General features: G+C 59.9%; 61 protein-coding genes (1 of these 61 only partly in view). 25 read left to right on the top strand and 36 right to left on the bottom strand.

Annotation, left to right across the window (positions count from 1 at the left end; genetic code table 11):
- The first annotated feature begins 12 nt into the window (after nucleotides 1-12).
- Complete coding sequence (dacB, locus tag XX99_RS04895) at nucleotides 13-1,704, top strand: D-alanyl-D-alanine carboxypeptidase/D-alanyl-D-alanine endopeptidase (RefSeq protein ID WP_184085138.1); 1,692 nt, start codon at nucleotides 13-15, stop codon at nucleotides 1,702-1,704.
- 49 nt (nucleotides 1,705-1,753) lie between these two features.
- On the opposite strand, the gene XX99_RS04890 is transcribed toward dacB, so the two are convergent.
- Nucleotides 1,754-2,215 (bottom strand): hypothetical protein, encoded by a 462-nt coding sequence (locus XX99_RS04890; protein WP_231581155.1) that lies wholly within the window; start codon nucleotides 2,213-2,215, stop codon nucleotides 1,754-1,756.
- A 136-nt stretch (nucleotides 2,216-2,351) separates the two neighbouring features.
- Between XX99_RS04890 and XX99_RS04885 the strand changes: the two genes are divergently transcribed.
- The 7 genes from XX99_RS04885 (at nucleotide 2,352) to frr (ending at nucleotide 6,430) form a co-directional block, all read left to right on the top strand.
- Entirely contained in the window at nucleotides 2,352-2,711 is a 360-nt protein-coding gene (locus XX99_RS04885) for a c-type cytochrome (protein ID WP_050058267.1), read from the top strand.
- The gene (locus XX99_RS04880) at nucleotides 2,708-3,106 is read left to right on the top strand and encodes a DUF2127 domain-containing protein (protein WP_050058266.1); all 399 of its coding nucleotides are present in this window, start codon (nucleotides 2,708-2,710) and stop codon (nucleotides 3,104-3,106) included. The genes XX99_RS04885 and XX99_RS04880 overlap by 4 nt, the downstream gene beginning before the upstream one ends.
- Nucleotides 3,107-3,158: 52 nt before the next feature.
- A complete protein-coding gene (locus XX99_RS04875; protein ID WP_050058265.1) occupies nucleotides 3,159-3,488 on the top strand; it encodes a type II toxin-antitoxin system HigB family toxin in 330 nt (109 codons plus the stop codon).
- Complete coding sequence (locus XX99_RS04870; RefSeq protein WP_050058264.1) at nucleotides 3,485-3,889, top strand: helix-turn-helix domain-containing protein; 405 nt, start codon at nucleotides 3,485-3,487, stop codon at nucleotides 3,887-3,889. Before XX99_RS04875 ends, XX99_RS04870 begins: the two co-directional genes overlap by 4 nt.
- 155 nt (nucleotides 3,890-4,044) lie before the next feature.
- Complete coding sequence (locus XX99_RS04865; RefSeq protein WP_184085140.1) at nucleotides 4,045-4,662, top strand: hypothetical protein; 618 nt, start codon at nucleotides 4,045-4,047, stop codon at nucleotides 4,660-4,662.
- Nucleotides 4,663-4,856: 194 nt separating this feature from the next.
- On the top strand, nucleotides 4,857-5,783 hold the full coding sequence (lipA, locus tag XX99_RS04860) for a lipoyl synthase (RefSeq protein ID WP_050058262.1): 927 nt from the start codon (nucleotides 4,857-4,859) through the stop codon (nucleotides 5,781-5,783).
- Nucleotides 5,784-5,842: 59 nt separating this feature from the next.
- The gene (gene frr / locus XX99_RS04855; RefSeq protein WP_050058261.1) at nucleotides 5,843-6,430 is read left to right on the top strand and encodes a ribosome recycling factor; all 588 of its coding nucleotides are present in this window, start codon (nucleotides 5,843-5,845) and stop codon (nucleotides 6,428-6,430) included.
- A gap of 77 nt (nucleotides 6,431-6,507) precedes the next feature.
- Here the strand turns inward: frr and XX99_RS04850 are convergent, their stop codons facing one another.
- Nucleotides 6,508-6,762 (bottom strand): hypothetical protein, encoded by a 255-nt coding sequence (locus XX99_RS04850; RefSeq protein ID WP_156185803.1) that lies wholly within the window; start codon nucleotides 6,760-6,762, stop codon nucleotides 6,508-6,510.
- Nucleotides 6,763-7,434: 672 nt separating this feature from the next.
- Here XX99_RS04850 and XX99_RS04845 point away from each other — a divergent pair.
- Together XX99_RS04845 and XX99_RS04840 are read left to right on the top strand one after the other, a co-directional pair.
- Nucleotides 7,435-7,980, top strand: a complete 546-nt coding sequence (locus XX99_RS04845) for a hypothetical protein (RefSeq protein WP_050058259.1) — start codon at nucleotides 7,435-7,437, stop codon at nucleotides 7,978-7,980.
- Entirely contained in the window at nucleotides 7,973-9,055 is a 1,083-nt protein-coding gene (locus tag XX99_RS04840; protein ID WP_156185802.1) for a hypothetical protein, read from the top strand. The genes XX99_RS04845 and XX99_RS04840 overlap by 8 nt, the downstream gene beginning before the upstream one ends.
- A gap of 85 nt (nucleotides 9,056-9,140) precedes the next feature.
- On the opposite strand, the gene kdsA is transcribed toward XX99_RS04840, so the two are convergent.
- Nucleotides 9,141-9,956: a 3-deoxy-8-phosphooctulonate synthase gene (kdsA, locus tag XX99_RS04835; RefSeq protein ID WP_050058257.1), complete on the bottom strand. Its 816-nt coding sequence runs from the start codon at nucleotides 9,954-9,956 to the stop codon at nucleotides 9,141-9,143.
- A 213-nt stretch (nucleotides 9,957-10,169) separates the two neighbouring features.
- Nucleotides 10,170-10,838, bottom strand: coding sequence for a DUF4230 domain-containing protein (locus XX99_RS04830; RefSeq protein WP_050058256.1), 669 nt, complete (start codon nucleotides 10,836-10,838; stop codon nucleotides 10,170-10,172).
- Between the two features lie 406 nt (nucleotides 10,839-11,244).
- Between XX99_RS04830 and lptE the strand changes: the two genes are divergently transcribed.
- Entirely contained in the window at nucleotides 11,245-11,763 is a 519-nt protein-coding gene (gene lptE / locus XX99_RS04825; protein ID WP_050058255.1) for an LPS assembly lipoprotein LptE, read from the top strand.
- A gap of 245 nt (nucleotides 11,764-12,008) precedes the next feature.
- Nucleotides 12,009-13,142 carry a DNA polymerase III subunit delta gene (gene holA / locus XX99_RS04820; RefSeq protein ID WP_050058254.1) on the top strand — a complete coding sequence of 378 codons (1,134 nt, stop codon included), beginning with the start codon at nucleotides 12,009-12,011 and terminating at the stop codon, nucleotides 13,140-13,142.
- Nucleotides 13,143-13,156: 14 nt separating this feature from the next.
- Here holA and XX99_RS28300 read toward each other — a convergent pair whose 3' ends face one another.
- Nucleotides 13,157-13,288, bottom strand: a complete 132-nt coding sequence (locus XX99_RS28300) for a hypothetical protein (RefSeq protein ID WP_260315441.1) — start codon at nucleotides 13,286-13,288, stop codon at nucleotides 13,157-13,159.
- A gap of 195 nt (nucleotides 13,289-13,483) precedes the next feature.
- On the opposite strand from XX99_RS28300, the gene XX99_RS04815 reads away from it, so the two are divergent.
- A complete protein-coding gene (locus XX99_RS04815; RefSeq protein WP_050058253.1) occupies nucleotides 13,484-14,062 on the top strand; it encodes a DUF2393 family protein in 579 nt (192 codons plus the stop codon).
- A 50-nt stretch (nucleotides 14,063-14,112) separates the two neighbouring features.
- Here XX99_RS04815 and XX99_RS04810 read toward each other — a convergent pair whose 3' ends face one another.
- The 3 genes from XX99_RS04810 to XX99_RS04800 form a co-directional block, all read right to left on the bottom strand.
- Nucleotides 14,113-16,536, bottom strand: coding sequence for an ABC transporter permease (locus XX99_RS04810; protein ID WP_050058417.1), 2,424 nt, complete (start codon nucleotides 16,534-16,536; stop codon nucleotides 14,113-14,115).
- Nucleotides 16,537-16,782: 246 nt separating this feature from the next.
- Nucleotides 16,783-18,789: a M56 family metallopeptidase gene (locus tag XX99_RS04805; RefSeq protein ID WP_050058252.1), complete on the bottom strand. Its 2,007-nt coding sequence runs from the start codon at nucleotides 18,787-18,789 to the stop codon at nucleotides 16,783-16,785.
- Nucleotides 18,789-19,202, bottom strand: a complete 414-nt coding sequence (locus XX99_RS04800) for a BlaI/MecI/CopY family transcriptional regulator (RefSeq protein WP_050058416.1) — start codon at nucleotides 19,200-19,202, stop codon at nucleotides 18,789-18,791. Before XX99_RS04800 ends, XX99_RS04805 begins: the two co-directional genes overlap by 1 nt.
- A gap of 156 nt (nucleotides 19,203-19,358) precedes the next feature.
- Between XX99_RS04800 and XX99_RS04795 the strand changes: the two genes are divergently transcribed.
- Nucleotides 19,359-19,979 (top strand): hypothetical protein, encoded by a 621-nt coding sequence (locus tag XX99_RS04795; protein WP_050058251.1) that lies wholly within the window; start codon nucleotides 19,359-19,361, stop codon nucleotides 19,977-19,979.
- Between the two features lie 26 nt (nucleotides 19,980-20,005).
- On the opposite strand, the gene XX99_RS04790 is transcribed toward XX99_RS04795, so the two are convergent.
- From XX99_RS04790 to XX99_RS04725, 14 genes are all read right to left on the bottom strand, one after another.
- Nucleotides 20,006-20,800, bottom strand: a complete 795-nt coding sequence (locus tag XX99_RS04790) for a DUF3050 domain-containing protein (RefSeq protein ID WP_050058250.1) — start codon at nucleotides 20,798-20,800, stop codon at nucleotides 20,006-20,008.
- A gap of 83 nt (nucleotides 20,801-20,883) precedes the next feature.
- Nucleotides 20,884-21,606: an ethanolamine ammonia-lyase subunit EutC gene (gene eutC / locus XX99_RS04785; RefSeq protein WP_231581154.1), complete on the bottom strand. Its 723-nt coding sequence runs from the start codon at nucleotides 21,604-21,606 to the stop codon at nucleotides 20,884-20,886.
- A 47-nt stretch (nucleotides 21,607-21,653) separates the two neighbouring features.
- Nucleotides 21,654-23,009, bottom strand: a complete 1,356-nt coding sequence (locus tag XX99_RS04780) for an ethanolamine ammonia-lyase subunit EutB (protein ID WP_050058248.1) — start codon at nucleotides 23,007-23,009, stop codon at nucleotides 21,654-21,656.
- Between the two features lie 224 nt (nucleotides 23,010-23,233).
- Nucleotides 23,234-25,927: a RodZ family helix-turn-helix domain-containing protein gene (locus XX99_RS04775; RefSeq protein ID WP_050058247.1), complete on the bottom strand. Its 2,694-nt coding sequence runs from the start codon at nucleotides 25,925-25,927 to the stop codon at nucleotides 23,234-23,236.
- 151 nt (nucleotides 25,928-26,078) lie between these two features.
- On the bottom strand, nucleotides 26,079-26,981 hold the full coding sequence (locus tag XX99_RS04770; protein WP_082125257.1) for a cytochrome c oxidase assembly protein: 903 nt from the start codon (nucleotides 26,979-26,981) through the stop codon (nucleotides 26,079-26,081).
- Nucleotides 26,982-27,112: 131 nt separating this feature from the next.
- On the bottom strand, nucleotides 27,113-28,597 hold the full coding sequence (locus tag XX99_RS04765) for a cytochrome b N-terminal domain-containing protein (protein WP_050058246.1): 1,485 nt from the start codon (nucleotides 28,595-28,597) through the stop codon (nucleotides 27,113-27,115).
- On the bottom strand, nucleotides 28,585-29,238 hold the full coding sequence (locus XX99_RS04760; protein ID WP_082125256.1) for a QcrA and Rieske domain-containing protein: 654 nt from the start codon (nucleotides 29,236-29,238) through the stop codon (nucleotides 28,585-28,587). The genes XX99_RS04765 and XX99_RS04760 overlap by 13 nt, the downstream gene beginning before the upstream one ends.
- Before the next feature lie 10 nt (nucleotides 29,239-29,248).
- Nucleotides 29,249-29,980, bottom strand: a complete 732-nt coding sequence (locus tag XX99_RS04755; protein WP_082125255.1) for a c-type cytochrome — start codon at nucleotides 29,978-29,980, stop codon at nucleotides 29,249-29,251.
- Complete coding sequence (locus XX99_RS04750) at nucleotides 29,977-30,840, bottom strand: hypothetical protein (RefSeq protein ID WP_050058245.1); 864 nt, start codon at nucleotides 30,838-30,840, stop codon at nucleotides 29,977-29,979. The genes XX99_RS04755 and XX99_RS04750 overlap by 4 nt, the downstream gene beginning before the upstream one ends.
- Before the next feature lie 10 nt (nucleotides 30,841-30,850).
- Nucleotides 30,851-31,453, bottom strand: coding sequence for a cytochrome c oxidase subunit 3 (locus XX99_RS04745; protein ID WP_050058244.1), 603 nt, complete (start codon nucleotides 31,451-31,453; stop codon nucleotides 30,851-30,853).
- Nucleotides 31,450-33,171, bottom strand: a complete 1,722-nt coding sequence (gene ctaD / locus XX99_RS04740; RefSeq protein WP_050058243.1) for a cytochrome c oxidase subunit I — start codon at nucleotides 33,169-33,171, stop codon at nucleotides 31,450-31,452. The genes XX99_RS04745 and ctaD overlap by 4 nt, the downstream gene beginning before the upstream one ends.
- A 34-nt stretch (nucleotides 33,172-33,205) precedes the next feature.
- Nucleotides 33,206-34,252, bottom strand: coding sequence for a cytochrome c oxidase subunit II (gene coxB / locus XX99_RS04735; RefSeq protein WP_082125254.1), 1,047 nt, complete (start codon nucleotides 34,250-34,252; stop codon nucleotides 33,206-33,208).
- A gap of 75 nt (nucleotides 34,253-34,327) precedes the next feature.
- Complete coding sequence (locus XX99_RS04730) at nucleotides 34,328-35,473, bottom strand: geranylgeranyl reductase family protein (RefSeq protein WP_050058242.1); 1,146 nt, start codon at nucleotides 35,471-35,473, stop codon at nucleotides 34,328-34,330.
- Nucleotides 35,474-35,521: 48 nt separating this feature from the next.
- Nucleotides 35,522-36,310: a GntR family transcriptional regulator gene (locus XX99_RS04725; RefSeq protein WP_050058241.1), complete on the bottom strand. Its 789-nt coding sequence runs from the start codon at nucleotides 36,308-36,310 to the stop codon at nucleotides 35,522-35,524.
- Between the two features lie 198 nt (nucleotides 36,311-36,508).
- Here XX99_RS04725 and XX99_RS04720 point away from each other — a divergent pair, with 198 nt between their 5' ends.
- From XX99_RS04720 to XX99_RS04705, 4 genes are all read left to right on the top strand, one after another.
- Nucleotides 36,509-37,195, top strand: a complete 687-nt coding sequence (locus XX99_RS04720; RefSeq protein ID WP_050058240.1) for an N-acetylmannosamine-6-phosphate 2-epimerase — start codon at nucleotides 36,509-36,511, stop codon at nucleotides 37,193-37,195.
- Nucleotides 37,196-37,449: 254 nt separating this feature from the next.
- Entirely contained in the window at nucleotides 37,450-38,568 is a 1,119-nt protein-coding gene (locus XX99_RS04715) for an SIS domain-containing protein (protein WP_050058239.1), read from the top strand.
- A 108-nt stretch (nucleotides 38,569-38,676) separates the two neighbouring features.
- On the top strand, nucleotides 38,677-39,333 hold the full coding sequence (locus tag XX99_RS04710) for a hypothetical protein (RefSeq protein ID WP_050058238.1): 657 nt from the start codon (nucleotides 38,677-38,679) through the stop codon (nucleotides 39,331-39,333).
- A 125-nt stretch (nucleotides 39,334-39,458) separates the two neighbouring features.
- Nucleotides 39,459-39,884, top strand: a complete 426-nt coding sequence (locus XX99_RS04705; RefSeq protein ID WP_156185800.1) for a hypothetical protein — start codon at nucleotides 39,459-39,461, stop codon at nucleotides 39,882-39,884.
- 49 nt (nucleotides 39,885-39,933) lie between these two features.
- On the opposite strand, the gene XX99_RS04700 is transcribed toward XX99_RS04705, so the two are convergent.
- Together XX99_RS04700 and XX99_RS04695 are read right to left on the bottom strand one after the other, a co-directional pair.
- Entirely contained in the window at nucleotides 39,934-40,431 is a 498-nt protein-coding gene (locus tag XX99_RS04700; RefSeq protein WP_050058236.1) for a GNAT family N-acetyltransferase, read from the bottom strand.
- Nucleotides 40,432-40,538: 107 nt separating this feature from the next.
- The gene (locus XX99_RS04695; RefSeq protein WP_050058235.1) at nucleotides 40,539-41,369 is read right to left on the bottom strand and encodes a hypothetical protein; all 831 of its coding nucleotides are present in this window, start codon (nucleotides 41,367-41,369) and stop codon (nucleotides 40,539-40,541) included.
- Nucleotides 41,370-41,486: 117 nt separating this feature from the next.
- Here XX99_RS04695 and XX99_RS04690 point away from each other — a divergent pair, with 117 nt between their 5' ends.
- Complete coding sequence (locus XX99_RS04690; RefSeq protein WP_050058234.1) at nucleotides 41,487-41,825, top strand: phage holin family protein; 339 nt, start codon at nucleotides 41,487-41,489, stop codon at nucleotides 41,823-41,825.
- A 91-nt stretch (nucleotides 41,826-41,916) separates the two neighbouring features.
- On the opposite strand, the gene XX99_RS04685 is transcribed toward XX99_RS04690, so the two are convergent.
- Together XX99_RS04685 and XX99_RS04680 are read right to left on the bottom strand one after the other, a co-directional pair.
- On the bottom strand, nucleotides 41,917-42,387 hold the full coding sequence (locus XX99_RS04685; RefSeq protein WP_156185799.1) for a hypothetical protein: 471 nt from the start codon (nucleotides 42,385-42,387) through the stop codon (nucleotides 41,917-41,919).
- Nucleotides 42,384-42,965 (bottom strand): RNA polymerase sigma factor, encoded by a 582-nt coding sequence (locus tag XX99_RS04680; protein ID WP_050058232.1) that lies wholly within the window; start codon nucleotides 42,963-42,965, stop codon nucleotides 42,384-42,386. Before XX99_RS04680 ends, XX99_RS04685 begins: the two co-directional genes overlap by 4 nt.
- Nucleotides 42,966-43,102: 137 nt before the next feature.
- Between XX99_RS04680 and XX99_RS04675 the strand changes: the two genes are divergently transcribed.
- Nucleotides 43,103-43,936: a thioredoxin domain-containing protein gene (locus XX99_RS04675; protein ID WP_050058231.1), complete on the top strand. Its 834-nt coding sequence runs from the start codon at nucleotides 43,103-43,105 to the stop codon at nucleotides 43,934-43,936.
- A gap of 46 nt (nucleotides 43,937-43,982) precedes the next feature.
- Here XX99_RS04675 and XX99_RS04670 read toward each other — a convergent pair whose 3' ends face one another.
- Together XX99_RS04670 and XX99_RS04665 are read right to left on the bottom strand one after the other, a co-directional pair.
- Entirely contained in the window at nucleotides 43,983-44,690 is a 708-nt protein-coding gene (locus XX99_RS04670) for a hypothetical protein (protein ID WP_050058230.1), read from the bottom strand.
- Between the two features lie 267 nt (nucleotides 44,691-44,957).
- The gene (locus tag XX99_RS04665; protein WP_050058229.1) at nucleotides 44,958-45,338 is read right to left on the bottom strand and encodes a TraR/DksA family transcriptional regulator; all 381 of its coding nucleotides are present in this window, start codon (nucleotides 45,336-45,338) and stop codon (nucleotides 44,958-44,960) included.
- Nucleotides 45,339-45,516: 178 nt separating this feature from the next.
- On the opposite strand from XX99_RS04665, the gene XX99_RS04660 reads away from it, so the two are divergent.
- The 3 genes from XX99_RS04660 (at nucleotide 45,517) to XX99_RS27075 (ending at nucleotide 47,963) form a co-directional block, all read left to right on the top strand.
- On the top strand, nucleotides 45,517-45,915 hold the full coding sequence (locus XX99_RS04660) for a hypothetical protein (protein WP_050058228.1): 399 nt from the start codon (nucleotides 45,517-45,519) through the stop codon (nucleotides 45,913-45,915).
- 94 nt (nucleotides 45,916-46,009) lie between these two features.
- The gene (pckA, locus tag XX99_RS04655) at nucleotides 46,010-47,596 is read left to right on the top strand and encodes a phosphoenolpyruvate carboxykinase (ATP) (protein ID WP_050058227.1); all 1,587 of its coding nucleotides are present in this window, start codon (nucleotides 46,010-46,012) and stop codon (nucleotides 47,594-47,596) included.
- A 214-nt stretch (nucleotides 47,597-47,810) separates the two neighbouring features.
- Nucleotides 47,811-47,963: a lmo0937 family membrane protein gene (locus XX99_RS27075; protein ID WP_156185798.1), complete on the top strand. Its 153-nt coding sequence runs from the start codon at nucleotides 47,811-47,813 to the stop codon at nucleotides 47,961-47,963.
- A 41-nt stretch (nucleotides 47,964-48,004) separates the two neighbouring features.
- Here the strand turns inward: XX99_RS27075 and XX99_RS04650 are convergent, their stop codons facing one another.
- From XX99_RS04650 to efp, 5 genes are all read right to left on the bottom strand, one after another.
- A complete protein-coding gene (locus XX99_RS04650) occupies nucleotides 48,005-48,550 on the bottom strand; it encodes an adenine phosphoribosyltransferase (protein WP_050058413.1) in 546 nt (181 codons plus the stop codon).
- Nucleotides 48,551-48,579: 29 nt separating this feature from the next.
- Entirely contained in the window at nucleotides 48,580-48,861 is a 282-nt protein-coding gene (locus XX99_RS04645; RefSeq protein WP_050058226.1) for an acylphosphatase, read from the bottom strand.
- 64 nt (nucleotides 48,862-48,925) lie between these two features.
- Nucleotides 48,926-49,312, bottom strand: a complete 387-nt coding sequence (locus tag XX99_RS04640; protein ID WP_050058225.1) for a hypothetical protein — start codon at nucleotides 49,310-49,312, stop codon at nucleotides 48,926-48,928.
- Nucleotides 49,291-49,704, bottom strand: coding sequence for a HEPN domain-containing protein (locus XX99_RS04635; RefSeq protein ID WP_050058224.1), 414 nt, complete (start codon nucleotides 49,702-49,704; stop codon nucleotides 49,291-49,293). The genes XX99_RS04640 and XX99_RS04635 overlap by 22 nt, the downstream gene beginning before the upstream one ends.
- A gap of 75 nt (nucleotides 49,705-49,779) precedes the next feature.
- Complete coding sequence (gene efp, locus XX99_RS04630; RefSeq protein ID WP_050058223.1) at nucleotides 49,780-50,340, bottom strand: elongation factor P; 561 nt, start codon at nucleotides 50,338-50,340, stop codon at nucleotides 49,780-49,782.
- 282 nt (nucleotides 50,341-50,622) lie between these two features.
- On the opposite strand from efp, the gene lepB reads away from it, so the two are divergent.
- A complete protein-coding gene (gene lepB / locus XX99_RS04625; protein ID WP_231581153.1) occupies nucleotides 50,623-51,375 on the top strand; it encodes a signal peptidase I in 753 nt (250 codons plus the stop codon).
- 33 nt (nucleotides 51,376-51,408) lie between these two features.
- Here the strand turns inward: lepB and XX99_RS04620 are convergent, their stop codons facing one another.
- Complete coding sequence (locus tag XX99_RS04620; RefSeq protein WP_050058221.1) at nucleotides 51,409-52,407, bottom strand: hypothetical protein; 999 nt, start codon at nucleotides 52,405-52,407, stop codon at nucleotides 51,409-51,411.
- Nucleotides 52,408-52,410: 3 nt separating this feature from the next.
- Nucleotides 52,411-52,974, bottom strand: a complete 564-nt coding sequence (locus tag XX99_RS04615) for an anthranilate synthase component II (RefSeq protein ID WP_050058220.1) — start codon at nucleotides 52,972-52,974, stop codon at nucleotides 52,411-52,413.
- Between the two features lie 91 nt (nucleotides 52,975-53,065).
- Between XX99_RS04615 and XX99_RS04610 the strand changes: the two genes are divergently transcribed.
- Entirely contained in the window at nucleotides 53,066-53,710 is a 645-nt protein-coding gene (locus tag XX99_RS04610; protein WP_156185797.1) for a hypothetical protein, read from the top strand.
- Nucleotides 53,711-54,018: 308 nt separating this feature from the next.
- Here the strand turns inward: XX99_RS04610 and trpE are convergent, their stop codons facing one another.
- On the bottom strand, nucleotides 54,019-54,999 hold the 3' portion of the coding sequence (gene trpE / locus XX99_RS04605; protein WP_050058218.1) for an anthranilate synthase component I. The gene runs 513 nt beyond the window's last position; only the last 981 of its 1,494 coding nucleotides appear in the window; its start codon lies beyond the right edge, outside the window; it ends in the stop codon at nucleotides 54,019-54,021.

Below are 54,999 nucleotides of genomic sequence, written 5' to 3'. Positions count from 1 at the left end.
TCCTCCTCCCCCATGCTCCTCCCAATCCAGTGCTCCGCTCTTCGGGCCGCGGTCTCACCAAAGATGGGAGGCCGCAAAGCTTTCTGCGTCATGCTTATCGCCGCCTCTGTCACGATAAGCTTCCTTCTCATCCCATCGGCACTGAATGCGGCCACGCGTCATCCCAAGGTTGCGGTTCAGAAGATGAAGCCGGGTGCTCTCGCCGCGCAGATCGACGCCATCGTCTCCGAGCCAGCCGTTGCTAGAGCGCACTGGGGCATCTCGGTCGTTGGCGCGGATGGCGCGGCGGTCTACGGCCTGAACGACGGCCAGTTCTTTGCGCCAGCATCGAATGCGAAATTGCTGGTGACGGCTGCGGCGCTCGCTCTGCTGCCTCCCAACGCGACTTACACCACGTCTGCGGTCACCGCGGGAGGCACGGATGGCGCCGGTCATCTGCATGGCGACGTAGTGTTGCTTGGTTCCGGAGATCCCACCCTGTCGGGGCGCAGCTATCCTTACGCCGAGAAGACGGAGCGGCCCAATCCTCCACTGATGGCACTGCAAGGGATTGCCGATCAGATTGCCGCCAGCGGAATTCGTAGCATTGACGGTGACATTATCGGCGACGATACATGGTTTCCCTGGCAGCCTTACGGCTCAGGCTGGGCGTGGGACGATCTCGACTGGAGTTACGGAGCGCCTGTCTCCGCGCTCTCCGTGAACGACAATGTCGTTTATCTCAGCGTGTCGGGGAATGGACAGCCGCCTGCTTGGAATCCCGACACTCCGTACTACACGCTGGAGAATTCGCTGCAGATTGTGCCCGGAACACAGGCTGAAGGCGCTGGAATCGACCGTCCCGCGGGCTCCAAAGTTGTGCGCCTCTTTGGGGCAATAAATCAAAACAGGGGAGCGGTAAATCAAAACGGGGGGGCCGCAAATCAAAACGGGCTGCACGTCGCGCTGGCTATCGAAGATCCCGCCGAGTACGCAGCCATCGCGCTTCGCCAGATGCTGCTCGCCCATGGCATCGAGATCAAGGGCAACGCCCGCGCCGCGCATCGGCTCTCGACCGACACGGAAGATTTCCGCGCCGAGGTGAATCAGCCGGTCGCGCTGCATCCTCTTACGCTTGCTACCATTCAGCCGCCGGCGAATGGCATGCGGGTTCTTGCCTCGCATGTCTCGATTCCCTTCGAGCAGGATGTCGTCGTGACCAACAAAGTCAGCCAGAACCTGCATGCCGAGCTTTATCTGCACATCCTGGGCCGGCTCGAAGGCGGCGACGGATCGACCGCGCAGGGTTTGCGCGTGGTAAGGCAATTCCTTACGGGCACAGCGGGACCGGCCGTCGATCCGGGCGACTTTATTTTCTTTGATGGATCGGGCCTCTCGCCGCAGGATCTCGTCACGCCGCGGGCGTTCACGCGCCTGCTGGCGTTCGCTGCGCGTCAGCCCTGGGGTGCGACCTACCGCGCCAGCCTGCCCGTGGGCGGCGTGGATGGATCGCTGGCTGGGCGCTTCACCGATCCCGCGCTTAGAGGAAAAGTCTTCGCCAAGACCGGCACACTCGCTGAAGTCCACGGTCTCAGCGGATACCTGACCGCTGCGAGCGGCAAGACCTTCGCGTTTTCCATCCTGTGCAACGACCGCGCTCCGGGCGGAGAGGCTGCTCGCGTGGCCATGGATAAGATCGTCGCCGCCATTGCCGCCGCAAATTGATTCATTGCGGGCGCACCCGATAAGACGGCGTTTCGGTCGCGATGCCGGATCAACGTACGTAGTTAAACGTGCCGCAGAGGCTGGTTGAGTTCTGGATTGCGTCCACAGTGAAGACAGGGGCTCTGGCACCGGAGAAAAAGGCGAGCTGCAAGGAGTTCCCGTCGGAGTAAGCCACCATCCATCGCGTATCTTCTGTTCCACAGAGAGTGGTCTTGTGCAGGAATTTCTTCGTCGCAGGGATGCTCAGTCCGTAGAGGTGGCCCTTTTGACTCGCGGCGCTGTCCGTATCGAAAACCGAGCTTACCTCGGCGGGCTCGAGATCGCGGGCGCGAACGATGTTGAAATTGTAGAAGTTGATCGATAGCTTCGCGTCCGATATGGCGATTTCGCCGGTAATCGACTGCGCTGTCTTGCTCGCCGGACGCCAGTATCCCAGTTCCTGTGCCGAGAGAGATACCCAGCTGGCCAGCAACAAGGCCGCCGCGATGCAGAATGACGTTTCTCGCTTCATTCCCCAAGGATGACACCGGTGGGGGTTCTCGGCAATTCCGGCAATGGGAACGGCCGGAGGGCCGGGGATCAGCGGGGCCGGTCCTCAAGCCTGATCGGCAGCGGAATGCGCGCTGATTTAGGATAGGAACATTCCGTTGAGCCTCTCGCGCAAATTGATTCCTGCTTCAGCCCTTCTGCTCGCCTTGGCCACCGGATGCCGACCGTCGCTGCCACCATCCACGCCGCTCAGCGAACTCACCCCGCAGCAGACCGCTGGATACCACCTCTTTGCCTCGCGCTGCGCCGGCTGCCATTATGCCAATAACGAAAACTCCCTGCACGGCCCGGGCTTGCAGGGGCTTTACAAGAAGAAATTTCTCCCCAGCGGAGCTCCAGCGAACGACGAACGCGTGACGGCAGTGATCCTGCGGGGCCGCAACATGATGCCAGCCTTCGGAAATAATCTTGACGACCAGCAGCTCGACGACCTGCTTGCCTATCTTCATAGCCTATGACTGAGTCAGATAAGTCCGGATCAGAGAAGCCCGACACACCGGCCGGCGCCGAACCCGCAAAGCCCGCACCGGCCTCGGGCCTGCTCCCGGGCATGGCCGTCATCTGTCTCTGGATGCTCGCCCTCTGCGGCCTTGGCCTTATCGGCGTGATCACGCACCACCTGCCTCCTGGCGTGATGGTCATCTGCGTCATCCTGGCCATCGCCGCCAACGGCCTACTCAAGCTGCGCCGCTGGGGATGGGCGCTCACCCTCGCCGCCACCTTTCTCTCTCTCTGCTACGGAACCTGGATGCTCATCCGCATGCACCAGGGTCCGATGATCGTGATGGTGGTGGTGAACCTGATCTTCTTCCTCTACCTGATCCGGCCTGAGGTGCTGGAGCGGGTGAAGTGATACCGAAAAAGAAAACAGCCCTACTTCACAATACGTGAAGTAGAATAGGCATGTGCATATCGTGACGCGCAGGCACCTGCGCGAGGCAATCGATTGCTACCCGGATGCAGCAGACGAAATAGCCGCGTGGGCGGCGATCGTCGAGGCGGTCCGATGGCATAACTTTGTCGAGCTCAGGGCGATGTTCACAGACGCCGATTCCGTTGAGGGCTACGTTGTCTTCAACATCCGGCAGAACAGGTATCGGCTCATCACCGTGATTCACTACGCGAAATCAACGAAGGAAAGCCAGACACAGGGGCATGTTTACATCCGATCCTTCTTAACACACAAGCAGTACGACAACCCCCGCAACTGGGATAAGAGATTCGCCACAAAATGAGCACACTCCTCGCCAATCCGGCCAAGATGATTGCCCGAGGCGCTCCCCGCGTCATTCACAACGACGAGGAGTTGGAAGCTTACACGGCTGCGCTCTTCGATCTCACCGCCCTGGAGCACCCGTCGCTGTCGGAGCGGGAGGCGGTCGAGCTGCTCACCCTCTTGATCGAACGATACGAACAGGAACACTACGCCATTCCCGCAGCCGATCCGGTCTCCGTCGTGCGTTTCCTTATCGAGAAGCAGAGCCTGACACAACGCGATCTGATCCCACAGTTCGGATCGGAGAGTGCCGTGTCGATGTTCTTATCCAGGCAACGGAAACTTACCCTCGAGCAGATGCGGAGGTTAAGCGCGCGGTTCAAGATGCCTATCGACGTATTTATTGCGGGCCGCGGCTGAAGCCGCCATTCACGCAGCCTCACAGCGGTCGTGAGGCTGCGGAGCTTCCCGGTTCTCAGCTGGTTCGATAACTCGCCGCACCAGTTACAGTGCACTCCAGTGAATGTGCTTAGTCTCCGGATGAATCGATGCTAGAATCGCGCCCGGTGACCCCCATGCCTAATTCATTGCCCGCAGAGCTGGCTGCGCAAGCCGAGTCCATCGTTAACAACCTCGTGCAAACGGATTACCAGTACGACGAAGAGATCAATGCCGACGCTGGAACTTACGACTGCGATTGCAACAGCTTTGTCGGTTTTGTTCTTGAGGCACTTGCGCCTACCTACTACTCGATGATTCCGGTAGAAGCAAATCAACCTCGCCCGCGCGCCTTTGAGTATTACGATTTCTTCGCCTCGCTTACACCGGAATCCACGGGAGGATGGCACAGAATCGATTTCCTACAAGACGCGCGGCGCGGAGATATCGTCGCATGGCGAGTCCCGCAGATCGAGGTGGGGGAAGACACCGGGCATGTCTTCTTTGTCGCGGACACTCCGGTCAAAGAGAGCTCGGGTATCTTCGTGGTCCGCGTCTACGACTCCGCCGACCAGCCGCACTTCGAAGATACGCGCGGGACAGGCGATGGCCAGTTCCCGAACGGCGTTGGCTCCGGCTTCATCAACTTCGAGGTCGACGACAACGGGGAGCCGACAGCCTTTCAATTCGGCCCGTCAGATGACTTCGTCACGCTGGCAATCGCGATTGGCCGGGTTGAGCCATTGCCTGCTTGACGTTGATCCTCGAGCAGTCCCACATCTAAAAGACGAGATGTGGGCAGGACTGGCCGTCCGGGCAATTGCGCCTTCGGCGCCTGATCCGTTGTTATGATGGCGCCTGTGGAATCCCACATCTCAGCATCGAGATGTGGGGCACCCGGAGTTTCGCGTTTTCATGGCTTTCACCCGGCCATTTACAATAAAAGCTCATGGCCACAAGCCCCGAACTCGTCCAGATTGACCTGGCGCCGAAGCGTCCTGTCTCCAAGCCCGAGTGGCTGAAGGCGCGTGCGCCGGTTGGCGACAATTACCATAATCTGAAGAAGCTGGCGCGCGACCTGAACCTGCACACGGTCTGCGAATCGGCTCACTGCCCCAACATCGGCGAGTGTTGGAACCACAAGACCGCGACCTTCATGATGCTGGGCAATCTCTGCACGCGCCGCTGCGGATTCTGCGCCGTGCCCAAGGGCCGTCCCGATGCCATCGATTTCGACGAGCCGCGCCGTGTGGCTGAGGCCGTGGCCGCTCTGGATCTGAAGTTCGCCGTCATCACCAGCGTGAATCGCGATGACGATGTTCTCGGCGGAGCGCGCGCCTTCGCCATGGTCATCGAAGAGATTCGCAAGCAGGCTCCCGGATGCCAGGTCGAGGTGCTCATCCCCGACTTCCAGGGCCGCGAAGACGCCATCAAGATCGTGGTCGATGCGCATCCCGAGATTCTGAACCACAATACCGAGTCGGTCCCTCGCCTCTATCGCGCGGTACGGTCGGGAGCGCGCTACGAGAGGACGCTGCGCCTGCTGGAATTTTCAAAGCAGGTCGATTCCACCGTCGTCACCAAGTCCGGAGTCATGGTCGGTCTGGGCGAAGAGATGCACGAGCTGCTCGATGTCTACCGCGACCTGGCCAATGTCGGGACGGATGTGTTGACGATCGGCCAGTATCTGCGGCCATCGAAGGACCATCTGCCCATGACCCGCTACTACACCCCTGATGAGTTTGCCCACATGAAAGACGAAGCGCTGCGCATGGGTTTCAAGCATGTGGAGTCGGGCCCGCTGGTTCGCTCGTCCTACCACGCGCAGGAACAGGCGGATGCGGCGGGTGCGAGCAGCGCCCGGCTATTGGTCTAGCGATGGGGCAGGCGTTTACAATCTCCTTTTGAACACCGCACCAGAAGGATGAAGACCACATGGCGCCACCAGTAATGGCGGGTATCCCCGCGCTCAAAGACACCTACCAGCAGCTCAAGACGCGCATGGAGAAGGCGGTCGTCGATTTCCAGGCCAACCTTGCCTCGACGCGCACGGGACGCGCTTCGGTCCAGATGCTGGACCAGATCCGCGTCGACTACTATGGCACGCCAACGCCGCTCAGCCAGGTGGGCCAGATCACGACACCGGATGCCAACATGATTCTGGTTCAGCCCTGGGACACCGGTCTGATCGGCGAGATCGAAAAAGCCCTGCGCGTATCGGACCTTAAGTTCAATCCGCAGAATGACGGCAAGGTCGTCCGCATCCCCGTGCCGCCCATGACCGAGGAGCGCCGGCGCGAGGTAGTGAAGCACCTGAACAAGGTCTTAGAGGATCACCGGACCGGCATCCGCAATATCCGCCGCGATGGGAATGACGCCATCAAGAAGGCTGCGAAGGACAAGCTCATCTCCGCCGACGAAGAAAAACGCTCGCTCGAAGAGATGCAGAAGCTGACCGACGAAGAGATTAAGCGGATGGAAGAGATGTCGAAGAAGAAGGAAGCCGAGGTCATGCAGGTCTGACCTGCGCCAGAGGCTTGCGGATGCCCCACGTCTCGCCATGAGACGTGGGCTCACAAAAGGCGTGGGCTCACACAGCTCTAGGCAGCCAGCGTGGGGGCGCCGCCCAGCAGGGCAGCCGCGGACCACTCCGCGCGTCCCGACCACTCCGGCACATTGAATGGCTTCGCGGGATGCACCGACTGGTCATCGCCCTGAGCATGATGCTCCGCGAGCGCTTCAGTCACCTTGGCTATGGCTTCAGCACGCTCCGTCCGCGACGGCCGCGCAAAATAGAGCTTGTACTGGTGGCCGCAGACCTCACAGATCACGTCGGCTGATTCGTTGGTTGCCACGCATAAAACTTGCATTCCAATTCCCCCTTTGGCGTTGGCGAAAAGACAGACTAAGGTAGAATTCTGCGATTCAGAGTGTCCATGCCACTCTTGATCAGATGCACTACAACTCCTTCAGTGTAGCCTCACCCTCACGAGTCATCCACATCAAATGTGTGTAACAGCCCGCATCTATCACGAAAAAGAAAGCGCCTGCATAAAGGTCTTCTATCTTTCTGGAAAAGAGAACGGGCTAGATTACTGGCCGAAAAATTCTTGGCGAGATTAACTTGAATCAATTTCATAAGTGCCTGTACACTTACGCCAAGACCGCAAGCACCGGCACGATCTCCTCACAGCTCTTCAAGCATTTTTCCTACACATGTAAACCGGAGTGAGACGCTTTACGCAGTTTTCCGCCTGGAAACGCTGCACTTAGCGAATCTTTAAAAGGACACAGTGATAGGAAAATGCGCCAGTACTGCGCCCCCTTCAATCGGGCATTGTGAATACTTGCGTGCACATCCGAGTTATTCCAACTTAGGACTAGCAGTTATTCCAGCTTAGGACTCGCACTTTTCCCTCCGGCATGGTTCCCTCTGAGCCGGCGGAATGCAGTCGCTACCTCTCCCTGCAGCAAATTACGCGGAAGGCGGAGCTTCGCCCAAAAACGAAGTAGAGAGGATATTGACTATGACAGCTGCCACCCACGGAGCCATCGGATACCGTCGCGGCAGGATCAAGAGCTATAGCGCTGCACTGATCGTTGCGTTCATTCTCGCGCAATGGACGGCCGGGCGTCGCATCGGCGCATCAACTATCTTCGACGGCCAGCATGTGCAGGTAGCCCATAGCATTATGTTGTTCCAAACCGCCCTTGAAACGGAGCTTTCGGGCGATTGTTCTTCCGGAGTTATCCGCAAGATCTATTTTGATGATCTCGACGTGGCGCTGCCTTACATTGTGAACGCCGGATTCTGGAATACGCGATGCCAGCCGGTACGACCCACTCCGGTGACGCCGCTCAACGTCGATGAAACAGCACAGTGTTCCTCTTTAATTGTGAAAGAACAGCATTTGAGTTCCTGGCTTCCCGGAGTTGTCGGCGCCGAACTGGGTCCCGTCGCGACACGGGTATCGATCCTGCGGCGATGGTCGTCTCCAGACCGGAAGTTCGGTTTCACCGTCTATCGGAAACGCGGTTGCTCCGAGCCCGTCGGAGTACCCTCTGGTGATTAGTTTGCCCGGTCCGACGCGAAGGAGATTCTTTCTCGGCGCCCTTCTGACTACTTTTTTCGCGATCTTCTTTCTCGCCAGAGTTAATCAACTCACCTTTACGTTACCCAATGAAGACGACGCAACTTTCTTCCTGCCGGCCTGGAACTTCGCGCTTCATGGCAACTTCCGACTGCTGGTCCTCAATGCGCCGGACGGCATCTATTGGGTTCCCCACGCGTTCTATTTTTGGAACGCGCTTTTTTTCCGCCTCTTTGGTCCCACCATGGAGACAGCGCGGACACTGAGCCAGGCGACGACGGCGCTGGCGGCGACAATTCTCGTAGCAGCATCGGCTCGGATCTTGCGGTCCCGCGCGATCGCGACGCTTTGCGCGCTCATCCTGATTTCTCCCGCGACAATCTATACGGCCAACGCGGTTCGCATGGAAAGCCTGATCTTCCTTCTCTACGCGCTGGCAATTCTGTTGCATACGTATGGCAGATATTTGCCGGCTGTATCCCTGCTGGCCTTTTCACTACTCGTACATCCAGCGCTCTCCATCAGCCTGACGATGTATCTCGCCGGATTGGTGACTTTGCGATGGACAACGCCCCAAGGAGCGCTCTTTTCGGCTGGCGACTCCAAGAGGATACGCACGGTAGAGATTACGATTCTTGTTTTGGTGGCCGCCGCGATTGCCGCGGAAGCGATTCTTGTTTTCCAGCATCTTGAGCTCTTCCACAGGCACATGGCCTACCAGGCCCAGCGGAAGGCCGGACGAAGCCTTTACGTGATCCTCACCGACAGACGTGGACTTTTCCTATGTGCTGAGACAGCGTGCGTGACAATGGCCGGATATTACATCCGCAGAACAAGTGCGCCGCATTTCGGCATCGCTTTTCGAGATATCGGATGCGTCGCCATTCTCGCCCTCGGCTTGCAGGCCTACGCCGCGATAGGATTCGAGGGCCCCTATCTTGTCTACAGCTATGCAGTCGTTCCTGCAACCTTGGCTGCCTGCGTCGTTGGAGCACTCTCGAGGCTGCATGCAGTTCGAGCCGATGCGCCAGAAGAAAGATCCCAATTGATTGCATAAATGATTCTGGAAATGGTTCAGCGCAGGCGCGCGGTTCTAAAGGAGCGGAGCCGTAAAATGCGGTCGTTTCAAAAACGGTGTTTTGTTAGCCTGCAACCACTCCGTGAACGGCAAGCAGGATCTCCAAAACACCCTTCAGCTTGTCGAGATGCAGCGCATTGGCGCCGTCCGACTTGGCCTCCGCGGGATTGTCGTGCACCTCAAGAAAGACTCCGTCCACTCCGGCGGCAACCGCGGCGCGTGCGAGGAGTGGAATGAATTCCGGCTGGCCTCCGGAGACTCCATTGGCGGCCGAGGGCGTTTGTACGGAGTGGGTTCCGTCGAAAACGACCGGCGCGAGCTTGCGCATGATGGCGAGGGAACGCATGTCGACGACGAGGTTGTTGTAGCCGAAGGTGGTTCCACGCTCGGTGAGAAAGACATGATCGTTGCCGCTCTCCGTGACCTTCTCGACCGCGTGTTTCATGTCCCAGGGAGCGACAAACTGGCCCTTCTTCACGTTGATGGCGCGGCCGGTTTTGGCTGCAGCGACCAAGAGATCCGTCTGGCGGCAGAGGAAGGCTGGAATCTGCAACACATCGACGCCTTGGGCCACGATTTCGCAATGCCCGGGTTCGTGCACATCGGTCAGGACAGGCAGTCCGGTCGACTCGGCAAGCCGGCGCAAAATCGCGACTCCTTCTTTGATCCCCGGACCACGAAAGCTCTTCACCGACGTGCGGTTGGCCTTGTCATACGAGGCTTTGAAGATGTACGGAACGCCGAGGTCGGAGGTGATGCGCTGAATGGCATCGGCCATCTTGCGAACGTGAGCCTCGGACTCAATGACACAAGGTCCGGCGATGAGAAAGAGTTGGCCGCCGCCGACGCGGACCGGGCCGATTTCAAATGCTTGATTCACATCTTCAATTGAATCACAACGGAAGCATAGGTCGAGACAGATACATAGCCCTGCTGAGATTCTTCGCTACGCTCAGCCGTACGCCCGCGGGGGAGCAATACAAAGTGCTCCCCCACCTCAACAGTCTCTACCTAAACTGTCGATCCTTCATAGATACAAGAACAACGGCTCCTGAGGACGAGAGCTGGGACGGCTGGTCATAATCAAATTGACTTAATCCACCCGGACCTGTTCGAAACCCAGGCTGAGAAGCAGCTTGGTCAGAGTCGAGGCGGCGTTTTGATGGGCTGTCTGCAAAATGCCGCCGGCCTGCGCGGATTCGCGCAGCTGCTCTTCGGCCTTGGCGCGGACCTCTGTCTCCAGATTTGGATCGGCCTGCACAAAGAAGCCGGTTGCGCGAGAGAAGACGCGGGTCTTGCTGTCGTCGAGAGCAACGATGAAGATCTGTGCCGGAGGCAGATGCACGGTCACCGATCTTCCGCGAACCACAACGTCGGAGGACTTCAACTGGCTCAGATCGATGCCGGCAACCGCCTGGCCATGGACGTTGAGCAGGAGCTTGTCTCCTACCAGAAAGTCAGGCAGAATGGCGCTGGTCCGGTCACCCTCGACCATCTTGTCCATCGAGTAAGTCACGGACTCAAGGCGCGCCAGCCGCTGAATTTTATCGACGATGGTGGGCTGCGAGGTGTCGATGCTGAGGGCACGGCCCGTGACCCTGGTCGCGACTTTATCCCAGATGCCGAAGGTGGCTTCGCGCACAAAGATCGCCAGAGCCCCGGCTCCGATAAGCAGGCCGAGAAAGATAGCGAGCAGAATCGTGCCTGCGCCGATCCGCCGGCGTTGGGGAAGTCGCTCGGGAGCTATGGTTACGGGCGTCATTCCTGCTTGGATGTTAGACGAACGCCTCATGCTGGTTCGCTCGAATATTTTCTCTTCCCATAGATTGTGCAGATGGTGTTGATGAACGGCTTGCGTCCAGTGTGCGGGGCTTTTGCTGGGACTAGGCTCGGGATTCTTTGCCGTCCGTCTGATTCGCAGCATGCTCTACGGGGCGAGCCCATTGGACACACAGGTTTTCGCGGGAGCAGCATTGCTCCTGGCCGCGGTTGCAGGGTTAGTGTGCGCGATACCGGCCTGGCGCGCCGCCCGTTTGAATCCGATGCAATCACTGCGCGCCGAATAAGGTGCCGGATGTGCTTCGAATCAAAGAAAAGTGCCTGCCGGGTAGCGGTCACTCCGGCTTCGCTCCTCCTTCAGGCCCTCGCCTCTGAGACAATGGATCTGCATGCGTCGTGCGTTGGTTGCCGCTTTCTCCGCTCTCGTTCTCTCCGTTGCCGGCTGCGGTTATCACACCGCGGGATCGGCGGCTCACCTGCCGAACAGCGTTCACACGCTGGCGGTCCCGGTCTTCCAGAATGCTACGCAGTCCTACCATCTAGAAGTGGCGTTCACCCAGGCAATAGTGAAGGAGTTTTCCAGCCGGACCTCCTACCATCTGGTCTCGAGCGGCGATGATGCGGATGCGACCTTGCAGGGAACCATCACCAGCTACCAGGTGCTCCCGCTCACCTACAATTCGCAGACCGGCCAGTCGTCGAGCTTCGAGATCACGGTGAAGGCGCGGATCGTTCTTCTCGATCGCAACCACAAGACGCTCTACCAGAATTCCAATTACCTCTTTCGCCAGCAGTACGAGACGACCCAGGACCTGGTGACGTTTATCCAGGAAGATCCCGCGGCAGCGCAGCGCCTCTCTCGCGACTTTGCGCAGGGAGTCGTCTCCGATATTCTGGAGTCCTTCTGATGTCACGCGAGAGCAAAACTCCGGTTGCCAATCCCACCGTGCTCTTCGTGTCCTCTGTGGTGAAGTCCTACAGGTGCGACCGAGCACAAATTGCTTCGCAACTAAAAGAACATACGCACCACAGAGCACGCAGAGAACACAGAGACTTTCACTGGACATTCTCCGCAGAGACGCAAAGCACACAAGCAAAGACCTCCATGCTCTCCGTGTCCTCTGTGGTGAATCTCTGCGCGGGTGCTCGATAGATGGGCGCGGGATTTGCTGCCGCAGAGCGCTTCGTGGCCGAAGTTCGGGAAAACAAGCTGCGGCCCGGCTACGTGCTCGTCGGCGATGAGATTTTTCTCTACGATCGCTGCCGCCGTGCGGTTCTGGATACGCTGGTTCCTGCCGACATGCGGGATTTCTGCCTCTCGGAGATGGATCTGGCCGAGTCCAGCATCTTTGAGGCGCTCGACCGCGCCCGCACCTCGTCGCTCATGGCGCCCTTCCAGGTCTTCTTCATCCGCGGCCTGAAGTCGCTTTACACGCGCGGAGCCAAGAAAGAGGAGTTCGCGGCGATCGAAGAGTATTTCCGCTCTCCGAATCCGCAGAGCCTGGTTCTTTTTGTCGCCGACCACATCCGCATCCCCTCCGATCCGCGGCGCATGGAGATGGACGATAAAAATCGTTACGAACGCATCCGTGAGACGCTGGGCGAGTGGTGCGGCCTGGTGGAGCTGGCGCGAGTCGACGAAACCGATGCCCTGCGCTGGATCACCGCGGAGAGCGAACGAGCCGGCGTGCGTTTTGACGCCGATGCCGCACGCGAGCTGGCCGATGCCCTGGGCGCGGACATGATGCTCATCGCCAGCGAGTGGAACAAGCTGACGCTCTTTGCCGGCGAGAAGCGGCACGTGACGCTCGGCGATGTCGAGACCATGGTCCTGGCCGCCAAGCAGCGCTCGCTTTATGAGCTAACCGACGCCATCTCGGCCCGCGATACGCCGCGCGCCCTCGCCCTGCTGCACGGCCTGCTCAATGCATCGGACGGCGGCGAAGATTCGGCCATCGGCCATCTCTACATGCTGGCACGGACTTTCCGGCAGATGCTGGTGATCCTGGAAAAGAATGTCCGCGACTCACGGGCCATCTGGCAGGCGCTATGGCAGGGCTTCCGCATGCCTCCATTTGCCGCCGATGACCTGATCCGCCAGGCACGCCGCTATAAATCCAGCCGGGATGTTACGCGTGCTCTGCGGCTGATCGCGCGGGCCGACCTCGAGCTGCGCTCGCAGCCTCCGGACAAGCGGCTGGTGCTGGAGCGGCTGGTTTTCGACCTGACCAAGGAGCCGAAAGGCACGCAGACCGACGGCAGTTTTCAATATGCGATGGAGTTATAGGAAGCGGTTACGACTTAGAGAGCCGCGGTGAGAAGCAACAGGATCGCCGCCGCCACCGTGGCCGCCTGGTAAACATAATCGGCGGCTGCGCGATCGGATCGCCGGCTGTACCGGGCGCGAATCGAACGGATTGGGGAAGCGTTCATGGCCAGCTCTCACCTTCTAGATAGGCGCATCCCACGGAGTGGATTGCGCTTTTCTATTTAGACTCATTGTTACCCGCCGAGATGCGAATTTAGACCAAAGATTTGCGGGCGTTACCGATTTGTCACCTGCCTGGAAACGGCACAGCACCATCCCTAGGGCACATCCAACGCGGCTTGAGATGTAAAATTGCGCTGATGGCATCGCCCCAAGGTCCGACCCCAGGTCCGAATCAAGCCCCAAACCCAGCCCCGCAGTCAGGCTTTCTCAGCCCCACCGATCAAGCTGCCACGGAGCCGCGCTCCCTTACTCCGTGGATCATTGCGGGCGTTTTCATCCTGCTGGTGGTGGGTGGGCTGATCCTGGCCAGCCGCCATGCCCGGCCGGCGAATCCAGGCGGAGCGGGGCTGGCTCCAGCCGATCCGTACGCCGCCAGCCTGGCTTTTTCGGATATCAAGATGAGCGAGTCCTCGAGCGTGGGCGGCGCCAAACAGACTTACCTCGATGGGACCATCGCCAACAACGGGAGCAAGACGCTCACCGGACTGACCGTCCAGGTGGCCTTCCGCGACTTCAGCAATATCCTCGCGCAGAAGGAAACCACGCCGCTGAGCCTGATCCGCACGCATGAGCCGTATGTCGACACGGAACCGGTCTCGGCCGCGCCCATCAAGCCGGGGGAGAGCCGCGAGTTCCGGCTGATCTTCGACCACGTGGCCGCAAGCTGGAACCAGCAATACCCGGAGATTCGGGTGATCGAAGTTACGACGCGATAAGACGTGCGAATGGCTTTCGCCAAAGGCGCCATTGCCTGGACGGCGAGTCCCTACTCCGTGCGCAGCACCTGCATGGGCTCGGTTGAGGCGGCGCGGCGTGCCGGCAGGAAGCAGGCCAGCAGTGCCGCTGCCAGCAGGACGACCGCCACTGCGCTGAAGGCCGACAGATCCATCGCACCCACGCCGAAGAGCATGCTGCGCATGGCGCGGCCGATGAAGTAAGCACCCACCAATCCCGCGGCCAGCCCGATGCTGGCGAGAAGTATGCCCTCGCGCACGATGAGGCCGACGACGCGGCTGCGGGTGGCTCCCAGAGCCATGCGCAGGGCGATCTCATGCGAGCGCTGCGCCACCGAGAAAGCCATCACGCCGTAAATGCCGGTCGCGGCCAGCAGCAGCGCCACCACGGCGAAGCACGCGAAGAGCAGCATGGTGAAGCGGTCGTTGGAGAGGATGTCATCGCGGACCTGGTCCAGCGTCTGCGGCCTGCCCAATGCGATATCGGGATCGACCGAGTGGACGGCGGCGGCGATACTCTTGGTCATCGAGCCTGGCTCTTCCTGTGTGCGCACGGCGATGCCCGCGCTCGGCCAGGGGATCTGCCAGAACGGTATCAGCATCTCGGGATTGTCCTCGCGGAAGCCGCGGCTTTTGACGGTGTGATACACGCCGACAATCTGCCAGGGAATCGGCGGACCCAGATTTTGCACGCCCGGAATCAGCTCTTCGACCAGCACCCGCTGCTGCAGCGGGTCTTTGCCTTTGAAGTATTTGTTGACGAACTCCTGGTTCACCACTGCCACCTTCACGCTGCCGGCATTGTCCTGTTCGGTAAATGACCGGCCTTTGCTGAGGCCGATACCGAAGGTGGTGAAAAAGTCCGGGGTCGCCATGCCGAAGCCCGTATTCGGCCGCTGCGAGGGATCGGCATAGGCTTGCCCGCCTTCGAGCGTGAAGGGCATGCCAAAGCCTGCTCCATAGAGCGGCAGACCGGTCATCGCCGTCGCATGCGTCACCCCCGGAACGGCATCGATGGCATTCAAAATCTGGTGGTAATAGGCGATGATTCTTGCCGGATCTTTTGAGCGCGTATCGGGAACCGGCATGCCAAAGGTCAGCACATGGTCGGTTTTCACACCGAGATCGACGCGCAGCAAATTGAGGAAACTGTGGATGGCCATGCCCGCGCCAGCCAGCAGCGAAAGCGCCAGCGCGAACTCGCCGATGACCAGCGCCCGGCGCAGCTTCTGGTGGCCTGCGCCCACTCCGGCGCGGCCGCCTTCCTTCATCGATTCGGCGGGATCAACCTTCGACGCATACCAGGCGGGCGCGCATCCGAAGAGGAAACCGGCCAGCGTCGTGGCCAACAGCGTGAAGAGCAGGATGGGGACATTCAGGGTCAGATCCGCTTCGCTGGGCAGCGTGCCCTCCGGAACCGCGGTAATCAGGCCGCGCAGCATGGCATAGCCCACGCCGATGCCCAGAGCGCCGCCCATCAGCGCCAGCATCAGGCTCTCGGTCAGGAGCTGACCGAAGATCTCCTTACGTGAAGCCCCGAGAGCGCCACGGATGGCCATCTCCTTCTGCCGCGTGAGCCCTTTGGCGAGCAGCAGATTAGCCACGTTGACGCAGGCGATGAGCAGCACGAAGGCCACCGCGCCCAGCAGCAGCCACAGTGTGGTGATGCGCTCGCTGGGCAGGAAATCGTTCTTGAGCGGCTCGACAAACGAGCTCCACCCCTTGTTGCTCTTGGGATAGACCTGCGCGATGTGCGCGGTCACCCGCTCCATATCTTCTTGGGCTTGCTTCAGGGTTACGCCCGGCTTCATGCGGCCCATGGCCAGCAGCCAGTGGAAGTCGTGGTTCAACTGCTCCGGTTTGAAGACCAGCGGTGTGACAATGTCTCCCTGGCCGCGGTCGTACATGCCGGGCTGCAGCACGCCGACCACGGTGTAAGGCTCACTGTTGAGGCGGATGGTCGTGCCGATGATCTTGGGATTCGATCCCAGGTGCATCCACTCTTTGTGGGTGAGGATGACGACGTGGTCTTTGCCCTGCTGGCCTTCTTCCGGAAGAAAATCGCGCCCCATGAAGAAGGGGATGGCGAGCATCTTGTAGAAGCCGGGCGTCGTCTGGCGGCCGTCGATATTTTCAGGCTGCGCCGCGGTCGCGATGTTGAACGATGCCCCGGTCCACGCGTTCAGATCAGAGAAGACAGTGTTCTCGCGCTTCCAGTCGGTGAAGTCTCCGGCAGACATTCCATTGTGAAAGCCTTGAATCTTCGACCACACCACGACCAGCTGATCGGGCTTCGGATACGGCAGCGGCGCCAGCAGCGTGGCGTAATCCACCGTGAAGATGGCGGTATTGGCTCCGATGCCCAGCGCTAGCGTGAAAAGGACGGTGACGGTGAGGCCGGGATGCTTGGCCAGCATCCGCAGAGAGTGCTTGATGTAGCCGAGGACGTTTCCCACCAGCGAGCTCCGATCATGGAGAGCGAGAGTGAACAGCATGCATGTTGGCAGACCAATTCCGAAGCGGCAATTGGCCGGCGCGAGAAACTACGCAATCTACGCAGATAACATCTACGCAATCTTGGGGGGCCCGGTTCGCGGGTTTTGCGGTTCTCGGATTTAAAGTGCGCCGATTTTGAAGCGCCACCCGAACCCGCAATCAATGGACGCGCGGGAGCAAGAACGGCTCACGCTCTCCCGAAAAAATTATTCGACCGGCTTGGCCTTGCCGTCGCGCAGCGCCTGGTCAATGATTGATTGCGCCTGACGGCTGGCCTCCCGCGCGATGCGCGCCTGCTCCCTGCCCAGTTCCCCTTGCTGGCGGCCGAGCTCGCCCTGTTTCCGGCCTAGCTCGCCTTGTTGCTCGCCGAAGACACCCATCTTTGCGCCCGCCTGGGACTGCGCCTCGCCCAGCTTGCTCTGCATTTCGCCGAGTTTCGATTGCAGCTCGCTCAGGCTCTCCTGCGTTGCCTGCGAGGAAATGCTCTGGATGGACCGCTGCAGCTCCGCAATCTCCTTCGAGATATCCGGCACCGGGACCTTCACCATCTCCTGTTGTGCCCCAAGCAAACCCTGTTGCCTGCCGAGCTCGCCCTGCTGTTTTCCTAACTCAGCCTGGCGCCGTCCAAGCTCTTCCTGCGGCGCGTAGAGAGCCTTGATCTTGGCCACCAGCGCGGGATCGGTTACCACATACGACTTGCCGTCATGCTCGAACCACAGAAAGCTTCCGTGAACCTTCGTGCGGACCCGATCGAGCTCGCCGTAGTCATCGGAGGAGCCTATGAAGTAGGTGTGTCTATGAACGGAAGTTGTCGAGTTCTTGTCTCCATCGACAACGGCGAAGGAGTTATCGTCGCCGGAATCGCTCCACCCTTGAATCTGAGCGGATTGATTCTGGGCGTCTTCAACATCGGGCGCGTCGTTAGCACCGGGCGCGGCGGGCTCCGCATCCTCAGCCAGCACTACGTGCGCTGAGTTGGAATTCTCGGCAATCGCGGCCAGCACTGCGGGTTCGGGTTTCGTGTTCAGGGGCGCGATGGCAGCCGGCGGAAGAAGCGTTGAGGGCTTCGCCTCCTGCCCGTTGTCCATCCCGACGCCCACCTTGATCTCTGTCGTGAGCACGGCGACCGCCTTCGCCTTTACTGCTTCCGCGGCCTGCACATGCAGCAGAGAGGTGGCCAGCACCAGCCCGCAAGGCACCAGCAGTGCTGCGATCACCGCGTGGCGGCGTCCGCTGAGAAAGGCGCTGCGGAAGATTCGCTCATTCAGGATGCGCTCGATGCGGCGCTGAATATTGCTGGAGCGCGCCATGCCCACCCCTGCCGTTACTCCCGCGAAGCCATGACGAGGCATGGCGGCGAATTCCAACAGGACTTCGGCATAGGAGGAATGGTCATTGGCTTCTTGTAGTGCCGCATGATCGCTGATGGCCTCGCCCAACTCCGCAAGTCGGTGCTTGAGATACCAACCCAGCGGACTTATCCACACCAGCGCCGCATAGAGCGATGCCAGAAGCTGCAGATAGAAATCGCCCTGGCATACATGCGACCGCTCATGGGCGAGCACAAAGCGTAGTTTCGAGCGATCCCACTCCGTGTAATTTTCCGGCAACACGATGCCGGAGCCAATGGTGACAGGGCTTTGGATACGATCGCTGATGCGAACAGTCGCGCGAGGCTCAAGAATGGGAGATGCCGGCTCGGCACGGTTCCAGATGCGCATGGCTAGAGCCAATCCGAAGAGCAGGCGTATGAGCAGCACGGCACTGACCGCAAGATAAGACGGCACGATGTAGCGGACGAGATCCGACGCATGCCATGTCGCTGAGGAGCGAGTCGCGGGCTGCAGCGAGATGGTTGGAATGGCCTCGTCTATAGATGTCAACGAAGTAGATGTCAATGGGGTGGGCACCGATGCTGTGGGCGTTGATGCAATCCCAGATCGCGACGGGCTTGGCGTTATATTGAGCGACGAGACTCTCTTTTCAATCGCGGTCACGACCGGAGTCTGCTTCACCGGCACAACCAGAGCGGCGCCGGGGTGCGCGGCTTGCCAATGCATCAGCAAGGGCATGGCAAAGGCCGTTAGCAGAACAAGGCCCCAGGCGATCTTCTGCGCCAGCACATGACGCACGCCGAGCAGCTTGATTCCACCCCAAACAATCACTGCCATCATGAGGGAGCGAAGTCCCGATTCCACCAAGAGAGTCGTCATCACTTTTTTCCCTTCTTCGCTGCTGCAATACGTTCTGCCAGCCGCTGCAGTTCCTTGCGGTCCAGCACCTTCGAATCCACCATGCCCACCAACAAATCTTCAACCGACCCATCACAGAACCAGTCCACGATCCGCTTCACGGCCCTGCCCGCCACCACCTGCCGCGGCTCGGCCGGCTGGTAGTGGAAGGTGCGATTGTCGACGGTGTGCGTGACATATCCTTTCTCTTCCAGGCGGCGCAGCACGGTGCGGATGGTCGAATCCTTCAATGGACGCTCCATCCGCTCGCGCACTTCTTCCGCGGTCATGGTGCTGTGCTGCCAGACCAGCTGCATGATCTCGCGTTCCAGCTCCCCCAGGTCGGCCGGATCGTGGGCGCTGTTGTCGTGACTTTCTGTAACGTTACTCGCCATAGTGTTACCCAATGTAACACATGGGTCCCGAGGACTGGCAAGCCCTTTTCGAAAGAATTCTTTTTGGGGCTAAATTCGGCGAAGAGAAGATAAAGCGGCCATGTCTGCGTGTCCGATGGGAACTTTTGCATCTTAGCTTGCGAGGAGATTCTCTGGATGCAAGCAAAACATGTTTTGGGCCTGGCAGTATGCGGTGCAATGGTATTCGCAGCAGGGTGCCGCAAGACCAACACCGTCGACAAGGGTGCATTCAAGTCGGCGATCAACGATTACTACAGCTCACGACAGGCATGCGTGTGGTCGAGCCCGATCAAGTTTCCTGTTCAGGCCGATACCTCGAACGACGAACAGACCAAGGGCTTCGACGCACTGACCGATGCTGGCCTACTGGTGAGGAAGTCGGCGGAGAAGAAGCGCTTCCTGATCGGGTCGAAGCAGGTCAACGATTATGACCTCTCGGACAAGGGCCGTTCGACTTGGACCGCTGACCAGACGCAGCCGGGCTATGGCAATTTCTGCTTCGGTCACCGCGAAGTGACCAATGTGGATAGTTATACGCCGAGCGACAACGCCGACGCGACGCAGTACTCCGTGACCTATCACTACGATGTGGCCGGCGTGCCGGATTGGGCTAATTCCACGGAGATGAAGACTGCATTTCCGAAGGTTGCGACCGATACCTCGGGACAGCAGATCGCTACTGCGAATCTGGTGAAATCGACCAACGGTTGGCAGGTGGGAAGCGTACAGCCTGCGAACGATACTTCCACTCAATAAAAGCTGCGGGTGAAGCCGGCATAAGCTTAAGCTGGCTTCACTCCGCGCTCTGCGATTTCAGCAAGGATTCCATCCCACAGCTTCAGACGCGCGGCGAGGGCGGCTTCGGCCGCCTCTGTCGCTTCGGACCAACGCTTGGCGTCGTCGCCGCACAGGTCTTCGATCATGCGTAGAGCCAGCGGGCCGTGATCCTCTCCATCGAGCTCGATGTGGCGCTCCAGATACCAGATAAATTTTTGCAGGCGGCCGGAGAGCTGACCGTTCATCTCGCGAACCAGGCCGCGGAACATCTCCGGGATGAGATCTTCGCGGCCAAAGGTAAAGGCCGCGGCAATGGCGTGGGCTCTGCCTTCCGCGATGACGACGAAGGTGGAAGCTACAAAGTCTTTTGCGGTTACGGGAGCTTCAACGCCGTTGAGCGCGTCGCTCAATTCGCTGCCTTCAGATAATTTGTTTAGAAGCTGCAGGACGGGGCCGGTATCGGCGCCGCATTCGCGCATAGCTTCGATATACAACTCGAAGTGGCTTACCGTGCGGCCTTCGTATTCGTCGCTCTCTTCGTCCAAAACGATGGCATTGATGAAGCGACGGCTTGCAGAGCTTTCATTCGGAACCCACGGCACGCGGACGCAGGTGAGCTCGTTCTGCAGAGCCTTGAGCAGCGACATGAAATCCCACACCGCGAAGACATGCGACTCCATAAAAATTCGGAGATGGTCCATGCTGCGGATGCTGGCGTAGAGCGGGTGTCTTGCGAGGCGGTCGCGAAGCGGGGCAAGGCGCGATTCGAGCGCTTGAGCGGGAGACAGAACGGGAAGCATAGGTCTCTTCTCAGTATGCCTGATGGACGATCCGAAAGCCTTCACGCCGATCCGCAGATCAGGCGCGCGTCCGGCTATCCCATCTACGCCTCATCCGGTAAGAACAGGCTGTCGTCCTTCAATGCGACTCCGGTGAGCTGCCTTTGCGTGGCCGCCTTGAGGTAATGCGCGATTCTGGCGGCGGCATCGGCGTAACTTAATCCTTCGGGCCGGATGTTCGAGATGCAATTGCGTTCGGCGTCGGTGCGGCCGATGCGCGGAGCCCAGGTGATATACGCGCCTAGCGAATCAGGCGAGCTGAGACCGGGCCGTTCGCCGATAAGCAGCAGCGTGAGGCGCGCCTGCAGCAGCTCTCCGATCTCGTCTCCGATGGCAACGCGCGCCTGCTCTGCGATGATGACCGGCGCATGCGCTGCGCCCAGCCATAGCGGAGTCAGCGCATCGAGCAATGGGACCGTATGGCGTTCGACGGCGATAGCGGAGAGGCCATCGGCGATGACGATCACCAGATCGTTTGCACTTCCGGCGCTGGAATTTCGATCGAGAAGGCTCCGCGATTCCGCGCTCAATTTGCGGCCGAGATCCGGCCTGCGCAGGTACTCATGGCGATCTCGTGCGGCGCTCTTCAGGAGGATCGGGCTCCATCCCCGCTCGCGGAGTAGCGGCATTAGCGACGCGGTGCTCAGCGTGGAGTGGACAGCGTCGCGGGCTTCGGCAAGGCAGAGGTTCAGGTCGAGGATCTCAGCCGTCGCCAGGCTGCTTCCGGCTGTTCTCAGTGCGACACGAGCGGGCGTATGTGCGCGCAAGGAGCTCCGGTCGGGCACAGGCGGTGAATCGCGTTTCCCAATCTCTTTCATGCGCTGAGCAGACCGGCGAGCGACAGTTCGTTTTGTAACCCGCGTTCGAGCCATGCTTCGAACTCCGGAGCGGGCCGCATCTTGAGCGCGGAGCGGAGATAGGCGATGTCGTGAAACGAGGTGCTCTGGTAATTAAGCATCACGTCGTCGGCGCCGGGCACGCCCATGATGTAGTTCACGCCTGCGACGCCGAGCATGGTCATGATGGCGTCGGTGTCGTCATCGTTGGCTTCGGCGTGTGTGGTGTAGCAGACGTCGCAGCCCATGGGCAGGCCAAGTAGCTTGCCGCAGAAGTGATCTTCGAGCGCCGCGCGCAGAATCTGCTTGCCATCGTACAAATACTCCGGCCCGATGAAGCCGACGACGGTGTTGACCAGCATCGGCTTGTATCTGCGGGCCACGGCATAGGCACGGGCCTCGCATGTCTGCTGATCGACTCCATGATGCGCATTCGCTGAGAGTGCGCTTCCCTGACCGGTCTCGAAGTACATGATGTTGGGACTTCCCTCTTGTGACTCGCCGCGACGGAGAGAGAGCCCTGCGGCATAGGCTTCATCGAGCAGCTTGAGATTCACTCCGAACGAGGTGTTGGCCTGCTCGGTTCCGGCGATCGATTGGAAGATGAGATCGACCGGCGCTCCACGCTCGAGCGCGCGCAGCTGCGTGGTGATGTGGGCCAGCACGCAGCTTTGCGTCGGTATCCGATAACGTTCGCGCACGCGATCGATCATGGATAGCAGCGTGGTGACGCTGGCCACGCTGTCAGAGACGGGATTGATGCCGATCACGGCATCGCCCGCGCCCAGCAACAGGCCATCTAGCATCGACGCGGCGATGCCTGTGGGATCGTCGGTTGGATGATTTGGCTGCAAGCGCGAGCAAAGCGTTCCGGGCAAGCCGACGGTAGTGCGAAATTTCGTGATCACGCGGATCTTGCGCGCCACCAGAACCAGGTCCTGCAGGCGCATGAGCTTCGAAACAGCGGCGGCCATCTCCGGCGTAAAGGCGAATGCCAGAGAGGAGAGCAACTCGCCGGTCGCCTGCTCGGATAATAGCCAGTCGCGCAGCTCGCCGACGGTGAAAGCCGCGATGGGCGCGAAGGCAGCAGCATTGTGAGAGTCGAGGATGAGGCGGGTGACCTCGTCGTTCTCGTAGGGAATGACCGCCTCGTTCAGAAATGCGGAGAGCGGAAGATCGGCCAGAGCCATCTGCGCCGCGACGCGTTCGGAAGCGGTCGACGCGGCGATGCCGGCCAGTTCATCTCCGCTGCGCGGCGGTGTGGCCTTGGCCAGCAGCGTGCGCAGGTCATCGAAGAGGTAGGTGACGCCGCGGATGGTGTGCCGGTATGCCATGGCTGGGTGTCTTCCAGCTTTCTACCACAGGTGCGGCTGAGGGCGGGTCGCTTAGAGGCGGGTAGCTGAGAAGCGGTTAGCTGAAGTCCGGTTAGCGAAAACCGGCCGGTTGAGGTTCTTCGTCCATCGGCACCTCAGTAGACAGTTATTTCAGTGCGGCGTTGCGGGGGCTCCCACCTTTCGCCATAAGACGGCGAAGGATGGGGCACCCTGCGGGTCCTCGATTAGCGGTTTGGTTGCGCCGACGGAGCTGCAGCCGGCGAGGTATTCGCGTCAGGCGATTGCGTGGCCGCTTGCGGCGGCGGTGTGGCAGACGCGGGCGGCTGGTTGTCCGGCGCAGGGTTGGCGGGAACGTTGTTCGCTGGCGCGGCAGGAGAGGATGCGCTTGGCCTAGTGTAGTCGGGGCGCGGCTTGCCGTCGGGGCTCTGCACCGGATGGATCGGATTGACATCAGGCTGAGTGGGCGCCGGAGCCGGCGGTCCTACATTTTCCGCAGTCAGCTTGACCTGGTTCACCACCGACGGGTCATCGCGCAGCTTTACAAAGAGCTCGCCGCTGCTGGGGTGAGGTACGGGCAGGACGCTGCCGGGGAAGCCATCGGGGACCTGTACGGGATGCGCAAATTGCGAATCCCCGGAGACGGCGTCGACCAGAAAGAGATTCGCGCCGGAGAGTTTGCAGGGCTGGTCCGCGGCTGCAGGGCATTTCAACGACTGGAACTGCGGCAGCCTTACCAGCGTGGCCAGCGGTTGCCAATCTCCTTTGGTGCCGTCGGCATCGATGATACGGAAGCGCAGCGGCCCGAAAGCCGATCCGCCGAAGACTTTGGCGGGGTCGAGGGTTGCTAATGCTGTGCTTGCATCCTGCAACGTCAGGGTGCTGTCACCCATGCTGAGGACCGTCGAATAGGAATCGTCACCGGTGGCTACTTCCACCTTGTCCTCGCGCTTGAACTCGGCCGGCGACTTGGCCTTGATGGAGAAGACCAGCTTGGCATTCTGCGGGACCTCATCCTGATTGGCGAGCTCGATATTGCTCGCGGAGCTGTCTCCGGATTCGATGTTCTTTCCGATCAGGGCGACTGAGGGGCGCGCTGCATCGACGATCACCTGCAGGTCCGCGGTGCGGCCGTCTTTCAGAGTTGCGGTTCCCTGCAATTGCTGGCCAGAGGTTAAAGTCTGGCTGGCCTTGGCATCCTGCGCCGCCATCGGAAGCTCGTCGCTGCCCTGCGAGCTGGAGAGTTTGCCCGGCTGAAATTTGATGCCTTTCACCGAGAGGCTGGCGACTTCGTCCAGACGGCTGCCCTTGAGCAAGCCGCTGGTGTCGCCGGCATGGAGGGTGAAGCTTTCCAGATGTCCGGCCTCGGAAAAAGTGTGCGCCTGAATATCCACCGGCTTGTCCAACCCTGCCTGCTTGACAACCAAGGTTAGGTCACCGGGTTTCGCATCCTTGAGAGGCAGTTTGACTTCGACCGAATTCGGCTTGTCGAGCTTCCAATCGGCCTTCTGGTCTTTGCCTTGCGCGTCCTTGTATTGAATGGAATCGATGCAGCTCGCGTCCTGGGCTTCGAGATGAATGGTGTCGTCGCGTCCGACGACCAGAGCGTTCTGGTCGGCCGAGGCGATCTGCCACTTCTGCTCGCGGGCTCCCTGGAGATGAAACTTGGGGCCGGTGAACGGCTCGAAGCCCCATTGTCCTCGAACAGATGCCTCGGTGTCGGAGCCGAGCACGGTTCCAGCCAGCGGCTTGGTGTCGACGCCGAATCCGCCTTTGACGGCTTGCGGGGTCAACGGCAGATCGGCGGTTTTGCCGCCGGCTTCCAGATGCAGAACCAGGTCGTGGGCGTACTTTGTGGAGAAGACCAGCGGCGCGCCATCGACAGGCAGGATGAGATCGCTTTTCTCGGCGCAGAATACCTGCTTTTCATCGATCGGGTGCAGCGGCGGGGGTTGCGAGGACTCGACTGCCGGAAGAGCAATGACGATTACCGACTTCGGATTGTGGAAGGACGGCGGAGTGTTGAGCTTGAGCTCCAACGCCCCGCCTTCGAGCGCGGCGAGGGCAGGAATGTACTGGTACTGCGCGGTGTGAAACGAGTCCAGGATGCGGGCGATGTCGGCAACCGAGGCGATATATGGGCTGTAGTAGCCGTAATTGGCCTGCGGCGTGTAGCTGGCCTGGAGGGCGAGATCGCCGGCCGGGCCGGAGGTGAGCGCATCGACAATCGACATGCTGTGGCCGTCGTTGAGGATCAGGCCATCCTGCTTCTGGGTCAGGCACGAGGCCTGCAGATCCGAGTCCAGATCGAGGCATTTCTTATCCAGCTCTACGTTCAGGCTGCGGGCCAGCAACGGCGTCGCGTCCTTGAGCTGGCTGGGATCGGTCGAATTGATCCTGCGGACAGCGGCGAGATAGACATCCAGACGCGAGCGGTCGAGGTTGGCCTGGTTGAGGTCCTGGGAGGCGCGAACGAAAGCTCCGGGACGGCCGCGGACCGCACTGATCAGGGTTTTGAAATCACCACCAGTCTCGGGAGCGAGAAAAACAATGACTTGCTGCGCGCCTTCGGGCACCGTCACTTCGAGGCCGGTGAACTTCTTATCCCAGGTTTCGGCTTTGAAAAACCAATCCTCCGGCGGAGGATTGGTCGATCCACGCAGAAAAGCGGCAATCAGCAGGTAGTGCGCGGCCTGTCCGGGAGGGAAATCGGGGTGAATCCAGAGCTTGTCGCCGGCGGCTAGATTCGGGACCTGCGTGACAGGCAGGGTCTGCCCGCCTCGCGTGACTTTCACCTCGACCTTAGGTCCAGTGAGATCGAAGGGCGCGGGATCGGCGAACAGACGCGTCGCTGTAGTGAACAGAAGAACGGCACACGCGAAGACAACGAGGCGGCGCAGGCGTACGAAGGGGAGGTCCATGGTCTTAATCGTAGTGACTCCGGATAACGGCGTTGGGGCCCGTCAACAGCTTCGGAAGATTAGATGCCGACTATCTCCGGTTGGACGGATGGGCACGGGAAGACGTTTATCACTAACGGGACTGTTGGCTAAGTGAATGAATTTAAATTGTTTAATAAGTGGAATGACTGCCCAGAGCGCGGGCGGCCCGCGCTCCCCGGCTGAAGCGGCCGCGATTGGAGAGCTGCTCCAGGGTGATGATGAAGACGGGCACGAGAAAGACAGTCGAGCCGAGCACCCACATGAAGGCTCCGGCGGCGGCCTGGTCGGAGAGCGCGCTGATGCCGAAGGCGCGCGGCTGGGCGGCATAGCTGGGATAGATGACGCGTCCGGAGAAGACCAGCGATGCGGAGACGATGGTGTTCACGATGTCCGCAGTGAGCAGATAGGGCAGCAGCAGCCAGCGCGAGCTGCGGAAGCGGCTCGGCCAGGGTTCGATGATCGGCCACCAGAAGATGAGGCTGGTGAAGAAGAAGCAGGCGTGTTCGCAGTTGTGCCAGTTCTCGGAGCTGAGCGCGAATTCATACGCCGCCGGGATGTGCCAGGCCATGTAGCTGACATTCATCAGCAGCCACGCTACGCGCAGGTTCATCAGCCCATGGAAAAAGCCGCGCAGCCAGCGCTGGCGAAGCAGCGGCCCCAGCACCGGGCGCACAAACCAACGCGGCAGCCCGCGGAGCATCGGCACGGTGGGTGCGGCAAGAACAATCAGAGGCGGCGCGACGGACATGAAGACGTAATGCTGCGCCATGTGCATGAAGAGCAGCTGATCGCCCAGGGTATCGAGCGGCGATGCCACGCCGATGACCAGGAAGGCAATTCCGGCGAGGAAGCACCATAGACGCCAGGGAGGAAAAAGCCGGGGACGGGTCTTGCGGATTCGCATCCAGCCGCGGGTGTAGATGATCGCGGTGAGGGCGAGGGCGGTACAGACGATGGGAGGGAAATCCCAGTTGAGGATTGCGGCCTGGACGGGGTCAGTCTGGATCGGATCAATCTGGATCAGATCAATCATGGCTCGCCGCTCCGCTCTCGTTGGGATTCTTCGTCGCTTTGCTCCTCAGGATGATGCCTTTTTTTTGGTTGGGGAGTTTGTCCGTCATCCTTCACGATAAAACTGTGAAGGATGACGAATAGCTTTCTTGTTTAGTGCGCTTGCGCCTTGACCGGTGGCGAATTGGTTTCGGCATCGGCTCTCGAGGCGTCGGTAGCTCCGGGCTGGCCTACTGGATGCAGCGTGGTCAGGAAGCGGACCAGCGCCGTGACCTCCGGCGGCGAGAGACTGGTGCCATAAGCGGGCATGTTGCCGCCGCCTTGAACCACCTGACGAATGAGCTGGTCTTCCGTGAGTCTCGTAGCTACGGTGTCCAAAGCAGGGCCGCGCTGGCCGCCTTCTCCGCCTAATGCGTGGCAGTTGCGGCATTGCTTCGACTGGAAGACGACCGCGCCCTGACGCTCTGTGGGCGACAGGTTGTGAACGAACTTGGCGGGGACGGTAGCTCCCGACCAGGCGTTCATGACCGGGCTCCACGGGGTAAAGGTGGCTAGATGGGTGAGAGTACCCCAGGAGACGGCTACCAGCGCCAGAACCATGACCGCGACCGGCCGCCGGTGCCAGCTCTTTTCTCCTTCTCCTGCATAGAAGGGCAGGGCGAGGAGAACAGCGATGCCAAGCACGGGAGCAATGAGCAGGAAGGGCGTTTCGAGATTGGCCGGCAGGTAGGAGAGGACGGAGTACAGCCAGAGAAAGAAGAAATCCGGCTTGGGAACGGTCTGGATGATGGTCGGGTCAGGCTGGCCGGTCGGCCCGTAGGGTCCGAAGACGGCGGCGCAGACGGCAACGGCGGCAAGGATGGCTCCGGAGAAGACCAGATCTTTCCAGAAGGCTCCCGGAACAAAGGGGATGCCATCGTTGTGCGCGAGGTCGTGGTACTCCTTGATGTAGGTCTTGCGGTTGACTGGCCGGCCGGGCATGGGCCACTCGTTGACGCCGAGCTTGAGCACCATCCAGACGTGCAGGCCGGTGAAGGCCAGCAGCATGCCAGGGATCACGAAGACGTGCAGCGCAAAAAAGCGGGTGAGGGTCGCGCCGGCGATGATTGGGCCGCCGAGCATGATGTGAACCAGCGGAGCGCCGATCAACGGCACGCGGCTGGCAATCGATGCTCCGATACCCAGGCCCCAGTAGGAATCCTGATCGAAGCGCAGTACCTGCCCGGTAAAGGCCATGCCCAGCGTCATGAGAAGCATGAAGACGCCGAGAATCCAGGTCAGCTCACGGGGAAACTTGTAGGCCCCGAAAAAAAACACCTGCGCCATGTGGATGAGCACCACGGCGACCATGAAGTTCGAGCCCCAGCCGTGCATGGCGCGCAGGAACCAGCCCAGCGGCAGCTGGTGGTTGAGGATCTGCAGGCTGCTCCAAGCCTCGGCGCCAGAGGGCACGTAAACGATGGCCAGGAGGATGCCGGTGACCACCTGCAGCAGGAGCAAGGTGAAGGCCGCGCTGCCGAAGACGTACCACCAGCTCGCGGTGTTCTTGGGCACCGGGTGAAGGATGGCATCCTTCACCGGTCCCTCGAGCTGAATGCGGCGTTCGAGCCAGTTGTAGGTGTCTTTTAGCCAGTGCATGAGCCGCATCCTTTGGGAGAGTTGTTGATGACCGGCAGGTTGTTGTTACCGGCCTGCTGTCCGGGGCTGGCCGGATTGGACAGCGTCGGCATCTGGCCGGCATCGATGTGCAGCTCGCTGTTCACTACCTTGTAGGCGTATTCGAAGAGGCCGCGTTCCGGCGGTCCCGAGGCGCGCGAGCCATCGGCATAGTAGGCTCCGCCGTGGCAGGGGCACATGAACAACGACGATTGCGGGAACCAGCGGACTGGGCAGCCCAGGTGTGCGCAGTTGATGGCGAAGACCTGGAACTTGTTCGCGCCGGTATGGCGAACCCAGCAGGCGGTCTTGGCAGTCTCTCCATCCCATGGCCGGTTGAACGGATTCTCATAGGTGGCCAGACGTGTTTCGCCGGCCGGAAACTGCTCGAGCGAGCCGAGCGAGATCCAGGAGTTATAGGCGCCCTTGCGCTTCACCGGTCCGAGCAGATAGCGGACCACGGGAACGGCGACGGCCAGTCCGACCACTCCGTTGAGCAGGGCTCCAAACCCCATCAGCATCCAGCGGCGGGAGACGACACGCGGATCATCCTTGGTGATTTTCTGATCTTCTTGGACAAGATCGGGCGTATTCGGTTCAGGCGTATTGTGCGGGTCGGTCATAGCTTTTCCCTTACTGCTGCGAATGAGGAGAATAGGGCTGGCCCGGCGTGTCGCTCCGGAGCGAATTGAGGTAGGCAATGATATCGCCTACCTGCTGGTCGTTGAGCGGATATCCAGGCTGCACCTGTCCGTTCACCACCCCGCGCCAATCGGGATGGCCAAGATCGGGGCGTCCGGTGACGATGAGGGTGCGGAGGGTCCGATTGTTGACCAACGCCAGATAGGTGGGGTCGGTCACCTGCTGGTTGGGCTTGGAATGGCACTGGGCACAGGCGGTCTGATAGGTCTTCTGCCCCTGCGCTGCATCGCTCTGCCCGCTGGGCTGGGACGCAGGAGGAGTCAGGCCGTTGAATGCTCCGTTGGCCGGCCACGCAGTGCGCATGCCTTTGACCAGCGCGTCGACCTGCGCATCGGTCAACATGCCGCCGGACGACTGGGCAAATGCCGGCATCTGGGTGGGCGGCTCGCCTTGCGAGATGATCCGCTGCAGGGTCGCGTCATCGACCCAGGCTTGATAGACAGGGTTGGAGAGGGCGAGAGCAGCTCCGTTGCGGCCGTCGTTGCCGTGGCACCCGGCACAGTTCTGGGTGTAGAGCGTCTTGAAGTCTGTGATCTGGTCGGGGCGCTCGACAACTTCCGCGCGTGACGCGCCTGGGGCCTGATCACACCCGGAGATAAAGGAGAGCGACGCGGCCAATGCAAGCGCAGAGAATCCGGTTGCGGAGAAAAAGCGCAGGTTCATCGGCTTTCGTCCTCGTTTTCTGTTGCCGATTCGCGTTCGCGCACCAGGCCGGGGGTTTCGATGCCCATGCGCATGATGAAGGGCAGTGACTGCGCGGTGCGGATGCGCGACTGATGCGCCACCACCCATCCCGCGACGAGACCGAAGGTGACCTGCGAGATGAGGAACCATCCCCAGGCGATGTGCTGATCGAGCTCCGGATTCACGACGCCCATGGTGGAGTGAAGCAGGCCCGTCCAAAGAACCGGCGCAAGGATGCCGCCGAGAAGAATCGGGCGGCGGGGCAGCATGGGGAGCATGGCTCCGTAGAGAAGACCGACCAGGAGGCAGGTGATGGCGTGGATAACGATCGCCACCAGCACTCCCTGCCAGTGAAAGGCCGCGATATCCGCAGTCGACGGATTGCGCCAGTTGGCGACACCCGCTCCTCCCAGCAGATTCACTGGATACCAGATGCTGTGCTGGGCGATGAGCCCGTACAGGATGGCAGGCGGGATCATGGCTATACCGCCGGCGATGCCGCCTTTGATTCCGGACAGAACAGGATAGGTTTCGACCGGCAGGTGGGCGCGGTCGTCTTCCGGCACGATGATGCGTGCGACCTCCGGCCGGGTGGTGGTGATGATGATGTTTTCGACCACGACCGGAATGTCTTCGTGCGCTTCATGAGGCAGCACCTGGCGGAACCAGCCGATGGCTCCGGACAGCGCCAGCACGATGCCGAGCAGGGAGATGCCGAAGTTGGTGACCATTCCCGCAAAGGCCAGCATGACGCCGAAGGCCATGATGATGGGCCATGCCGTCGGCGCGGGGAGATGAATGGTTTCCGAATGGCTGCCGGAATGTTGTTCTTCGTTCATAGCGCGCCTCCTATCTCCCGATGATGTAGACCACGGTGAAGACGACGATCCAGATGGCGTCGACGAAATGCCAGTAGAGGGCCAGCACCTGAATACGCTCGGCATGCTCTTCTTTCACGTGCCCGGTGAGCGTAAAAATCAGCACCAGCGAGAGACCGATGAGCCCAAAGATGACGTGTGAAGCGTGCAGGCCGACCAGCGAATAAAAGGTCGTTCCAAAGAGATTAGTGCTGACGGTCAGCCCTTTCTCGTAGATCAGCGTGTGCCACTCCATGCCCGTGCCGACCAGGAAGATCAGGCCAAGGACGATGGTGAGCGCCCACCACAGAGCGAACGGCTTCATCTTGCGATGTTCCAGGTTGCGTTCCGCAAGCCAGATGGTGACAGAGCTCGAGAGCAGGCAGATGGAGTTGAAGATGGGAACCTCCAGCACCTGCTGCGGCGTAGGCCCGGTCAGGCTCTTGCCGATGTAAAAGACATACGCGAGCACGAAGATGATAAAGATCGCCGACTCGCCGAGGATGAGGCAGTACATGCCAATCCGTCCGCGGTAGGGCAGATGCCAGGGGTGCTGGTGATCGGAGACGTGCGGAGTAAGAGGTATCGCGCTCATGCTTCGTATTTCCAATCCGGATCTTCAGGATGCTTGAGGTCCCACAGTGGACGGCGGCTGCTCACGACCGGATCGGTCGCGAAATTGTAGTCGGGTGGCGGCGATGAGGTTGCCCATTCGAGGGTCCAGGCATCCCAGGGATCGTTGCCTGCTTTCTCACCGCTGCGCAGCGAGACGATCATGTTATAGGCGAAGATCAGCACCGCGATGCCCTGAATGACGCCGCCGATGGAGACGATCATGTTCAGGGTGCCCCAGCCGCGGTCCGCTTCATAGGTGTAGATCGAACGCGGCATGCCGAGCAGTCCCGGAATGTGCATGACGTCGAAGGTGATGTGGAAGCCGATGGTGAAGAGCCAGAAGTGCCACTTGCCCAGCCGCTCGTTGAGCATGCGTCCGGTGGCCTTGGGGAACCAGTAATAGATGCCGCCGAAGATGGCCGTCACGATCGCCCCCACCAGCACGTAATGGAAGTGAGCAATCACGAAATAGGAGTTGTGCAGCTGCCAGTTCCACGGCGCAACGGCCAGCATGATTCCGGTAAGACCGGAGAGCAGGAATTGAAATACAAATGCCGTGAGGAAGAGCATGGGTGTGGCAAAGCGAATTCTTCCGCCCCACATGGTGGCCAGCCAGTTGAAAATCTTGATGCCCGTGGGAATGCCGACCAGCATCGTCGACAGAGTGAAGAAGGCATTGGATGCCGAAGTCATGCCGACGGTGAACATGTGGTGCGCCCACACGCCGAGGCTGACGAAGGCGATGCCGACCGAAGCCGCGACCATGGCGGCGTAGCCGAAGATGGCCTTGCGCGAGAAGACCGGAATCACTTCATTGGCGATGGCGAAGGCGGGAAGCACGAGAACGTAGACTTCGGGGTGTCCGAAGATCCAGAAGAAGTGCATCCAGGCAACGGCCGAGCCGCCGGCCTGCGTATCGAAGAAGTGGCCGCCCAGGTAGCGATCGACCAGCAGCATGATCTGCGCCGCGGTCAACGGGGTAATGGTGACCAGGGTCAAGCCGGAGACGACTACAAAGAGCCACACGAAAAGCGGCATGCGCATCAACGTCATGCCCTTGCAACGCATGCACAATGCGGTGGCGACCACGTTGATGGCCGTGCCTACCGTTCCGAAACCAGAGACGATGAGCGCAATCGCCCAATAGTCGGTGGCGTGTCCGGGCGAGAAGGCGCGCGCCGTGAGCGGCGCATAGGCGAACCAGCCCACGTCGGGGGCGTTGCCCACGCCGTAAAGTCCGCTGCCGCCCAGAAAGCTGTAATAAAGGAGCAGACCGCCGAATGCCGTCACCCAGAAGCTGAAGGCGTTGAGGCGGGGGAAGGCCATATCTCGTGCGCCGATCATCAGCGGCACCAGGTAATTGGCGAAGCCGAAAATCATGGTCATGCCGACCAGGAACACCATGGTGGTGCCGTGCATGGTGAAGAAGCGGTTGTAGACCTGCGGCGAGAGGAAATGATTGTTGGGCACGGCCAACTGGATGCGGATAGCGATCGCCTCCGCGCCCGCCACAAGAAGAAAGAAAATCCCGTAGAGCATATAGAGGATGCCCAGCTTCTTGTGATCGACCGTAGTGATCCAGGAGTGGAGGATCTCGAGAACAGAGTGCTTGCGCACGTCCGGCGGCGTGACGTCGAGAGCGCCATGCGCGCCGCCGGCTATCGGGACTGCGGGATTCGGAAATGTGCTGTCTGCCATCGCGATCCTACTTGATTGGGTTGATTGCGTTCGTTTATTTCAGTGTCGACAAATAGGCGGTAAGCTGATCGAGCTGATCGTCGCTGAGCTGCATCGCAGGCATTAAGGACCCAGGCTTGAAGCTGTCAGGATTCTTGATCCACTGCCTCAGATTTTCCTTGTTGTTGTGGAGGATTCCCGAAGCCAGGGTATCCCGGCTCATGAGGTGCGTCAGGTCGGGGCCGAATCGGCCCGTTGCTGCCGTGCCGCGCACGGCATGGCAGTTCATGCAGGCCTGGGTTTCGAAGACCCGGCGTCCTGCCGCAACCGAGGGATCCTGCACTCCATCCTGCTGCTGATTCTTTACCCATGCGGCGAACTGGTCGGGCGTGTCCACGTAAACACGGAGCAGCATCTTGGCGTGCTGCGCGCCGCAGAATTGCGCGCACTGTCCGACGTAAAGTCCCGCACGCATAGGATCGATCCACAGCTCGTTAGGATGGTTGGGGATGAGATCCACCTTGCCCGACAGCTGCGGCACCCAGTAGCTGTGGTCGACATCGGCCGAGAGCAATTTCATGTATGTCGGCTTGGGATCTTGCGTGTTGCTCAAAGGAACGTGCAGCTCGTTCGCGGCCACGACGCCCAGCGCTGGATAGCGGTACTCCCACCAGAACTGGTGAGCGACGGTGGTGACATCCAGAGCCGCCTTCGGCTTGGGAGCATCCTGAATGGCGAAGATCATGCGCGCCGTGGTGAGGAAGAGCACAACCACGATGAGCACGGGAATCACGGTCCAGGCCAGCTCCACCTGATTGCTGCCGTAGATCTGGGCCGGCTCGCGGTTGTCGTCCGTGTCGCGCGCCCGATAGCGGATGATCACGTAGACCAGCAGGCCGCCGACCACGAGGAAGATGCCGCCAGTGATCTCGAGAACGAAGTAGGAAAGGTTGTTGATCTCAGTCGCGGGAGTGGACGCAGGCGTAAAGATGCTGGGCGTGGCGGCCTGGGGGCCTTGCGCAAAAACAATACCGCAGCAGAACGCCAAGAGTGCGGCGGCAAAGATTGCATTTCGCGTCTTCCAAAGCCATTGCCAGGGCATTTCTTGTCCTTTCACAAGTAAGATTCTGAAGGGTTGTGTTATGGACTATGAAAAAAAGCGAGTGCGGGCAACGATTTAGTTTAACAGCGAATCCCGATCTGACCGACCATACGATCGCACAGCCGCCAACTTTCTTACCCGCATCGCAAGCGAAGACAAATTCGCCCCCAGGGCAAAGGCGCGCACCGCCATGCCCCGCAGCAAGGGCATGGAGAGAAAACGATAGCCGCGGTCGAGATTGCCGTAAAACCACCGCGCTCCTGACGTCGTGATCGCCAGATCGGCACGCAGCTTGGCCGTGTTCTGGGCGAACGATACGTGCGCCGGGACTTTGGAGTGGAGCGCCGAAAGAATCGCTTCTGCGGCAGCCTGCCCGCTGACCAGGGCGAAGTAAATGCCCTCGCCGGTGAGCGGATCGACAAAGCCGCCGGCATCGCCTACCAAAAAGATTTTGGTTGCGGAGATGGTGTGTTGTGCCGCGCCGAAGCCCGCGTACTGGCCGATGACATCCTCTGCCGTAACATCCCCGTAACGTGCGGCGATGTAATCGGCGAGACGAGCGCGATCGATCTTTTCGTCGGGCGCATAAGAATAGAGGCCGATGTTGATGTGATCGCCTTTAGGGAAGATCCAGCCGTAGCCGTCGCGAATGCAGCCGAAATCGAAGACCAGCTCCTGAGACGAAGCGTCCGGCATCGGCACATTTGCTTCCAGGGCGAAGGCACGCCAGAACCACTTGTCATTTTCACGGTGCGTCAGCTGCCGCACCCGGCTGTGAACTCCGTCGGCGCCGATCAGATAGCGGGCATGGAATTGCTCGCCGTCGATGGAGACGGTGACGCCGGAGTCATCTTCCGCAATCGCGGAGATGCTGCCGATACGCTGGAATTGCGCACCAGCGGCAACGGTCTGGCGAAAGCAGTAGTCGTCCAGCTCCTTGCGAACGGTCATGAAGCAATAGTCTGAACTACGCCGGAGAACGGTGCTGTGATCGCCGTCACGTTCGATGCGGATGCTCTTCAGCCTCTGCCGGATGACGGGATCGACGGGATAACGCAGCGCCTGGACTGTCTTGGTGGTGAGGCCACCGGCGCAGGCCTTCTGCCGGGGAAACTCCGCACGGTCGAGCAACAGAACCTCGCGGCCTGCGCGAGCCAGATCGTAGGCCGCCGCGCAGCCTGCCGGCCCGGCTCCAACCACAATTGCATCCCAGATTTTCATCGCTCTTACCGTCTATTGTGAACCATCTCCGGCAAAGCGGCGGGGCGCTTACTCGATGGTGGTCATGGGAACGCGGATCGATGCCCGGTAGCGGTCGCCGCGATAACGGGAGCAGGCGGCTTCAATGGGCGATTCCTGCGTGGTAAGAATGATGCGGCTGATGGAGAGGATGCTGGCGCGCTTGGGGATGGTGAGCAGCTCGGCCTCCTCGCGCGTGGCGGGCAGCGCCTCGATGATCTCGTCCGCGTAGCCGACGCGCACGCCGTATCTTTCGCGCAGCGTCTGGTAGAGGGAGTGCTTGGCGAAATCGATGCGATCCAGGCCGGGAAACTGCATGAGCGGAATATTCGATTCTTCGATGGCCATGGGCGTTCCGTCGGCCAGGCGGAGGCGGCGAAGACGCATGACCCGGTCCACGCTGGTCAGCTTCAGCTTCTCCGCGAGGCTGTCGTCGGCCTTCACCACCGACTGCTCCAGCAGCCGGGAGCTGGCCTTCATGCCCCGCTGGCGCATGTCCTCGGTGAAGCCCTGCAGGTGGAGGATATTTTTTTCGAGCTTGGGCCGGGTGACGAAGGTTCCGCGGCCTTTTTCGCTGAACGCATAGCCCTTGGTCTTGAGGCCATGCAGCGCCTGGCGGGCGGTCATGCGGCTTACCTGGTAATAACGCGAAAGCTCTTCTTCGGAGGCGAGCGGATCGCCTTCGCTGAGCTGCCCCGACTGAATCTGCTCCATCAGGGCGCGCTGAATCTGGTAATAGAGCGGAATGAATCCCTTCTTGTCGAGCAGCTGGACGGAAGGCTCTTGATCCTGACTGCTAATGATGCGGCTCTTCGGCACGTTGAATTCCTCTTCCCAGGGATGTTTTCGAATTTGCGCTCTGTGCGGCGGCGCAGCGATCGGATTCCGTTGTCATCGACGGCTGAAGTACAGTAGGGTGGCAGCATGACACCGGGTTTGCGCCTCATGCCCGGCCCTGACTTCACTCTCTTGGACTTCACTCTTTTGGACTTCACTCTCTAGGAATCGACCAACCGCATGTTTCCTTCTTCGCTTCGTGGGGCCCTGATCGTATCGTGCCAGGCTGCGCCCGGCGATCCTTTGGACGATGTCGAAACGCTGCGCCGCATTGCAATATCCGTACTGCGCGGCGGAGCTGGCGGCCTGCGCGCCAATGGCGTGGAATGCATCGCCGCCTTCCGGCGGGAGACCGGGCTTCCGATCATCGGCATCCTGAAGCAATATGTGGACGGCGCGGTGGTCATCACGCCGGATTTCGCATCGGCTGCGGCGATCAGCAACGCTGGAGCGGACGTGGTCGCGCTCGATTGCACATCCGAAAGGTTGAAGGCTCCGACTACGGCCAGCGGCGACCCCTGGCCGCAGCTGATTCTCCGCATTCATGACGAGTTGAAGAAGCCGGTGCTGGCAGACGTGTCCAGTTTTGAAGATGCCCTGGCGGCGCAGGCCGCGGGAGCGGATGCCGTCGCCACCACCCTGTACGGATTCACGCCGGAGACGAAGCAGTTTCGTTCCGTGAACTGGCAGCTGGTCGAGCAGATGGCGAGCCAGCTGAGCGTCCCCGTTATCGTCGAGGGACATATCACCCAGCCCGATGAAGTGAAGCGGGCTCTCGATCTCGGCGCTTATGCCGTAGTTGTCGGCTCGGCGATCACCCGTCCCGAGTCCATCACAGCTCGATTTGTGAAGACTATCCACTATTGATAACGGCAACTGATACCGGCCCGTGAGTCTACGGGATGAAACGTTTTACAACTGCTTACGACATAAATGCGGGGAATGTTCCATTACAGGAGCACGCCATCTCTTGTACGCGGTTCCCGGTCGAGTTGTCTATACATTATGGTACTTTGAATGAGGATTTACCCTGTCCCAGGGAGAGCGGTGTGCGGACACGTTCGATGGCATTTCTCCCCGCCGGCAATGTTCAAGATTGAGATTGGAACGGAATCGAAACCATGGCACGCACCTTTTCGCATGCAATGCTCAAGGAAATCTATGAGCAGCCCGAAGCTTTAGCCGCCACCATCGCCAGGTACGCTCCGGAAGGCTCATTGAGCGCCGACGCTTTTCCCGGCATCGCCGAGACGTATCGCGGACGCCAGCGGCTGGTGATTGCGGCCAGCGGTTCGAGCCGCCACGCGGGCCTGGCGGGCGAAATCATGCTGGAGGATTACGCCGGCCTGGCCGTCGACGTGGAGTACGCCAGCGAATACTCTTATCGCTCGACGCACACATTGCACGACCCGGTGGTGCTGGTGATCTCCCAATCAGGCGAGACCGCGGACACTTTGGCTGCGCTGCGCGAAGCCAAAGCGCGCGGACTGGCAACGGCCGCGATCACCAACAATGCCGAGTCGGCCATGGCGCGCGAAGCGGATTCGTCGCTGCCCACGGTGGCCGGCAAAGAGCGTGCAATTCCCGCGACCAAGAGCTTCACCACGCAGCTCAGCGTGCTTTATCTGCTGACGCTCTATGTGGCCAGACTGGGCGGCCGCATGACCGGTCAGACTGTGTCGACACACCTCGACCAGTTGCAGCGCCTGCCGGAACTGATGGAAGCGTCGCTCGGCCGCTGGGAACAACAGGTGAGCACGATTGCCGAAGAGCTGAAGTCGGCCAAGGGATTTCTTTACCTGGGCCGCGCGGTTCATTACGCAATCGCACGCGAAGGCGCACTCAAGCTGAAGGAATCCGCTTATGTCCAAGCCGAGGGTTATCCGGCGGGCGAGTTGAAGCATGGCCCCAATGCGCTGGTCAGCGAGTCGGCTCCCCTGGTGGTGCTGGCAACGCGCGACGAGTCCGATCCTGATTCGGTTCTGCGCTACCAGAAGACACTGCAGCTGATGCGCGACATGAAGGCACAGGGCGCCAGCATCTTCTCCATCGTTACCGAGGGCGATGATGAGGCAGCGCGGCTGAGCCGGCACTCCATCTCCGTACCCGCGACCGATGAGTTCCTGCTGCCCATGCTGGAAGTCGTTCCCCTGCAGATGTTCGCGTACTTCACCGCGATCCTGCACGGAGTGAACGTCGACGCTCCACGCAACCTGGTGAAAGCCGTCGTGACCGAATAACATCCAGCTTGCTGTTTTCCGAAGAGAGCAATCTGCGGAAAACAAGCATAGGCACGGGTACACTCTCTCTGCACGCAGTCGATTCGGAATGAGCCGCCTGCGCTAAGCTTGAGCGTGCACCTATTCAAGTCCCGCACTTTCACGCCCCGTACTTTCGTACATTGCGCTCTTCGGATCGTCTCGCCTCTTTTCATCTTTGGAATCTCCGCAGCTTCGACCGTTTCGGCGGCGGTTCACACGCCGGGACCGACGGTGCCGCTCTGCTCGAAGCAGATCGTCTTCACCGCGAGCTATCTGGCAGAGACAAAGCCCGGCGAAGGCATCGGCTTTCTGTTTCGCATCGAGAACAACGCGGCGAAGCCGATCAAGCTGGCGGAGCCAGTGCCCTCCAGCGCGCACTGGTATGCGCGGGTGGGCAATCGCTGGCTGTGGCGCGCGTCGAGCGGGCAGGGCGGCAGCTATGTTGATGCCGTCAACGAGCGCGGGCCGGTCTTCGCCTATCAACCGAAGAGCGCTGCAGCCGATCCGCACTTTATCACCGTGCCGGCAAAGGGAAATTATGAATGGGTTGCGCATGAGCATGACAACGCCGCGCTGGCTTACCGGCCCGGCTGCGCAATCTGCAACTATCCTGGCGAGCACGAGTACAAGGCGGTCTTCGCTTATGCCTATCTGCCGTCTGCTGACGAACATGCGAAGGATCTTCTGCCCTGCGGCCTGCGTTCCAACCTGGTCATCATGCCACCCAAGCGCGAGTCCAAATAACAAAACTTGAAAAATCGCATTCGCAAGTGACGTCTCCACCGAGGCTTTCCCCGTCTAGGTTGATTGGAAACGTCCGCAACCGGCAGATGCCGGCGGTGTTTCAAGAAGTGTTGGAGGACAACACAATGCGAAATAAATTCGGTAGTCTCACGCTCGCCGGTCTGCTGGCGATAGGTATGGCAGGCAGCGCCGCAATCGCGCAGGAAACGTCGGCTCCACCGCAGCAGGAAGGCGGACCGCGGCATCACGGGATGGATCCGGATGCTCAACTCAAACATATGACCAAGGAACTGGATCTGAGTGCCGATCAGCAGACCCAGATCAAGCCCATCCTCGAATCGCAACAGCAGCAGATGATGGCCATCCACCAGGACCAGTCGCTCTCGCGGGAAGATCGCTTCGCGAAGATGAAGGCGATTCATCAGGACTCGGAGACTAAGATTCAAGCGGTTCTAAACGACACGCAGAAACAGAAGTACGCGGCCATGCAGGCGAGGATGCAAGAGCGCATGCAGGAGCGCTCGCAGGGTGGTCAGGCTCCGCAACAGTGACAACGAGCGGCAATCAGCGAAGGCCGTCAAACCCGACGGCCTTGCTTTTTCAGAGAAACATTTCCATGTAGGTATCGGCGCGGGCGTATTTCGAGGCATGCGCAGGTGCGCCCATGTGCCGGAAGCCCACCTCTTCATAGAGATGAATCGCGTCGGCGGCCTTGGTGTTCGATTCCAGATAGAGGCGTCGCGCCTTCAGCTGCCGGGCATGATCGATGGCGAATTGCAGCAGCTTGCGTCCAACGCCGCGTCCTCGTGCCGACTCCGCCACAGTCATCTTGGCCAGCTCGAACTCCGCGGGTCCAATCACCAGCAGAGCGCAGCAGCCGGCCACCTGGCCATCCAATTCAGCGATAAAGATTTCGCCGCCACCATCAAGAATTTTTCCTTTGGGATCTTCCAGCACCTCGCGATCGGCCTGCTCCAGTGCAAAGTCCTGGCTGATCCAAAACTCATTGAGCTCTTTGAATGGCTTTTCATCTCCGGGCCGGAACGTGCGGGTGAGGAGATCTCCTGTCTTCGGGCTGGCGTCCGCTGCAACTGTCATGGCTTTTATGGTGGAGCATTTGTCACGATACGTCCAATCACATGTTCGAGCGGATTGAGGCCGGCATCTGTGAAGCTTCGCCGATGGCGCCTCTGGCCAGCCTCGCATCACGGCTGCGTTGCGGGTTGAGCGGGTTTCGCGCCGGCCTGCTGTTGCGCCTCGGCGTGAAATTTCTGGTAGTCGTTGTCGGTCACTGCGATATCCGCACGGTAGCCGATGATGCCGATGGCGTGGGCGATGAGGTGAGCCTGCCCATCGGTGGGCAGCCACAGCTCGTTGTTGACCAGCTTCTGGTTGAAGGTGAAGTTGCTGCCCTTGCCCACCGAGAAGAGGCCGAAGCCGAGATGAAAGTTGTCGTCGAAGCGCGCCACCATGCGGCGCACCTCGCGGTCCTGCTCATCGACCCACAGCGTGCCGGATAGTTTCTTCGAGGCATCCTCGGCCATGCCGTGGGTTTTCGCGTGAGGATCGCCGACGAAATCGAAGGCAATGGTGCTGCGGCCGTCCATCATCTCGCGGCGGGGATTCGATACCTTCATGATCGCCAGCAACTGGCTGACGGTTACTTCGTTCTTGTCGGTCGATTGGCCGGGCGGCGTGCTCTGCGCCTTCTGTACTGCCTTCATCACGCGGCCCTGCTCTTTCTTTTGCTCGTCGGGAGTGAGCTCTTTGCCGTTCTTCTTCACCGTGCGATCGATCTCGTGCGTGTTGACGTAGAAGATCTCGCTCTCCTCGCTCTCGGTTTTCTTTACGGAACTATCCTTGTTCAGCTCGCGCGTGAACATTACCTCGCGGTAGGTATAGTTTTCGCGGGTTTCGTCCATCTTGCGCTGATGATCCTGCACCTGTCGCATCAGCGTAGACACGTCGGGCAGAGGCGCTTGGGCGTAGGCCCTAGCGGCAAGGCAAAGCAATGCGGCGAAAATGGCGAAGCGCATGAGTGAATCTTTCTTTCGCAGATGGAATGACGTACGCTGTTACCTGCCGACCAGTTCCATCTCCCCCGGCCTGCGATAAGGATAGAAGTAGACTCGGAACGAGGGAGTGTTAAAAGAATGCTTCGTTTGCTTTTGCGATGGTTTTTGCAGGCTGTGGCCCTGTTGCTGGTGGCCTGGCTGGTGCCCGGTTTTCACGTCCGGGATTTCGCTTCGGCGCTAATTGCGGCGCTGGTCATCGGACTGCTCAACGCGACGCTCGGGTTGCTGCTCAAGATCATCACCCTGCCGCTCGGAATTCTTACGTTGGGAATTTTCTTCCTGGTAATCAATGCCTTCATTTTACGACTGGCCAGCGGAGTGGCTCCCGGCTTCATCGTGTCGACCTTTGGCGCAGCGTTCATCGGAGCCGCGGTTTTGGCGCTGCTGCATATGCTCGTTGAAGCCATTGCCGATTAACGTGGGACGCAGCTTTGTGCTCTTCTGCGAAGAATTCTGACATTCTTCGCTGCGCGCGAATAGCGGACAGCGTCATTACTCCGCAGCACAATTATTGCGGGGTGGCATCGTTCTGCGGCAGCGGAGCTTTGGGCACGGCCACGCCATCCGGCTTTTGGATGTCCGTCAAACCAGCCGCTCCAGGCCCGGTCTTGCGCATGGAACGGGCCCGTCCATGCAGAGGCGGCGTGACCGGCTTCGGCGCTACTTTCTGCGCCGCTGCGGTGCCCAGGCCCGAATCCATATTGCGCTGCAGCTGAACGCCCGGCGCTATGGGCAGAAGATGACGGGAATGGCTCACACTGCCGGCGATGATGCCGACGCAGGCCAGCATGCCGGCCGCACCCACGGCAAAGCGCGGCAGCACCAAAAACCTGGCCGGTGTTTGGACCGGAGCATGCGCCAGACGCGCCGCGATCCGCTTTTCCAGACCAGGGCGCGGCTCGGCGGAGCCGAGAAGACGCAGCGTGCGGTCGATCCGGTCTTCCATGTCTGTTCGTTGGTTCTCGTAAGAAGTGTTCACAGGGATCCTCCTTGCTTCGCCAGCAGCACGGAAAGCTCGCGACGGGCGCGGAAGATGCGCGACCGGATGGAGGACTCGGTGGTGCCAAGCACGCTGGCGATTTCAGGCGTTGCCAGCTCATCGACGGCAGAGAGCAGGAGAGCTTCCCGCTCCTTGGCCGGCAGTTGGTCGATTGCTTTCAGGATGCGGCTGTGCTCCTGAGAGGAGATCAAGATTGCGTCGGCTCGCCGGTCAGCCGCGGGCAGGATGCGGGCGAAGTCAGCGATGTCTTCGTTCTCCGGGCGGGTCTTGCTGCGGCGCTTCTTATCCAGCACCACGTTCCAGGTGATCCGCACCAGCCACACGCGCAGGTCGCGAATCTCGGAGAGCTTGTCCCGATGTTTCAGCACGCGCAGGAATGCCTCTTGCACCGCGTCTTCCGCCTCCGCGGCGTTGCGCATGACCGAGTAGGCCACGCGGTACAGGGTCGTCGAATACTCGGCGACGAGGGCGGTGATCGTCTCGCTGGAATCCAATGTCTCGGCCGTTGCTAGAGCCGGAGCCATCCAGCCGGCAAGCTGTCCGGAAAAGGCGCTCATCCTAACTCCATGCTCTAAAGACGGAGGATAGCGCCTTTGCGCTCACCAAAGCGAAAAAAGCGTGATGCAACCTCTTACTCTAGAATCCTCTTGGCTAAGATTCCGCACAGCGATAGCCTTCGGAGAGTCAAGAGCTTATGCAGCGACGCGCCTGGTTCGAGATACACGACCATCGACTCTTCCCCCGCTTTCTACGCGACATGCAGACCGACATCCTGCAAGCCATCTGGAACAACCAAAATATCTATGCACCGGTCGTGCCACGATTGCGGCAGGCGCTTCGCGCCGCGGACGCTAACCGCATCGTCGACCTATGCTCGGGCGGCGGCGGCCCCTGGCTGAAGCTCAGCCGCACCTTTGCCAAAGAAGGTAATAGCCCGGAGATCTGCCTCACCGATATCTATCCCAATCTCGGCGCCTTCGAACGACTCCGCAAGGAGACGCCGCTAGATTTTTGCCCCGATCCGGTCAACGCCATGCAGATTCCTTCGGAGCTCCATGGCTTCCGAACCCTCTTCACCTCTTTCCATCACTTCGACCCGCACCAGGCTCGCGCCATCCTGAAAGACGCTTTCGACGCACGACAGGGAATCGGCATCTTCGAGTCCTCGATCCGCGAGGCGCGCACCCTGCTCGGAGTCTTTCTTTTACCACTGTTGATCTTGTTGCTTGTGCCGGGAATCCGGCCCTTTCGCTGGTCACTCCTCTTTTATTCCTACCTGGTGCCGATCATTCCGTTCGTCGTCTGGATGGACGGCGTCCTCTCCTGCCTGCGCTCTTACTCGCAGAAGGATCTGAGCGAACTGATCGCTGGATTGGAAGCGGAGGATTATCGCTGGTCCGTGGGCATAGAGCGCGGCCCGCTCGTATCGGTCGCCTATCTTATAGGACATCCGGTTCAGCGCGATTGCAGCGAGGCCGGCGAGCCGGCGGTCGAAGCGGCAGAAATAGAAAAAGCCGCATACTCCTAGAGCATGCGGCCTTTCTGATATTGGAGCGGGTTACTCGTAGTGCGAACTACTTGCCGGCCAGCTTTTGCGCTGCGATCTGTCCTGCGGCGGTGGTCTTGTCCTTATCCTTCAGCTCGGCGTAAATCTTCTTCGCCTCGATGGGATTGGTGTTTTCGTAGAGCTGCGCCAGTTGAAGCTTGGCGGAGGATGCGGGCACCGTCACGGTCGGGCTCTTGATGACCTGGTTGTAGAGGTCGACCGCCTGGCTGTCGCGGCCGGTCTGGCTATAAAGTCCGGCGAGCGCCATCTTGGCCAGTGCAGCGAGACCCTTGTCGTGCGATCCGGAAGCCTTCTGCAATTCCTTTTCGGCAGAGGCGGTCTGGCTGAGATCAAGATAGGTCAGTCCGGCGAAATATTCGGCGTTGGCGCCGGCCTTGAGCCATCCGTACTGATCCGCAACCTGAACGAACAGGGGGTTGGCGGCCTTGGCGCGCTCGGCGGCGCTGGCATAAGAGGGATCGTTGGGGAGCGCGGGCTGTCCCGGCTGGCGCAACGGAGTGCTGTAGATATCCATGGCCTTGCCGAAGGCGACCTGCGACTGCTCGGAGCGGCTGTTATAGACAACCGCGCCAGTGACGATGAGGGCGACCGCGACCAGGACGACGGCTCCGATCTTGATGACATTGGCGCGATGAGACTGCAGCCAATCGATGCCGGAGGTTGTAGCCTCGACGAAATTATCCTGCTTCAACGCGTGACGTGTCTGTGTATCCACTGAGGTCCTTCGGAATCCTTTTGGGCGGGAGCTAGCCGGTGACCAGGCTCTTGGCAGATCCGCAGGTTGTCGGCGGCTGTCTGCTCGCAGATACGGTAAGTGTAGCAGTGGGCGATTGGGAGGGTCAAAAAATGGCCGGGAAAGAACGGAGACTTAGCCACTTACCGGGGAATGACAATATTCGGCCCGATGAGAATCCACGATGCACGAAACGCGAGGTATCGAGACTGCCTCGCGTTTCGACTGTACGCGGGATCTACGCTGGACTTAGGCCGCCCGCACCGGATCTTCGATCTCTCCGCTCTCGATCTTCTCCTGGCAGCTGATGCAGTAGCGCGACCACGGCACCGCTTCGAGGCGCTTGGCGCCGATCTCTTCTCCGCACCGGCGGCACTCCCCGTATTCGCCATCCTTCAGGCGACGGAGCGCCTCTTTCACCATGGTCAGCTGCATGTGCCCACTGGTTCCCTGGCTGAAGAGCAGTTCTTTCTGATAAGAGAAGACGGCCTGATCGGCAGGATCCTGGGTGTCTTCCGCGGTCGTCGCCCGGCCTTGTTCTACTGCCGACAACATCGATTCTTCCAGCAGTTGTTTCTGCTCAAGAAGCTTCTCTTCATAAAGACGAACGGTTTTAGGGGTCTGGGTCACTTCGAAAAACTCCTTGGACTTCGGTTCTCGTTACCGATATGACAACCATTGGACGCATATTCGTCCCCTAAATATGTTTTTCCTCGATTTTTTTTAGAGATTTTTTCAGCTACGAGATTGAAACCCCTCGAGCCACCCCTTGCTGAGCTGGGTGCATCCCGTTAGGCTAGTAGCTGCCATGTACGAAGATTTCAAGATCACCGACACTTGGAGCGGCGAGAACCTGCACTGCCGCTGGACGGCGAACATCGTCGCCATTGCTACGCGCCACGCTGACGCAGTCGACATCCGTTATGACGTCAATGGACGGCCGGTATGGATTGCGATGCCCTGCATGGCCTGGGTGGAGCAGAAGAAGCGCACCGGCAATGTTATCACCGACGCCTTGGCCGCACAGATCGCCGGACGCTATCTCAAGCTGGCCATCGAATCCGGCTATGACAACGGCCGGGAGATGTACACCATGAGCGTCGAAGAAGTATTGGAACAGCTCAACGCGGTGCTGGACGAGGCTGGGCACACCAGCAAGCTGCCTCCGCTGATTCCGACCGACGACGATGCGCAGCCCCTTCCCTGACGCCGCGCGGCAGCTGCCCTTTGTCATCTCAACATCTGAAATGGCACAATAAGCGGTTTGCCCGGCAGCAGTTTTCGGGAAGAGGAGCCATCGCATGGGAGCAGCAACCGTCGCACGAGAGATCCGCAGCCTGACGGAAGGGCCCCACGTTCATCGCAATCTCTCCACGCCGCAGCTGGTTGAGACGGCCATTGCCCGCGGCGAAGCCAGCCTGGCCTCCAATGGCGCCCTGGTAGCGCTCACCGGCGCGCGCACCGGCCGGTCGCCGCGCGACAAATTCACCGTCGAAGACGAGCAGACCCGGGAGCGCGTCGATTGGGGCAAGGTCAATCAGCCCTTCCCTTCCGAAAAATTCGAAGCGCTGCTGGCACGAGTCGTGCGGCACATGGCGGAGCGCGATCTGTACGTCATGGACCTCTACGCAAGCGCAGATACCGGCTACCAGCTTCCCATCACGGTGATCTGTGAATACGCCTGGCACGCGTTGTTCGTGAAGCAGCTCTTTGTGCGGCCGGAGCTGAAAGAACTGGCACAACACGCGGCGGAGTTCACGGTGATCGCGGCTCCGGAATTCGAAGCTGTTCCCGAGCGCGATGGAACCAAGTCCGGCACATTCATCCTGGCGGACTTTACACGCAAGGTGGTGCTGATCGGCGGCACCAAGTATGCGGGCGAGATGAAGAAGTCGGTCTTCGGCATCATGAATTACCTGTTGCCCGCGCGCGATGTCTTCCCCATGCACTGCTCGGCGAATATTGGCGCGCAAGGCGACACCGCTCTCTTCTTCGGGCTTTCCGGTACAGGAAAGACAACGCTCTCCGCAGACCCCGCACGCCGCCTTATCGGCGACGATGAACATGGATGGAGCCCCCAAGGCGTTTTCAACTTCGAAGGCGGCTGCTACGCCAAGTGCGTCGACCTCTCCGAAGAGAAAGAGCCGCAGATTTACCACGCCATCCGCTTCGGCTCAGTGCTCGAGAATGTCGTCATCGACGCCAAGACCGGCGAGCCCGACTACACCGACATTCGCTACACCGAAAACACACGTGCGGCGTATCCGATCGAATTCATTGCCAATGCCGTGATTCCCGGAGTGGGCGGGCACCCGAAGAATGTGTTGTTCCTCGCCGCCGATGCCTTCGGCGTTCTGCCGCCCATTGCCAGACTCACACCCGAGCAGGCGATGTATCACTTCCTCTCCGGATACACGGCCAAGCTGGCGGGTACTGAGGCTGGACTGGGCAGCGAGCCGGTACCGGAGTTTTCCGCGTGCTTCGGCTCGCCCTTCCTGCCACTGGCCCCCAAGGTGTATGCCGAGATGCTGGGGCGGCGGCTGCGCGAGCACAACGCGCAATGCTGGCTGGTGAACACCGGCTGGTCCGGCGGCGCCTTCGGCGTGGGCCAGCGCATGAGCCTGAAGCACACCCGCTCGATCGTGAATGCGGCTCTCGATGGAAGGCTTGCACAGGTCGCCTATGTCGACGAAGAGGCCTTCGGGCTGAGCATTCCAACCTCATGCCCGGATGTGCCGAGCGATTTGCTGTATCCGCGAAATTCGTGGGCCGACAAGCGGGAGTATGACGCCCAGGCGCAGCTGCTGGCGCAAAAGTTCGAAGAAAACTTCCGCAAATTTGATGCACCCGAGAACATCCGAGCCGCTGGACTCAGAGCGCGAAGATAGCCTCTACGCCTTTCGCCAAGCTCGATCCTCGCTTCGGAACTATCGATTGCTTGTGTAAATGAGTCTCGTGTCGGGGCGCGGCTTGGCCATGCCGTAAAACGCCCGATTCTGGTTCGCGTGCGCTTATTTTTCTTCCCAGCCAAACCTTCTATCCGAGTGGCCATCTCAAGAATCACTGAAATGCTTCTTGGGCTTTCAAGATAAAGGGGGATCTATGTTTTTAATTTTGGCGTTGGTTCTGATTCTGGCGTGGGTCGGCGGATTTGTCGTATTCCATACCGCAGGATTTCTCATCCACCTGCTGCTGGTTTTTGCTGTGATCTCGATCATCTTCCATTTCCTGCGCGGAAGATCAGCAGCCGTATAGCGAGAGAGAGCGGCTGCAACGCCGCTCTCTCTCTGTCACACTTATTCGCTGTAGTGAAGCAGGCTGAAGACGTCATAGTCCGGGAACTTGTCGCGGCCTTTGAGAAAATCCAGCTCGACGGCAAATCCCAGTCCGGCGATGTGTCCGCCTAATTGCTGTACCAGCTTCACGGTTGCTTCCATGGTGCCGCCGGTCGCGAGCAGGTCGTCGACCAGGACAACATTTTGTCCCGGCTCGATCGCGTCGAGATGAATTTCGAGAGTGTCGGTCCCGTACTCGAGATCGTAGGTGACGCGGGCTGTGGGAGCGGGCAGCTTGCGCGGCTTGCGCACCGGAACGAACCCCGCGTTAAGGCGATAAGCTAACGCCGGCCCGAAGATGAAGCCGCGGGCTTCAATCCCCAGTACCAGATCGACGTCGCGATCGAGGTAGTGCGCAGCCAGCGCATCGATCATCTCGGCAAAACCTGTTTTGTCTTTGAGCAGCGTCGTGATGTCGTAGAAGAGAATGCCCGGCTTGGGGAAGTCAGGCACGGTGCGGACGAGTTCCTTCAATGGCTCGCAGTTGATGGGGCGGTGGGGGTTCAATGTGCTTTTTGCTCCTTTTGCGGTGGCTTTTACCACGCGCCTTCAATCTGAAAAGGTCCTAGTTTCGCTGCTTCCTGCTCTTCCAGCAGATGCTCGACGACAGAATCGACGCGGCTGCCCCGCGAGCCCTTGTGCAACGCCTGGCTCAGTTGGGACAGTTCCTCGGGCTCGCCAGCAGCAACGACTTCCACATGACCGTCTTCCGTATTGCGCACCCATCCGCTCAACCGGAGTGCAGCCGCTTCGCGATGCACGAACCAGCGAAATCCAACCCCCTGCACGCGACCTTTGACGAGATAATGACGGACCATGATCAATGGACGATGACGCGGAGTTAGTTTTTCAGATGTGGGGTTGCAGTGCAAGGGAGCGGGGTCAGGCGATTTTGTATGCGTAGCCGTCTTCGATGAAGCGGTCGCCCCAGGTTCGGCCGCCGAGACGCATACCTACGACATTTTTTTCGGTTTTCCCGAAGACCTTTCGGATCGCACGGATGAAGGGGTCGGTTGTTTTCATAATGAAGATCGTCGGAATTTCCCAGACACTCAGACCCGCTTCGGCCAGGACACCATTCACTTTGGAGTTTGCCTCGCCTAAAGTAAGCGAATCCAAACTTCGAGATGCCAAAACAAAGCGCCAATATTCATACTCAGGAAAGTGGACCCATATTGCCACGACCACGCGAATCCCGGCTGCCTCGAGGGCAGAAACAATCTGTTCGCTTCTGTTGAGATCGACCTCTACCAGAGTTGCTTTATCCATGGCATCAATCCGTGATGTCTTTCCATTATGGCATTGAGAAATTCATTGCATGCCTGTTTTTCGATGATCCTATATCGACTCTCTTCGGACCATCGAACGATCGAGGCCCAATTATCCTGAAATATAGGGTCTTCTTGAGCAAGGAGGAGGCGCGATTCCTCGAGATTAGCCAGCAGAGCAAGCTTCTCCAAGTCATGCGTATATGACTCGATCACTCTTTTCTTATCGGGAAAATCGTGGCGCTTGGAATTCTTTGCGATGCACGCCTTCAGCGCGCATTCGACCGCATATCCGGCAAGGTAATATGCGCCGCTGTATTGCCTTGCCCGATAGAGGGCCTGGGCCTCGCGTAGACGAAGATTCGCCAATTGCTGCAGGTCTTTCCGGTTCACGAAGGCATTCTATGCAGCAAAAAGAGAACGGCGCAGCAATTCGCTGCGCCGCATCGGTACGAAAGTTTTGCTGCCCTACGCCCTGCTCATGTAAGCGCCTTCTGCGGTGTCGATGCGAATCTTCTCGCCTTCGTTAATGAACGGCGGCACCTGCACAACCAGTCCGGTTTCCATCGTGGCGGGCTTGGTCACCGAGGACGCGGTAGCGGACTTGAGGCCGGGCTCGGTCTCTACCACGGTAAGCTCGACCACCTGCGGAAGCTCGATGCCGACAGCAACTCCGTCGAAAAACGATACCGTGATCTGCAGGTTCGCCGTGAGGTATTCGACCGCATCACCGAGCGTGTCGCGCTTGAGGAGCGTCTGCTCGTAGTTCTCGGTGTTCATGAAGTAATAATCGTCGCCGTCGTTGTAGAGAAACTCCATCGCGATTTCGTCGACGATCACGCGCTCGATGGGATCGGGCGAACGGAAGCGATGCTCGAACATAGCTCCGGTGCGCAGGTTGCGCAGCTTGGCCTGAATGAACGCGCGCAGGTTGCCGGGGGTGCGGTGCTCAACCGAGAAGACAGCATGCAGCTCGTTGTTGTGCTTGATGATCATGCCCGGACGCATTTGGGTGGCGGGAATCGCCATAAAGAAAAAACTCCTTGCTGAAATTACTCAGGTTTCGCGACGTGAGGCACCTGGACGTTTGATCAAGGTGCCTGGAAGAGTGCCAGCTTATTTTACTGGGGATTTGGCAGGCAGTGTTCTCTGCATAGCGAACCTCTCCAGGCTCACGTTTCCGGGCTCACGTTGAAGCGTTCCTCCTGAATCTTATCAGCACGGCTAAAGGAGCAGGTCCCGGCGATCTTTGTTTCGACGAAGTTCAAGACGGGTTCAGTCGATGCCTTTAGAATGGGCTGGCGAGGGCATGTGGCGATTCAGCAGAAGGATGAGCAGGGAAACGAAACGCTGTTCGAAGGATTTGCTTCCTATTGCGGCGTTTTTGTTCTGGCGCTGTTTGCGTTTGGATTTGTTTTTCAGAATTTTGAGATTCCGTCCGGGTCCATGCTCAACACGATCCTGATCGGTGACCATGTTCTCGCCGATCGCATCACGTTCAGCTCACATTCGGCATGGACGCCCTTCCTCCACTATCGCCAAGTGCGCCGCGGCGATGTGGTCGTCTTCCTCAAGCCGAACGAGCCGAATCTGACGCTGGTCAAGCGCGTCGTCGGCATCCCGGGCGACCGCGTTCACCTGCAGGGCGGCGTGGTTTATCTCAATGGCAAGCCGCAGAACGAGCCTTTGGCGGCCAAGGCGAGTTTTTATCTTCCCTATCGGGATGATTTTCCCAATGTGCCAGCCTCGGATGGAATGGATATAACAGCTACGTGGGCCAACGAGCTTCCCTCTCACATACAGGCAGGCGACCTCGTCGTGCCGCCGGGACGCTACTTCATGATGGGCGACAATCGCCCGAACAGCCTGGACAGCCGCTTCTGGGGATTCGTGCCGCAGGAAAATATTCTGGGGCGGCCGCTCTTCGTCTACTGGTCGTTCGAGCAGCCGGAGCAAGAGGAGGAGCAGGTCAGCGCTGGCGATCGAGCCAAGTCGTATCTTGACATCGTCGAGCACTTCTTCACCCGCACACGCTGGAGCCGCACCTTTCATCCCATTCGGTAAGACGGGCTGACTTAGGCGGGACTCTACTGCGCTCTACTTGCCGAATATTTTTGCGAAGAAGTGGCCGATGGAGTGGAAGAGTCCATTTTGCTTTTTGGGCGGCGGTGCAGCTGTTTCTGCTGGAGCCGCAGGCGCTGCCTGGGGCGCGGCGGCAGGCTCGGGGCCGGCGGCTCCTGGAGCGGTAGGATTGGGCGTAGTCGAGGAATTGTAGGCAATCGGCGCCTCCACCTGTGCGTGCGCGACACCCGCCGGAACGACCGGCTGTGACGGTGGGCCGGGGACCGGCTTCAATCCTTCGCTCTCGGCCAGAGGAAACGCCGTGTCCGCAGGCGTAGAGGACGGCCCGCCCACGGGCTGCGCTACTTTTTGTCCAGGCTGGGCGGGATGGGCTGCGTCCGTCGTGCCCGTGGATGCCACCGATACCGGCTCGGGCACCGGACATCCGCAGGGCTCCTGCTCGTTATCGACCACCTGCTGCAGGCTGCCATGTTCGAAGAGCACGCGCTGGTTGGGCTGCACGCGATAGACGCCGCCCTCAAACTGGCTGGTGACGGTTACATACGGCGCGTTCGCTCCGTGGTTGTCGACGCAGGTATCGCCCTTCTGATTGACGCGAATGCGAAGACCGGCCTGCCCCGGCCCTGAAATCAGAATGCGCAGATCGGGTGTAAGCAGCACGTCGGAATACTTGCCGGCCGCGTAGTTGGTTTCCAGGGCTCCCCGGTCGAGAGCGATCATCAAGGCCGAATCCGTAGCCGAATCGCCGCTGTCCGTAGAACTGTCTTTGGAGAGATGGATCTTCGTCGATGCGCAGACCCGCAGCTCGCCACCGCGCGCCAGAGTGACCTGCGCGGTCTGGTCGCCTGCGGTAATGCTTCCGTTGTTGCCGATGCTGGCCTTGCCGTCGGCGACGGAAAGCGAGCCCGCGAGAGAGACGCCCTGCGTTGGCACGTAAGCGATGGGCTGCTGCGCCAGAGCTGGTAGAACGGCAAAGGATGCAAAGCCGAAAATCAGCGCGTGGCGTGGAGACAAGGCCTAGAGCTCCAGGAAATTTTGGATGAGGCGCTTACCGTCGTCAGTAAGCACGCTTTCGGGATGAAACTGTACACCTTCGACTTGATACTCGCGATGACGTAGTCCCATGATGGTTCCGTCGGCGGTGCGCGCGGAGATTTCGAGTTCCTTCGGCAGGTTCTTTTCCGAGACGATCAGCGAGTGATAGCGCGTGCAGGTCATCGGCGTCTCAATACCGCTGAAGATGGTCTTGCCGTCGTGCTCCACCTCGCTGGTTTTGCCGTGCATCAGCTTCGGCGCGCGAATCACGTCTCCGCCGAAGGCCGCTCCGATGGCCTGGTGACCGAGGCACACACCGAGGATGGGCGCCTTACCGGCGAATCTACGAATCAAATCGATGCTGATGCCCGCCTCGTGCGGCGTGCAAGGTCCGGGCGAAAGCAGAATGCGCTCCGGCTCCAGTGCCTCGACTTCTTCCACCGTAAGCTCATCGTTGCGGCGGACAATCATCTCCGCGCCCAGCTCGCCCATGTATTGCACCAGGTTGTAGGTGAAGGAGTCGTAATTATCGAGAACGAAGACCATAATGAGCCTTCTTCAGTGTATCGCGGCGAGGGAAACGGCTGCTTTTTCGGCCGGGGCGATGTATGCTGATGCGCATCCGGAGGTTCATTCCATGAAACTCTCTCCTCTTCCGATTTTGTTCGCAGCCGCTTCTATTGGATTGGCGCAAACCGCAGCCAATCGTCCGGCACCGGCGATGTTTCCCGCACCTCAGAACCCGTCGTTGAGCGAACCCATGTTGGACTCGCCGAATCGGATTCCGCAATCCAGCACCACCGAGTTGAAGAAGCGTTCTCCTGAAGCGCAGGCGGTGCAGGAGATTCAACGCCGCCCGCTGACCACCCAGGAAGGCTGTCCGGTGGTGCTCACCAGTGCCGGGCTTGCCCCTTACCTCATGTTTCTGCGCGAAGGAGGGGATGAGGGCGGGAGCGGCGGCATCGATCTTCAATTCCGCAACGCCAGCGGCAAAGCAATCGGGTCGATGGAATTCACCGCCCATCTGATTGCGAAGCAAAGCAAATACGATCTCGGCGGCAGCAGTGTGTTTCTCAACCTAACCGCTTATGGCAGCAGAAGCGTCGACAGCACGTTCACCGAGCTGCGCCGGCTTTCGCTCCCGGAGAATATTCATCCCGTCATCGTCGAGGACATTGCTTTGCGCCAGGTGATCTTCGAAGATGGCTCGGCCTGGGCGCCCGCGAAGGATCGCAGGTGCAGCTTTTCGCCAGGCGGCGCATGGCAGATCGGCGCTCGCTAGTTTGTACAGCGGTCAGCGGTCAGCGGTCAGCGGTCAGCGGTCAGCGGTCAGCGGTCAGCGGTCAGCGGTCAGCGGTCAGCGGTCAGCGAAATTCTAAGCGCCACTGCGTCATTGCAAGCAACATCCGGCATAACTGACGACCGGCGGGAGGAAGAATCTCAGCAATGTCATTCATTACACGTCGCTGAGATTCTTCGCTACGCTCAGAATGACGTTCGTTGATAGGACGTTGTGAATGATTCACGACGGCCTATGCTGCAGCCGGTTGGTCTGGCGCGAAGCGCGTATGCCTGGACGGCCAGTCCTGGCTAGTCCCGGGCGCGTTCGATGGCCCTTACTACCGCGCGGGCTTTGTTGATGCATTCCTCGTATTCCTTTTCCGGAACCGAGTCGGCGACGATGCCGGCTCCGGCCTGGATGTGCCCCTGCTTGCCGCGCATTAGCAGCGTGCGGATGGCGATGCAAGATGTGAGATTCCCAGAGAAGTCGGCGTAGAAGACGCTGCCGCCGTAGATGCCGCGCCGCGTCGACTCCAGCTCTTCGATGATCTCCATGGCGCGAATTTTGGGCGCGCCGCTCAACGTTCCGGCGGGAAAGCAGGCGCGGAAGGCATCGACCGCGGTCAGATCTTTGCGCAGCGTGCCGTCGATGGAGCTGACCAGGTGCATGACGTGCGAGTAGCGTTCGACGGCCATCAGGTTCTTCACCTTCACCGTTCCGTATTCGCTCACGCGTCCCACATCATTGCGTCCCAGATCGACGAGCATAACGTGTTCTGCGCGCTCCTTTTCGTCGTGCAGCAGCTCTTCTCCGATGCGCAGATCCTCTTCTTCGCTTGCTCCGCGCGGGCGCGTTCCGGCGATGGGACGATATTCGACATGATCGCCTTGCACGCGAACCAACAGCTCCGGAGATGAGCCGACGATGTGAGTGTCGGCCGGCTGCTGAAGTCCAAAGCGGAGAAAGTAGAGGTAGGGCGAGGGATTGACGATGCGCAGTGCGCGATAGACGGAGAAGGGATCGACTTCAGGCTTCACATCGAAGCGCTGCGAGAGCACTACCTGGAAGACATCTCCGGCGGCAATGTACTCCTTGGCCTGCTCGACGGATTTGAGGAAGTCCTTCTTCTTTGTCTTGAACTCGATCTTGAGCTTGCCTGTGACCTTCTTCTTTCGGATTACCGGCAAAGGTCGCTCCAGCCGCTTGGCGAGGCGATTCAATCGCGTGAGGGCGTCTGTGTAGGCAGCCAGCGGCTTCAGCTTGCGGACATCCGCGGTCACGATGAGGAG

This window comes from Silvibacterium bohemicum (genome assembly GCF_001006305.1).
Taxonomy (GTDB): Bacteria; Acidobacteriota; Terriglobia; order Terriglobales; family Acidobacteriaceae; genus Silvibacterium; species Silvibacterium bohemicum.
This window is presented reverse-complemented; position numbering and strand designations above follow the sequence as displayed.

What these genes read in the sequence shown, in the direction of transcription:
- dacB (WP_184085138.1), top strand. Translation starts at nt 13, where the DNA reads ATGCTCCTCCCAATCCAGTGCTCCGCTCTTCGGGCCGCGGTCTCACCA.
- XX99_RS04890 (WP_231581155.1), bottom strand. Translation starts at nt 2,215, where the DNA reads ATGAAGCGAGAAACGTCATTCTGCATCGCGGCGGCCTTGTTGCTGGCC.
- XX99_RS04880 (WP_050058266.1), top strand. Translation starts at nt 2,708, where the DNA reads ATGACTGAGTCAGATAAGTCCGGATCAGAGAAGCCCGACACACCGGCC.
- XX99_RS04870 (WP_050058264.1), top strand. Translation starts at nt 3,485, where the DNA reads ATGAGCACACTCCTCGCCAATCCGGCCAAGATGATTGCCCGAGGCGCT.
- XX99_RS04865 (WP_184085140.1), top strand. Translation starts at nt 4,045, where the DNA reads ATGCCTAATTCATTGCCCGCAGAGCTGGCTGCGCAAGCCGAGTCCATC.
- lipA (WP_050058262.1), top strand. Translation starts at nt 4,857, where the DNA reads ATGGCCACAAGCCCCGAACTCGTCCAGATTGACCTGGCGCCGAAGCGT.
- frr (WP_050058261.1), top strand. Translation starts at nt 5,843, where the DNA reads ATGGCGCCACCAGTAATGGCGGGTATCCCCGCGCTCAAAGACACCTAC.
- XX99_RS04845 (WP_050058259.1), top strand. Translation starts at nt 7,435, where the DNA reads ATGACAGCTGCCACCCACGGAGCCATCGGATACCGTCGCGGCAGGATC.
- XX99_RS04830 (WP_050058256.1), bottom strand. Translation starts at nt 10,838, where the DNA reads ATGACGCCCGTAACCATAGCTCCCGAGCGACTTCCCCAACGCCGGCGG.
- lptE (WP_050058255.1), top strand. Translation starts at nt 11,245, where the DNA reads ATGCGTCGTGCGTTGGTTGCCGCTTTCTCCGCTCTCGTTCTCTCCGTT.
- holA (WP_050058254.1), top strand. Translation starts at nt 12,009, where the DNA reads ATGGGCGCGGGATTTGCTGCCGCAGAGCGCTTCGTGGCCGAAGTTCGG.
- XX99_RS28300 (WP_260315441.1), bottom strand. Translation starts at nt 13,288, where the DNA reads ATGAACGCTTCCCCAATCCGTTCGATTCGCGCCCGGTACAGCCGGCGA.
- XX99_RS04815 (WP_050058253.1), top strand. Translation starts at nt 13,484, where the DNA reads ATGGCATCGCCCCAAGGTCCGACCCCAGGTCCGAATCAAGCCCCAAAC.
- XX99_RS04805 (WP_050058252.1), bottom strand. Translation starts at nt 18,789, where the DNA reads ATGACGACTCTCTTGGTGGAATCGGGACTTCGCTCCCTCATGATGGCA.
- XX99_RS04800 (WP_050058416.1), bottom strand. Translation starts at nt 19,202, where the DNA reads ATGGCGAGTAACGTTACAGAAAGTCACGACAACAGCGCCCACGATCCG.
- XX99_RS04795 (WP_050058251.1), top strand. Translation starts at nt 19,359, where the DNA reads ATGCAAGCAAAACATGTTTTGGGCCTGGCAGTATGCGGTGCAATGGTA.
- XX99_RS04790 (WP_050058250.1), bottom strand. Translation starts at nt 20,800, where the DNA reads ATGCTTCCCGTTCTGTCTCCCGCTCAAGCGCTCGAATCGCGCCTTGCC.
- XX99_RS04780 (WP_050058248.1), bottom strand. Translation starts at nt 23,009, where the DNA reads ATGGCATACCGGCACACCATCCGCGGCGTCACCTACCTCTTCGATGAC.
- XX99_RS04775 (WP_050058247.1), bottom strand. Translation starts at nt 25,927, where the DNA reads ATGGACCTCCCCTTCGTACGCCTGCGCCGCCTCGTTGTCTTCGCGTGT.
- XX99_RS04770 (WP_082125257.1), bottom strand. Translation starts at nt 26,981, where the DNA reads ATGATTGATCTGATCCAGATTGATCCGATCCAGACTGACCCCGTCCAG.
- XX99_RS04765 (WP_050058246.1), bottom strand. Translation starts at nt 28,597, where the DNA reads ATGCACTGGCTAAAAGACACCTACAACTGGCTCGAACGCCGCATTCAG.
- XX99_RS04760 (WP_082125256.1), bottom strand. Translation starts at nt 29,238, where the DNA reads ATGACCGACCCGCACAATACGCCTGAACCGAATACGCCCGATCTTGTC.
- XX99_RS04755 (WP_082125255.1), bottom strand. Translation starts at nt 29,980, where the DNA reads ATGAACCTGCGCTTTTTCTCCGCAACCGGATTCTCTGCGCTTGCATTG.
- XX99_RS04750 (WP_050058245.1), bottom strand. Translation starts at nt 30,840, where the DNA reads ATGAACGAAGAACAACATTCCGGCAGCCATTCGGAAACCATTCATCTC.
- XX99_RS04745 (WP_050058244.1), bottom strand. Translation starts at nt 31,453, where the DNA reads ATGAGCGCGATACCTCTTACTCCGCACGTCTCCGATCACCAGCACCCC.
- ctaD (WP_050058243.1), bottom strand. Translation starts at nt 33,171, where the DNA reads ATGGCAGACAGCACATTTCCGAATCCCGCAGTCCCGATAGCCGGCGGC.
- coxB (WP_082125254.1), bottom strand. Translation starts at nt 34,252, where the DNA reads ATGCCCTGGCAATGGCTTTGGAAGACGCGAAATGCAATCTTTGCCGCC.
- XX99_RS04730 (WP_050058242.1), bottom strand. Translation starts at nt 35,473, where the DNA reads ATGAAAATCTGGGATGCAATTGTGGTTGGAGCCGGGCCGGCAGGCTGC.
- XX99_RS04720 (WP_050058240.1), top strand. Translation starts at nt 36,509, where the DNA reads ATGTTTCCTTCTTCGCTTCGTGGGGCCCTGATCGTATCGTGCCAGGCT.
- XX99_RS04715 (WP_050058239.1), top strand. Translation starts at nt 37,450, where the DNA reads ATGGCACGCACCTTTTCGCATGCAATGCTCAAGGAAATCTATGAGCAG.
- XX99_RS04705 (WP_156185800.1), top strand. Translation starts at nt 39,459, where the DNA reads ATGCGAAATAAATTCGGTAGTCTCACGCTCGCCGGTCTGCTGGCGATA.
- XX99_RS04700 (WP_050058236.1), bottom strand. Translation starts at nt 40,431, where the DNA reads ATGACAGTTGCAGCGGACGCCAGCCCGAAGACAGGAGATCTCCTCACC.
- XX99_RS04695 (WP_050058235.1), bottom strand. Translation starts at nt 41,369, where the DNA reads ATGCGCTTCGCCATTTTCGCCGCATTGCTTTGCCTTGCCGCTAGGGCC.
- XX99_RS04690 (WP_050058234.1), top strand. Translation starts at nt 41,487, where the DNA reads ATGCTTCGTTTGCTTTTGCGATGGTTTTTGCAGGCTGTGGCCCTGTTG.
- XX99_RS04680 (WP_050058232.1), bottom strand. Translation starts at nt 42,965, where the DNA reads ATGAGCGCCTTTTCCGGACAGCTTGCCGGCTGGATGGCTCCGGCTCTA.
- XX99_RS04675 (WP_050058231.1), top strand. Translation starts at nt 43,103, where the DNA reads ATGCAGCGACGCGCCTGGTTCGAGATACACGACCATCGACTCTTCCCC.
- XX99_RS04660 (WP_050058228.1), top strand. Translation starts at nt 45,517, where the DNA reads ATGTACGAAGATTTCAAGATCACCGACACTTGGAGCGGCGAGAACCTG.
- pckA (WP_050058227.1), top strand. Translation starts at nt 46,010, where the DNA reads ATGGGAGCAGCAACCGTCGCACGAGAGATCCGCAGCCTGACGGAAGGG.
- XX99_RS27075 (WP_156185798.1), top strand. Translation starts at nt 47,811, where the DNA reads ATGTTTTTAATTTTGGCGTTGGTTCTGATTCTGGCGTGGGTCGGCGGA.
- XX99_RS04645 (WP_050058226.1), bottom strand. Translation starts at nt 48,861, where the DNA reads ATGGTCCGTCATTATCTCGTCAAAGGTCGCGTGCAGGGGGTTGGATTT.
- XX99_RS04640 (WP_050058225.1), bottom strand. Translation starts at nt 49,312, where the DNA reads ATGGATAAAGCAACTCTGGTAGAGGTCGATCTCAACAGAAGCGAACAG.
- efp (WP_050058223.1), bottom strand. Translation starts at nt 50,340, where the DNA reads ATGGCGATTCCCGCCACCCAAATGCGTCCGGGCATGATCATCAAGCAC.
- XX99_RS04615 (WP_050058220.1), bottom strand. Translation starts at nt 52,974, where the DNA reads ATGGTCTTCGTTCTCGATAATTACGACTCCTTCACCTACAACCTGGTG.
- XX99_RS04610 (WP_156185797.1), top strand. Translation starts at nt 53,066, where the DNA reads ATGAAACTCTCTCCTCTTCCGATTTTGTTCGCAGCCGCTTCTATTGGA.